Annotated in this window: 59 protein-coding genes and 2 pseudogenes (1 of these 61 running past the window's edge); 19 read left to right on the top strand and 42 right to left on the bottom strand. The window is 42.4% G+C overall.

Annotated elements, in window-relative coordinates; translation table 11 throughout:
* From O9324_RS14725 to O9324_RS14690, 8 genes are all read right to left on the bottom strand, one after another.
* Positions 1-2,823 carry the 5' portion of a HEAT repeat domain-containing protein gene (locus O9324_RS14725; RefSeq protein WP_288140561.1) on the bottom strand. Its footprint begins 696 nt before the window's first position, so only the first 2,823 of its 3,519 coding nucleotides appear in the window; the start codon lies at positions 2,821-2,823; its stop codon lies beyond the left edge, outside the window.
* 486 nt (positions 2,824-3,309) lie between these two features.
* Entirely contained in the window at positions 3,310-4,044 is a 735-nt protein-coding gene (locus tag O9324_RS14720) for a M15 family metallopeptidase (protein ID WP_288140560.1), read from the bottom strand.
* A 31-nt stretch (positions 4,045-4,075) separates the two neighbouring features.
* A complete protein-coding gene (locus tag O9324_RS14715; protein WP_288140559.1) occupies positions 4,076-5,467 on the bottom strand; it encodes an NAD-dependent malic enzyme in 1,392 nt (463 codons plus the stop codon).
* A 512-nt stretch (positions 5,468-5,979) separates the two neighbouring features.
* The gene (locus O9324_RS14710) at positions 5,980-8,133 is read right to left on the bottom strand and encodes an O-linked N-acetylglucosamine transferase, SPINDLY family protein (protein WP_288140558.1); all 2,154 of its coding nucleotides are present in this window, start codon (positions 8,131-8,133) and stop codon (positions 5,980-5,982) included.
* Positions 8,134-8,145: 12 nt separating this feature from the next.
* The gene (locus O9324_RS14705) at positions 8,146-10,305 is read right to left on the bottom strand and encodes an O-linked N-acetylglucosamine transferase, SPINDLY family protein (protein WP_288140557.1); all 2,160 of its coding nucleotides are present in this window, start codon (positions 10,303-10,305) and stop codon (positions 8,146-8,148) included.
* Between the two features lie 17 nt (positions 10,306-10,322).
* Positions 10,323-12,476: an O-linked N-acetylglucosamine transferase, SPINDLY family protein gene (locus O9324_RS14700; protein WP_288140556.1), complete on the bottom strand. Its 2,154-nt coding sequence runs from the start codon at positions 12,474-12,476 to the stop codon at positions 10,323-10,325.
* A 17-nt stretch (positions 12,477-12,493) separates the two neighbouring features.
* Positions 12,494-14,644: an O-linked N-acetylglucosamine transferase, SPINDLY family protein gene (locus O9324_RS14695; RefSeq protein WP_288140555.1), complete on the bottom strand. Its 2,151-nt coding sequence runs from the start codon at positions 14,642-14,644 to the stop codon at positions 12,494-12,496.
* A 320-nt stretch (positions 14,645-14,964) separates the two neighbouring features.
* Positions 14,965-15,456, bottom strand: coding sequence for a c-type cytochrome (locus O9324_RS14690; protein ID WP_502846585.1), 492 nt, complete (start codon positions 15,454-15,456; stop codon positions 14,965-14,967).
* A 28-nt stretch (positions 15,457-15,484) separates the two neighbouring features.
* Here O9324_RS14690 and O9324_RS14685 point away from each other — a divergent pair, with 28 nt between their 5' ends.
* A complete protein-coding gene (locus tag O9324_RS14685; protein ID WP_288140554.1) occupies positions 15,485-16,546 on the top strand; it encodes a mechanosensitive ion channel family protein in 1,062 nt (353 codons plus the stop codon).
* Between the two features lie 44 nt (positions 16,547-16,590).
* Here the strand turns inward: O9324_RS14685 and O9324_RS14680 are convergent, their stop codons facing one another.
* From O9324_RS14680 to O9324_RS14670, 3 genes are all read right to left on the bottom strand, one after another.
* Positions 16,591-17,271 carry a GerMN domain-containing protein gene (locus tag O9324_RS14680; RefSeq protein ID WP_288140553.1) on the bottom strand — a complete coding sequence of 227 codons (681 nt, stop codon included), beginning with the start codon at positions 17,269-17,271 and terminating at the stop codon, positions 16,591-16,593.
* Positions 17,272-17,549: 278 nt separating this feature from the next.
* A complete protein-coding gene (locus O9324_RS14675) occupies positions 17,550-18,365 on the bottom strand; it encodes an LmeA family phospholipid-binding protein (RefSeq protein WP_002766857.1) in 816 nt (271 codons plus the stop codon).
* Positions 18,366-18,372: 7 nt separating this feature from the next.
* On the bottom strand, positions 18,373-18,615 hold the full coding sequence (locus O9324_RS14670) for a hypothetical protein (protein WP_002763591.1): 243 nt from the start codon (positions 18,613-18,615) through the stop codon (positions 18,373-18,375).
* A 121-nt stretch (positions 18,616-18,736) separates the two neighbouring features.
* Here O9324_RS14670 and O9324_RS14665 point away from each other — a divergent pair, with 121 nt between their 5' ends.
* The gene (locus tag O9324_RS14665; RefSeq protein ID WP_288140552.1) at positions 18,737-20,701 is read left to right on the top strand and encodes an FAD-dependent monooxygenase family protein; all 1,965 of its coding nucleotides are present in this window, start codon (positions 18,737-18,739) and stop codon (positions 20,699-20,701) included.
* Positions 20,702-20,810: 109 nt separating this feature from the next.
* On the opposite strand, the gene O9324_RS14660 is transcribed toward O9324_RS14665, so the two are convergent.
* Positions 20,811-21,662 (bottom strand): alpha/beta fold hydrolase, encoded by an 852-nt coding sequence (locus O9324_RS14660; RefSeq protein WP_002766855.1) that lies wholly within the window; start codon positions 21,660-21,662, stop codon positions 20,811-20,813.
* A gap of 231 nt (positions 21,663-21,893) precedes the next feature.
* On the opposite strand from O9324_RS14660, the gene O9324_RS14655 reads away from it, so the two are divergent.
* On the top strand, positions 21,894-22,346 hold the full coding sequence (locus O9324_RS14655) for a hypothetical protein (RefSeq protein WP_002766854.1): 453 nt from the start codon (positions 21,894-21,896) through the stop codon (positions 22,344-22,346).
* Positions 22,347-22,374: 28 nt separating this feature from the next.
* Here O9324_RS14655 and O9324_RS14650 read toward each other — a convergent pair.
* The 18 genes and pseudogenes from O9324_RS14650 to O9324_RS14565 all read right to left on the bottom strand — a co-directional run.
* Positions 22,375-22,485 (bottom strand): annotated as a pseudogene (locus O9324_RS14650) (IS30 family transposase); the annotation flags it as partial.
* A 131-nt stretch (positions 22,486-22,616) separates the two neighbouring features.
* The gene (locus O9324_RS14645) at positions 22,617-22,859 is read right to left on the bottom strand and encodes a hypothetical protein (protein ID WP_288140551.1); all 243 of its coding nucleotides are present in this window, start codon (positions 22,857-22,859) and stop codon (positions 22,617-22,619) included.
* Between the two features lie 156 nt (positions 22,860-23,015).
* A complete protein-coding gene (locus tag O9324_RS14640) occupies positions 23,016-23,441 on the bottom strand; it encodes a putative toxin-antitoxin system toxin component, PIN family (RefSeq protein ID WP_287628581.1) in 426 nt (141 codons plus the stop codon).
* Positions 23,438-23,683 (bottom strand): ribbon-helix-helix domain-containing protein, encoded by a 246-nt coding sequence (locus O9324_RS14635; protein ID WP_288140550.1) that lies wholly within the window; start codon positions 23,681-23,683, stop codon positions 23,438-23,440. The genes O9324_RS14640 and O9324_RS14635 overlap by 4 nt, the downstream gene beginning before the upstream one ends.
* 31 nt (positions 23,684-23,714) lie before the next feature.
* Positions 23,715-23,957 (bottom strand): hypothetical protein, encoded by a 243-nt coding sequence (locus O9324_RS14630; protein ID WP_002766850.1) that lies wholly within the window; start codon positions 23,955-23,957, stop codon positions 23,715-23,717.
* Positions 23,958-24,035: 78 nt separating this feature from the next.
* Positions 24,036-24,458, bottom strand: coding sequence for a putative toxin-antitoxin system toxin component, PIN family (locus O9324_RS14625; RefSeq protein ID WP_002766849.1), 423 nt, complete (start codon positions 24,456-24,458; stop codon positions 24,036-24,038).
* Positions 24,448-24,672 (bottom strand): C2H2-type zinc finger protein, encoded by a 225-nt coding sequence (locus tag O9324_RS14620; RefSeq protein ID WP_002748889.1) that lies wholly within the window; start codon positions 24,670-24,672, stop codon positions 24,448-24,450. Before O9324_RS14620 ends, O9324_RS14625 begins: the two co-directional genes overlap by 11 nt.
* 274 nt (positions 24,673-24,946) lie before the next feature.
* A complete protein-coding gene (locus O9324_RS14615; protein WP_002766847.1) occupies positions 24,947-25,357 on the bottom strand; it encodes a type II toxin-antitoxin system VapC family toxin in 411 nt (136 codons plus the stop codon).
* Positions 25,350-25,598, bottom strand: a complete 249-nt coding sequence (locus O9324_RS14610; protein ID WP_002738017.1) for a hypothetical protein — start codon at positions 25,596-25,598, stop codon at positions 25,350-25,352. Before O9324_RS14610 ends, O9324_RS14615 begins: the two co-directional genes overlap by 8 nt.
* 150 nt (positions 25,599-25,748) lie before the next feature.
* The gene (locus O9324_RS14605; protein ID WP_288140549.1) at positions 25,749-25,967 is read right to left on the bottom strand and encodes a DUF4926 domain-containing protein; all 219 of its coding nucleotides are present in this window, start codon (positions 25,965-25,967) and stop codon (positions 25,749-25,751) included.
* Positions 25,957-26,385, bottom strand: a complete 429-nt coding sequence (locus tag O9324_RS14600) for a putative toxin-antitoxin system toxin component, PIN family (RefSeq protein WP_288140548.1) — start codon at positions 26,383-26,385, stop codon at positions 25,957-25,959. Before O9324_RS14600 ends, O9324_RS14605 begins: the two co-directional genes overlap by 11 nt.
* Positions 26,385-26,624 carry a hypothetical protein gene (locus tag O9324_RS14595; RefSeq protein WP_002737993.1) on the bottom strand — a complete coding sequence of 80 codons (240 nt, stop codon included), beginning with the start codon at positions 26,622-26,624 and terminating at the stop codon, positions 26,385-26,387. Before O9324_RS14595 ends, O9324_RS14600 begins: the two co-directional genes overlap by 1 nt.
* 9 nt (positions 26,625-26,633) lie before the next feature.
* A pseudogene (locus O9324_RS14590) lies at positions 26,634-26,810 on the bottom strand (DUF4926 domain-containing protein); the annotation flags it as partial.
* A 122-nt stretch (positions 26,811-26,932) separates the two neighbouring features.
* Positions 26,933-28,531 carry a hypothetical protein gene (locus O9324_RS14585; RefSeq protein ID WP_288140547.1) on the bottom strand — a complete coding sequence of 533 codons (1,599 nt, stop codon included), beginning with the start codon at positions 28,529-28,531 and terminating at the stop codon, positions 26,933-26,935.
* Positions 28,532-28,580: 49 nt separating this feature from the next.
* Positions 28,581-33,155 carry a glutamate synthase large subunit gene (gene gltB, locus O9324_RS14580; RefSeq protein WP_288140546.1) on the bottom strand — a complete coding sequence of 1,525 codons (4,575 nt, stop codon included), beginning with the start codon at positions 33,153-33,155 and terminating at the stop codon, positions 28,581-28,583.
* Between the two features lie 470 nt (positions 33,156-33,625).
* Entirely contained in the window at positions 33,626-33,790 is a 165-nt protein-coding gene (locus O9324_RS14575; RefSeq protein ID WP_016515505.1) for a hypothetical protein, read from the bottom strand.
* A 47-nt stretch (positions 33,791-33,837) separates the two neighbouring features.
* A complete protein-coding gene (locus O9324_RS14570) occupies positions 33,838-34,137 on the bottom strand; it encodes a nucleotidyltransferase family protein (RefSeq protein ID WP_004163259.1) in 300 nt (99 codons plus the stop codon).
* A gap of 119 nt (positions 34,138-34,256) precedes the next feature.
* Complete coding sequence (locus O9324_RS14565; protein WP_288140570.1) at positions 34,257-34,805, bottom strand: PEP-CTERM sorting domain-containing protein; 549 nt, start codon at positions 34,803-34,805, stop codon at positions 34,257-34,259.
* Positions 34,806-35,172: 367 nt separating this feature from the next.
* On the opposite strand from O9324_RS14565, the gene O9324_RS14560 reads away from it, so the two are divergent.
* Positions 35,173-35,394 carry a hypothetical protein gene (locus tag O9324_RS14560; protein WP_288140545.1) on the top strand — a complete coding sequence of 74 codons (222 nt, stop codon included), beginning with the start codon at positions 35,173-35,175 and terminating at the stop codon, positions 35,392-35,394.
* A 401-nt stretch (positions 35,395-35,795) separates the two neighbouring features.
* On the opposite strand, the gene O9324_RS14555 is transcribed toward O9324_RS14560, so the two are convergent.
* Positions 35,796-36,335, bottom strand: a complete 540-nt coding sequence (locus O9324_RS14555; protein ID WP_288140569.1) for a PEP-CTERM sorting domain-containing protein — start codon at positions 36,333-36,335, stop codon at positions 35,796-35,798.
* Between the two features lie 255 nt (positions 36,336-36,590).
* On the opposite strand from O9324_RS14555, the gene O9324_RS14550 reads away from it, so the two are divergent.
* From O9324_RS14550 to O9324_RS14535, 4 genes are all read left to right on the top strand, one after another.
* Complete coding sequence (locus O9324_RS14550; RefSeq protein WP_002748876.1) at positions 36,591-36,890, top strand: type II toxin-antitoxin system HigB family toxin; 300 nt, start codon at positions 36,591-36,593, stop codon at positions 36,888-36,890.
* Positions 36,874-37,293, top strand: a complete 420-nt coding sequence (locus O9324_RS14545) for a helix-turn-helix domain-containing protein (protein ID WP_288140544.1) — start codon at positions 36,874-36,876, stop codon at positions 37,291-37,293. The genes O9324_RS14550 and O9324_RS14545 overlap by 17 nt, the downstream gene beginning before the upstream one ends.
* A 163-nt stretch (positions 37,294-37,456) precedes the next feature.
* Positions 37,457-38,347: a beta-carotene hydroxylase gene (crtR, locus tag O9324_RS14540; protein WP_002766829.1), complete on the top strand. Its 891-nt coding sequence runs from the start codon at positions 37,457-37,459 to the stop codon at positions 38,345-38,347.
* Between the two features lie 122 nt (positions 38,348-38,469).
* Complete coding sequence (locus O9324_RS14535) at positions 38,470-38,787, top strand: hypothetical protein (protein WP_002766827.1); 318 nt, start codon at positions 38,470-38,472, stop codon at positions 38,785-38,787.
* On the opposite strand, the gene O9324_RS14530 is transcribed toward O9324_RS14535, so the two are convergent.
* From O9324_RS14530 to rplI, 4 genes are all read right to left on the bottom strand, one after another.
* Complete coding sequence (locus tag O9324_RS14530) at positions 38,788-39,342, bottom strand: hypothetical protein (protein WP_288140543.1); 555 nt, start codon at positions 39,340-39,342, stop codon at positions 38,788-38,790.
* Between the two features lie 149 nt (positions 39,343-39,491).
* Positions 39,492-40,280: an exodeoxyribonuclease III gene (xth, locus tag O9324_RS14525; RefSeq protein WP_288140542.1), complete on the bottom strand. Its 789-nt coding sequence runs from the start codon at positions 40,278-40,280 to the stop codon at positions 39,492-39,494.
* 22 nt (positions 40,281-40,302) lie between these two features.
* Positions 40,303-40,887: a chromophore lyase CpcT/CpeT gene (locus O9324_RS14520; RefSeq protein ID WP_002766818.1), complete on the bottom strand. Its 585-nt coding sequence runs from the start codon at positions 40,885-40,887 to the stop codon at positions 40,303-40,305.
* Between the two features lie 99 nt (positions 40,888-40,986).
* Positions 40,987-41,445 carry a 50S ribosomal protein L9 gene (rplI, locus tag O9324_RS14515; RefSeq protein WP_002737358.1) on the bottom strand — a complete coding sequence of 153 codons (459 nt, stop codon included), beginning with the start codon at positions 41,443-41,445 and terminating at the stop codon, positions 40,987-40,989.
* Between the two features lie 317 nt (positions 41,446-41,762).
* Between rplI and O9324_RS14510 the strand changes: the two genes are divergently transcribed.
* Positions 41,763-42,050, top strand: a complete 288-nt coding sequence (locus tag O9324_RS14510; RefSeq protein WP_002766817.1) for a YggT family protein — start codon at positions 41,763-41,765, stop codon at positions 42,048-42,050.
* Here the strand turns inward: O9324_RS14510 and O9324_RS14505 are convergent.
* Entirely contained in the window at positions 42,047-42,487 is a 441-nt protein-coding gene (locus O9324_RS14505) for a hypothetical protein (RefSeq protein WP_002741759.1), read from the bottom strand. The genes O9324_RS14510 and O9324_RS14505 overlap by 4 nt on opposite strands.
* A gap of 86 nt (positions 42,488-42,573) precedes the next feature.
* Between O9324_RS14505 and O9324_RS14500 the strand changes: the two genes are divergently transcribed.
* The 7 genes from O9324_RS14500 (at position 42,574) to O9324_RS14470 (ending at position 47,537) form a co-directional block, all read left to right on the top strand.
* A complete protein-coding gene (locus tag O9324_RS14500; RefSeq protein WP_002766816.1) occupies positions 42,574-43,167 on the top strand; it encodes a hypothetical protein in 594 nt (197 codons plus the stop codon).
* A gap of 62 nt (positions 43,168-43,229) precedes the next feature.
* Positions 43,230-43,490, top strand: coding sequence for a glutaredoxin 3 (gene grxC / locus O9324_RS14495; RefSeq protein WP_002766815.1), 261 nt, complete (start codon positions 43,230-43,232; stop codon positions 43,488-43,490).
* 15 nt (positions 43,491-43,505) lie between these two features.
* Positions 43,506-44,480 carry a glutathione synthase gene (gene gshB, locus O9324_RS14490; protein ID WP_288140541.1) on the top strand — a complete coding sequence of 325 codons (975 nt, stop codon included), beginning with the start codon at positions 43,506-43,508 and terminating at the stop codon, positions 44,478-44,480.
* A gap of 161 nt (positions 44,481-44,641) precedes the next feature.
* Positions 44,642-44,953: a DUF2499 domain-containing protein gene (locus O9324_RS14485; RefSeq protein WP_193961471.1), complete on the top strand. Its 312-nt coding sequence runs from the start codon at positions 44,642-44,644 to the stop codon at positions 44,951-44,953.
* Positions 44,946-45,248, top strand: a complete 303-nt coding sequence (locus O9324_RS14480) for a DUF3593 domain-containing protein (protein WP_043996520.1) — start codon at positions 44,946-44,948, stop codon at positions 45,246-45,248. Before O9324_RS14485 ends, O9324_RS14480 begins: the two co-directional genes overlap by 8 nt.
* 125 nt (positions 45,249-45,373) lie before the next feature.
* Entirely contained in the window at positions 45,374-46,393 is a 1,020-nt protein-coding gene (locus O9324_RS14475) for a glycosyltransferase (RefSeq protein WP_288140540.1), read from the top strand.
* A 268-nt stretch (positions 46,394-46,661) separates the two neighbouring features.
* Complete coding sequence (locus O9324_RS14470; RefSeq protein WP_288140539.1) at positions 46,662-47,537, top strand: Tab2/Atab2 family RNA-binding protein; 876 nt, start codon at positions 46,662-46,664, stop codon at positions 47,535-47,537.
* Between the two features lie 44 nt (positions 47,538-47,581).
* On the opposite strand, the gene O9324_RS14465 is transcribed toward O9324_RS14470, so the two are convergent.
* Together O9324_RS14465 and O9324_RS14460 are read right to left on the bottom strand one after the other, a co-directional pair.
* Positions 47,582-49,051, bottom strand: a complete 1,470-nt coding sequence (locus O9324_RS14465; protein ID WP_288140568.1) for a carotenoid oxygenase family protein — start codon at positions 49,049-49,051, stop codon at positions 47,582-47,584.
* Between the two features lie 104 nt (positions 49,052-49,155).
* Complete coding sequence (locus tag O9324_RS14460) at positions 49,156-51,327, bottom strand: glutamine synthetase III family protein (RefSeq protein ID WP_288140538.1); 2,172 nt, start codon at positions 51,325-51,327, stop codon at positions 49,156-49,158.
* Between the two features lie 415 nt (positions 51,328-51,742).
* Here O9324_RS14460 and O9324_RS14455 point away from each other — a divergent pair, with 415 nt between their 5' ends.
* Positions 51,743-52,447, top strand: coding sequence for a proprotein convertase P-domain-containing protein (locus tag O9324_RS14455; protein WP_288140537.1), 705 nt, complete (start codon positions 51,743-51,745; stop codon positions 52,445-52,447).
* Positions 52,448-52,921: 474 nt separating this feature from the next.
* The gene (locus O9324_RS14450; protein ID WP_287628508.1) at positions 52,922-53,191 is read left to right on the top strand and encodes a type II toxin-antitoxin system RelB/DinJ family antitoxin; all 270 of its coding nucleotides are present in this window, start codon (positions 52,922-52,924) and stop codon (positions 53,189-53,191) included.
* A gap of 151 nt (positions 53,192-53,342) precedes the next feature.
* Here O9324_RS14450 and O9324_RS14445 read toward each other — a convergent pair whose 3' ends face one another.
* The 4 genes from O9324_RS14445 to O9324_RS14430 all read right to left on the bottom strand — a co-directional run bounded on the left by O9324_RS14445 (position 53,343) and on the right by O9324_RS14430 (position 56,193).
* Positions 53,343-54,782, bottom strand: a complete 1,440-nt coding sequence (locus O9324_RS14445; RefSeq protein ID WP_288140536.1) for a folate/biopterin family MFS transporter — start codon at positions 54,780-54,782, stop codon at positions 53,343-53,345.
* Positions 54,783-55,227: 445 nt separating this feature from the next.
* Positions 55,228-55,539, bottom strand: coding sequence for a HigA family addiction module antitoxin (locus tag O9324_RS14440; protein WP_288140535.1), 312 nt, complete (start codon positions 55,537-55,539; stop codon positions 55,228-55,230).
* A 73-nt stretch (positions 55,540-55,612) separates the two neighbouring features.
* A complete protein-coding gene (locus tag O9324_RS14435; protein WP_002766794.1) occupies positions 55,613-55,864 on the bottom strand; it encodes a type II toxin-antitoxin system RelE/ParE family toxin in 252 nt (83 codons plus the stop codon).
* Between the two features lie 200 nt (positions 55,865-56,064).
* Positions 56,065-56,193: a hypothetical protein gene (locus O9324_RS14430; protein WP_256377258.1), complete on the bottom strand. Its 129-nt coding sequence runs from the start codon at positions 56,191-56,193 to the stop codon at positions 56,065-56,067.
* 469 nt (positions 56,194-56,662) lie between these two features.
* Here O9324_RS14430 and O9324_RS14425 point away from each other — a divergent pair, with 469 nt between their 5' ends.
* Positions 56,663-57,088 (top strand): HPP family protein, encoded by a 426-nt coding sequence (locus O9324_RS14425; protein ID WP_288140534.1) that lies wholly within the window; start codon positions 56,663-56,665, stop codon positions 57,086-57,088.
* Positions 57,089-57,206: the final 118 nt, after the last annotated feature.

Below are 57,206 nucleotides of genomic sequence, written 5' to 3'. Positions count from 1 at the left end.
TGCGTTACTACGAACATCCTCATTAGAGTCTTCTAAAGCCTTGAGTATCCCCAGAATGGCTGTTTCCGAGCCAATTTTACCCAAAGCCTCGGCTGCATCACTACGAAGATACTCATCAGAGTCTTCTAAAGCCTTGAGTAACCCCGGAATCGCTGTTTCTGAGCCAATCTTACCCAAAGCGAAGGCTGCGTTCCAACGAACATCATCATTAGAGTCTTCTAAAGCCTTGAGTAACCCCGCAATGGCTGTTTCTGTGCCAATCTTACCCAAAGCCTCGGCTGCGTACCAACGAACATCGCTATCAGAGTCTTCTAAAGCCTTGAGTAACCCCGGAATGGCTGTTTCTGTGCCAATCTTACCCAAAGCCTCGGCTGCGTACCAACGAACATCATCATTAGAGTCTTCTAAAGCCTTGAGTAAATCCGGAATAGCCGCTCCCGAGCCAATATTACCCAAAGCGAAGGCTGCTTTCCCACGAACATTGTTATCAGAGTCTTCTAAAGCCTTGAGTAATCCCGGAATGGCTGTTTCTGAGCCAATTTTACCCAAAGCGAAGGCTGCCTTCCCACGAACAAACCTATCAGAGTCTTCTAAAGCCTTGAGTAATCCCGGAATCGCTGTTTCTGAGCCAATATTACCCAAAGCCTCGGCTGCGTTCCAACGAACATTCCAATCAGAGTCTTTTAAAGCCTTGAGTAATCCCGGAATGGCTGTTTCTGAGCCAATCTTACCCAAAGCGAAGGCTGCGTTCCTACGAACATTCCAATCAGAGTCTTCTAAAGCCTTGAGTAACCCCGGAATCGCTGTTTCTGTGCCAATCTTACCCAAAGCCTTGACTGCGTTGCTACGAACATCATCATCAGAGTGTTCTAAAGCCTTGAGTAACTCTGGAATGGTTGTTTCTGTGCCAATTTTACCCAAAGCCTCGACTGCCTTCCCACGAACATCTTTATCAGAGTCTTCTAAAGCCTTGAGTAACTCCGGAATGGCTGTTTCCGAGCCAATATTACCCAAAGCCTCGACTGCCTTCCTACGAACATACCTATTAGAGTCTTCTAAAGCCTTGAGTAACTCCGGAATGGCTGTTTCCGAGCCAATATTACCCAAAGCGAAGGCTGCGGACATACGAACATAATAATCAGAGTCTTCTAAAGCCTTGAGTAACTCCGGAATGGCTGTTTCCGAGCCAATATTACCCAAAGCGAAGGCTACGTACCCACGAACATGATTATTAGAGTCTTCTAAAGCCTTGAGTAACCCCGCAATGGCTGTTTCCGAGCCAATTTTACCCAAAGCCTCGGCTACGTACCCACGAACATGATTATCAGAGTCTTCTAAAGCTTGGTTTAACTCATTAACAACTTGATTAGACTTTGTTAATCCCAATAACTCCACCTTAAACCGTTTCGGTACATCCAACCCAAGCACTAACCCCACTGTCTGCTTTTGAAACTTAAAGTTGACTTCTCCTGCTAACCTCGCTCCTAATTTTAAATCAATCTCTAACCCTAATTTAACCACCTGTTTTGCTTGGGTTTCATCATCCAATAACCCCAGCAGCAACGCCATAGGTTCCGTCCATTTGAGATAATTCAAATAGTCCCACTGTAACTGCTCATCACTGAGATTGCGTAACTTTTTCTTTAATTCCTCAGCCGTGTAATACTCTTGAATCAGTTGATGGCGAAAAGCAATTTTATCATTACCTTCTAGGTGAATTAGATGATATTTCAGTAAATCCTTTAACCACTGCTTACTGTAATATTCTGGGAATCCTTTATTTTTGATAAATTTGCTTAATTCTTCCTCTGCTTCTGTTCGGGAAATAGCCACCTGAATCTCGGTTTTTGACTCCCCTTGGGTCATTTTCCAAGCTAACACTTGCAGCAATTCTCGCCACCAATCCCGCGATTCTTGGTAAGTAGGAACATCTGCTTTTAATTTCTTGTCATAAATTCCTGTAAAAATCTGGAAAACTAAGCCTAAATTAGCAGGAATTTTGTTCTGATTATTATCAAAAACTGAACAAAGCATCCACAAAAGCAGAGGAGTCTGGCCAAATTCCTTGAGACGATTTCCCAACTGTTTAAGCATTTCTTCGCCTTTTTCAGGCAAATAGGCCTTGACAAAATCCCGCATCTGTGGTTCAGTCAGGGGGAGCATTTCCAGCTTTTTTTCAATGTTTAAGTCGTCGCTGCCTAAATCCCTTGTGGTGAAAATCATCGAAATTTCTGCATACTGCTGGCGAAAGTTTTTTAAATCTCGTCGTGCAGTATCTGAGGGCAATTCATTGATACCATCAAATAATAATAATGGTCTAAAATTATGATTTTCTAACAGCCAACTTTCTAGGGTATTACTATCAATAATTAATTTATGGCGTTTCAGGAATTGTAAAATTAAATCAAGAATTGAGGTTTCATACAAGCGTAATTCGATGAGAATGGGAATTTGAATGATTTTAGCCTGATTTTGTTGATTTAGGCGCAAGCTTTGGGCCTCTACGGATTCTTCTAATAATAATCTGGCTAAAGCGGTCGATTTTCCTGAACCGGGACGACCTTTTAAAAGAACATGAACGTGATTAGCGGCATACTTGCGTAAACCATCTAAAACTGTGAATCTTTCGGTTTTTTCTGGTCTTTCTGCTCTTTCTTGTGGGTTTTCTGGTTCTTTTTCAATCGTCTGCACCCATAAATCCCTTAGCAAAGGTGCAGTTTTCGACGAGCGTGTTTTTCCCTCTACGTCCGTGAGGGTGTAAAATGTCTCCCACTGGGCGTACTTTTCCGAGATTGATTCGAGATAGGGAGTCCAGTCAATCATTGATGCTGTCTGTTAGTTCGAGAAGGAACCCGGATTAACGCTTTTAATACCTTCAATTATAAGCAATATAGTGGGACTAGCTCTGAAAAATTGGCAACGGAATCGATTGGCGGCCAGATTCTCTCGTTAGAAATGTCCACAACCCCCCGCCATTAGGTGTAGGATGTGTTACGCGCTTTGCTAACACATAAAAAACTTTTTCTGTTGGTGCGTTACGGCAATATTTAGGGTCTGCTGAAAAAGTACGGGCGAAGCATTCGGATAGAAAATCTCTGGTTTCAGCGATAGGTTATTGTCCGAATGCTTCGCCCCTACAGGAGGCAATTGCCGATAAGGTTATCTTATTTTTGTTTTCCTAATTGTTGGGTTTTCTAAAAAGTTGAAAAAGTACGGGCGAAGCATTCGGATAGAAAATTTCTGGTTTCAGCGATAGGTTATTGTCCGAATGCTTCGCCCCTACAGGAGGCAATTGCCGATAAGGTTATCCTATTTTTGTTTTCCTAATTGTTGGGCTTTATAAAAAGTTTCTAAACTGTCACTATCCCCGACAAAACGCCAGTGCCAAGGTTCATAACTAATACCCTGGGGATTATTTTCAGGGAAAGATAACTCGAAACTATACTGGGCAGCGTTATTTTGCAACCAACGAAAAGCGGCAGTATTAGCAAAACTAAGATTTAAATTCGTTGCGGGAGCGCGACCATCGCCAATATCGATCGCATAACCGGTATGATGTTCGCTGTAACCCGGAGGTGCGCTCACTTCTGCTCGTTTGCGGGTTTCCTGATTGCGTTGTTTTTTAACTTCAAAAAAGAGCTTTTCTTGGGTTGCTTTCGATCGAAATGCGGAAATCGGCATTAAAATCACCCCCGACCTCCTCGCGTCACTCTGCATCTGGATAAAAGCCTTGGCTGCCGGTTTCCTTAAACGCATAGCACCATCCCCAGTAATGGGGGCTAATTCCGTCTCTGGGGCCTCTTGATAGGGTAAATGACCTAAAATGTTCTCAATGGGGCTAGGAGTGGCTTTAATGGGGGGTGATGGGTTAATAACCGGTTTTTTTACGGAAGCAGGGGGACGATTCAAGACTGCTATGGCAATTAGGCCGGTTCCCACCAGAGCAAGTAAACCGCTTGCGATCGCTATGAGACCATTAGGATTAGTAGTTTTTCTGTACTGGCTGTCCCGCAAAGCTTCGGGAATATCATCGATCGGTTTCACGGTTCACTTACCCTCCTGCACGATAATTACATTATTCCCCGGCCACTCCATCTTGACGAGCAGCGTGTTGAACGGCGGCGGCCACAGCCGTAACTACACGACTATCAAAAACCGAGGGAATAATATTCTCTCGATTGAGATTAGCAGGAGTGATCAAAGAAGCGATCGCTTTGGCCGCTTCCAGATACATATTATCGGTGATTGCCCTAGCGCGACAGTCCAAGGCCCCGCGAAATAATCCGGGGAAAGCGAGAACATTATTAATCTGATTGGGATAATCGCTGCGTCCGGTAGCCACCACGGCCACTAAATCATTGATTAATTCCGGTTGAATTTCGGGAATCGGATTAGCCATGGCAAAGACGATCGCATTTTTAGCCATTCCCTTGACCATTTCGGGAGTCAATACCCCCGGTGCGCTCACTCCCAAGAAGACATCAGCACCTTTGAGAGCATCCCCTAGCTTACCACTGGCAGCCACGGCCCAAGCTTGTTTTTCTGGGGTTAAATCGTCCCGGTTTTGGGAGAGGATACCAAGGGAATCACAGAGGGTTATATCTGTAGCTCCTGCGGTTTTAAAGAGAGTAGCGATGGCGATTCCCGCTGCACCTGCACCATTAATGACGATTTTGGCTGTATCAAGCGATTTTTTGACCAATTTGAGGGCATTAATCAGGGCAGCCAGGGAAACGATCGCTGTACCATGTTGATCATCGTGGAAAACGGGAATATTTAATTCCGCTCGCAGACGTTTCTCAATTTCAAAACAGCGGGGAGCGCCGATATCCTCTAGGTTAATACCCCCAAAAACCGGAGCGATTCTTTTGACGGTTGCGATGATTTCTTCGGGGTCTTGGGTGGCTAAACAGATGGGAAAAGCATCAATTCCGGCGAATTCCTTGAATAACATCGCTTTCCCTTCCATTACCGGCAAGGCAGCCTCTGGCCCGAGATTTCCTAATCCTAAGACCGCGCTACCATCGGTCACTACAGCGACGGTGTTACCCTTGATGGTCAATGAGTACACTTGTTCGGGTTGGTGGGCAATAGCGGTGCAGATGCGACCAACTCCGGGGGTGTAGGCCATGGCCAGGTCATCTTGGGAGGTGAGGGGAATACGACTTTCAATGGAGATTTTACCCCGACGATGGAGGTCGAAGGTGCGATCGGAAACTTTCAGGAGTTTAACATCTGGTAGCGCTTTAACCGCAGCGATAATCTGTTCCGCTTGGTCGGTACTAGCGGCATCAACCATCACCTCGCGGGTGCTAATCTTTAAATTGCGTTCGATTAGAGAAATTTGCCCTAAATTCCCCCCCACATCGGCGATCGCATTGAGGACAGAAGCGAAGGTTCCCGCTTGATTGGGGATTTCTATCTTGAGACTTAAACTATAGCTAGGATTGGGCGTTAAATGAACCATGCTGAAGGCTTCCAATACTGATAAATATTGATTATCTTCTATCTGTGGGGGACTTTGGTATCTAATCGTGCAGTTTCTGTAGCTATTATGATCTCTGTGGTCATAATACCGGTGAAACCGAGTGAGTCAAACTAGATTCTTTTTAAAAGGTGTGGGGTGTGGGGTGTGGGGAGAAGGTAGGAAGGCTGCATCTCAACATTTGCAAAAATACCGACAATCAGCAATTATCAGTCACTCTCAAGTGCGTACAAATGTATTAATAACTGCCTGTAAGCAGCCCACCGAAAAGCTAATGCGCTCCGGGGTTTGGGGGCGGCGCCACGCCCCCAACGGGGGTTTGGGTAGGGTTGATTCATGAATCAACCCTACTATGAATCAACCCTAGGGGTTTGGGGGGTTCTACCCCCCAAAAGCTTGGATTGAGCGATAAAATCGGAAGTAAAGCCCAATTTTAAAAGAGAGTTTTCCCTTAAAAATCCCAACTTAGTAGATTGACAAAAATGAGATGCACCCTAAATATTCCACATTTGTTGATAAGCAGTTTCTAAATCTCTGGTAAATTGTTTGGCATTCCAGAGGGGAGATGTATGACGAGATTGACGTAATTGATAACGGACTTCTTCCCGCAAATTTTTATCCAATCCTAGCTTAATTCCCCACTGCACATATTCTTCATCACTCCAAGCTATACCCTGACTAATGCCAGCATTTTTCATAAAAGTATAGCTATTGCGGGCTGCAAATTGTTCACCAACCCTAGTGACTAAAGGAATCCCCATCCAGAGGGTTTCTAGGGTTGTGGTAGCACCACTATAGGGATAGGTATCGAGAATTATATCAGCAATTCCTAGATTAGCGCGATGGGTTTCCTCATTGAAATCATTGGGCAAAAATCTTAATCTATCTTGACTAATTCCCAATTCGTCGGCACTTTTGAGAAATAATTCTCGAATGGTTTCTTTGTCGGCAAAACCTTTGATTAAAAGATAGCTATTAGGAACCTGTTGGAGAATCTGCAATTGCCGATAAATCATGTTTAAGTTGCGTTTTAATCCCGATTGCACGGTCAGATAAATAATAGCATCATCGGGAATATTTAAATCAGTTCTTCTCCTAGTGGGAACACCCACTTCAAAACCATCCACGGATAAATAAGAGTTAGGAAGTCGGATGATTTTTTCTGAATAAATTTCTTCAGCATTTTCGGGTAAAACGTAGTTATCGGCAATAAAATAATCAATCGCAGGGATTCCCGACGCATCTAATCCTAACCAAGTTACCTGTATCGGTGCGGGTTTTAAGGCCATTACTAGATAAGTTGTATTATTGGTTAAGCTATCAATATCCACTAGAATATCTAAGTTATCTTGACGAATTTGGGCAGTTATTTGTTCAATTTTTGCTGGCAAGTTATAGCTATAATTTGAGTTATTTATAAACCATTTTTCAGTAATTTCGTCCGCTGCTTGGTTGACAAAATAGGTGTAAATTTCAAATTTATCTCGATTATGATAGTGAAATAACCAGCGACTTAACCAACCCACAGAATGACGACGGAGAGTATAGGCAATATAACCAATTTTTATTTTTCTTGCTGGAGATTTTGGAGACGAAACAGGAGCAATATAGTTATAGCGGGTTCTTACATCTGCTTGAAAAATTTCTGCTAGTTTACTTTGTAAATAGCGATTGATTTTCGGATTATCTTGATAGTAGGGAAGACAGATAGTAACTCCTAAAATAGAGTCGATAATAAAAGGACGTGCATTAAATTGTTTGGCATTAATTTGTCGCTCGATTAGTTGTATTAATTCATCGATAAATTTAGGTAAATTTCCCCAGTCTCCCTTAGCTTGTAAAATACCAATCACTAGAGAAATTCCCAAGAGCTTTTCAGTAGTTGTCTGGCAAATTTTATAAAAATTATCGGCAATTTCTAGAGCTTTTTTATAGTCAACAGTGGTGGTTTTATAAAGATTAAACAAACTATTTTGTAAGTATAAATCCTCTGGGAGAAAGCGCAAACAAAGTTCTACTAAATTAATAGCAAATACACTTTGCTTTTGTTGATAAGCATAATTGACAATTGCTGATATAACTTTGGCTGCAATTATTTCTGGATTATTGATATGTAAGGCTGCTAATTCTAAAAAGTGGATGGTATCAGTACAGGGGTAGATTAAAACTTTTTCCGTCACTCGCAGCAGTAAATCAAGATTAATTGCTGCTGTAGCTGTATTCTCTAACAGTTCAAATACACACCAATCATTGCACTTTTCCATCGCAAATATTTGGAATTGTATTTCTAATTCCATCAGATGCAGGAGATTATTTAAAAAACTAGGATTAAGGTTTTGTAGATGCAATCGAATTAGATAGCTTGTCTCTAGTCTTTGGGAATTTTCTTGTCTGGTTGCCTCTGCATCTAAGATTTGAGTTAAAGTTTCTATCCACCCCGATAATTCTGATTCGGCTGCTTGACTCAACACCAGTAACCAAGTAGCTTGCGCGTCTTCTTCTCTATCTTGTAAAAGATAGGCTAATCCTAGATAAAAATAATCCTCAATTGCTGGAGAATTGTTTTCAGCTAATTGTTCATAAAACTGCAACACCAGTTGATAATTGTTATCGTTTAAATAAGTTTGTATGTCTTGATGCCATTGCATAGTTTTTATCCGCTAAGATTGACAATAAATATTCCACATTTGCCGATAAGCAGTTTCTAAATCTCTGGTAAATTGTTTGGCATTCCAGAGGGGAGATGTATGACGAGACTTTCGGAGTTTCCAACGGACTTCTTCTCTCAAATTTTTATCCAATCCTAACTTAATTCCCCACTGCACATATTCTTCATCACTCCAAGCTATACCCTCAGTTATTCCCGCATTCATCATTAAAGTATAACCGTTGCGTGATGACCATTGTTGCCCCACTTTAACCACCAGAGGAATTCCCATCCAGAGGGTTTCTAGGGTGGTTGTACCACCGTTAAAGGGATAGGTGTCCAAAACCACATCAGCGATGGCTAAATTTGCCCTGTAGGTTTCCGTCTGATAGATAGGAAGCATCTTAATTCGATTAGTTTCTACCCCAACTTCTGCGGCAATTTGACAGAATAAATCCCAGAGAGAATTATCATCAGCAACTCCTTGAATCAGGAAATAACTATTGGGTACAGATTTAATGATTTGCATTTGTAAGCGAATCATCGCAGGATTACGCTTAATTGCAGTTTGAGAACTTAGGTAAATAACCGCATCGTTATTAATACCTAAATCTTCTCTTCGCAGGGTAGGAACGGCTATTTCAAAACCATCCATAGCGACAAAAGCATCAGGTAAACGCCAGATTTTTTCTTGATAATATTCTGGGGCATTTTCTGGTAGTACATAAGGATCCGCTAAAAGATAATCTACTGCGGGTAAACCAGAACCATCAAAACCTAACCAGTTAACTTGAATAGGAGCAGGTTTTAAGGCAATAACTTGGACAACCATTGGTCCAGTACCACTATCCAAGTCCACAAGAATATCGATGTTATCTTCTTTAATTTTGCGGTAGGTTGCTAGGGAATCAGCAGTAGCATGATAGATTTTATCTGCGGGATTAGAAAACCATTGTTTCGTTATTTCATCCACAGGTTGACTCACCATATAAAGATGGATATCAAACTGTTCACGATTGTGATAATTAATAGTCCAACGACTCAATAAACCGACTGGATGACGTTTTAAGGTTTGGGCAATGTAACCAATTTTAAGTTTTTTATCGGGATTATATTCTCTCGGTTTGTCAAAACTTTCCTCTTGAAAACCCAGCATTTCTTTGTAGGTTTCTTGGAAAAAACTGCCAATCTGATTTAAAAGCGGTCGATTCTCTTTCGGGTTATCTTCATAGTAAGAAATCGGGTTCATAACTGTTAGTAAATTTTCTCTAACTAAGGGATGTATATCTTGAGGCTTTTTTTCTATAAATTCTTGAATTAAGTGTTTATACTCTTGATAAATACTAGGAATGTCATTCCATTTTGAGGCTCGTAAAGAACCACTAAAGAGGAGAGATTGACTAAACATTTTTAAATCAATTGTTTCTCTTTTTTCTTTAAATTCTTTGATAAAGTCTATCGCTTTTGGGTAGTTAGGGACAGAGACATAAAACCAAAATAAATTAGCTACTAAGTACAAATTTTCGGGATAAAGGGGAAGAAAAGCTTCCGCTAAGTCAACGGAATAAATAGGTTGATATTTCTCAAAAGCAAAGCGTCGGGTAACAGTGATGACGTGATTAAGTAATTCTAGAGAATTGCCGAGATAGGGTAAACTTAATCGAACTAATTCTATGGTATATTTATGAGCGTAAGGTATGACGGCAATTACTACCCGTTCCAATAATTGAGAGTTAACTGAACCCTGGGTAATTAATTCTAGTATTTGCCATTCTTGCAGTTGTTGAGGATGAAATCTATTTAATTTAATTTCAACGAGGGTTAAATGCAGTAAATTATCGAGATAGCTAGGATTAATTTCCTGTAGATGTTTACGAATTAACCAAGAGATTTCTAGATTTTCTAACTCTAATTGTCGGTTAGCTTCGGCTGCTAAAATATTGCTTAATTCTAGCAGCCATGACTCGGTTTCCTGTTCATCTCCTTGAGTGAAAACAAATAACCAAGTAGTTTGCGCTTCTTCTTCCCTAGCTTCCAAAAGATAGGCTAATCCTAAATACCAATAATAACTAATTTCTGTGGTTTCTCTTTCTATCAGTTCTTCGTAAAACTGGCTAACAATATCGTATTGATTGTTTTCTAAAGCGGTTTTAACTTCATTGTGCCAAGACATGATTTAATTCTCCCTAATTAACTTTCACAATAGATTTGCCACATTTGACGATAGGCGCTTTCCACATCTTTAGTAAACTGACGTGCATTCCAAAGCGGTGCTGTTTGACGAGAAGCTTGCAATTGCATGGCTATTTTTTTTCTTAATTCCTCATCCATTCCTAATTTTATTCCCCACTGAATATACTCCTCATCACTCCAAGCAATACCCTCGCTAATTCCCGCATAAGTCATAAAAGTATAACTGTTACGACTGGCCCATTGTTGACCAACTTTTGTCACTACAGGAATACCCATCCAAAGAGTTTCTAGAGTAGTGGTTGCACCACTGTAGGGATAGGTATCGAGTACCACATCGGCAATTTGGAGATTAGCGCGATGAATTTCCTCCGTAGCAACTCCTGAGAGAAAGCGCAATCTATTTTCATCGATTCCTTCCTCTTTAGCAATGCTGATAAATAAATCTTTGATCAGCTTTTCACTTCCCGCACCTTTGATTAATAAATAACTGTTAGGTACTGCTTTAATAATCTGCATTTGTAAGCGAATTGTGGCAGGATTTCTTTTTAATCCCACTTGCAAAGTTAAATAAGTAATTGCCTCTGCTGGTATGTTTAAATCCTCTCGGGTTAGCGTTGGTGTTCCGATTTCAAATCCATCCACGGCAAGATAACAGTTAGGCAAGCGCCAAAGCTTCTCTTGATAAAACTCTTGGGCATTTTTTTCTAGAACTAAATTATCTACAAGGAAGTAATCAATAGCAGGTATTCCCGTGGCATCTAATCCTAACCATGTTATTTGAATTGGTGCGGGTTTAATTGCCATAACTCGACAGGTGGCATCATTAGTTATACTATCTAAATCTACTAAAATATCGATGTTATCTTGATTGATTTGTTCAGCAATAATTTGGTGATTTGCTGGTAAATTATCATACCTATCCACCTTATTTTTAAACCATTGTTCCGTAATATCATCCTCGACTTGATTGACTAGGTAGAGATGAATATTAAAGTTATCTCGTTGATGATAATGAATTAACCAGCGACTTAAAAACCCGACGGAATGTCGCCGTAAAGTATGGGCAATATAGCCAATGTTTAGTTTTTTATTGACATCTTTAGGTTTCTGAGACTCGATAGTAACTTGATTAATTTTTTTTCTAACTGCCTCTTGAAATAGTTTAGCTAACTGATTAGTTAACCAGCGATTGCCTACTAAGTCATCTTTTAAATAAGCTAAGGGAGAAGTGATAGAAATAACCTCAGCTTGATTTCTCATGGGACATTGACACCGTTCTAAATTATTTTGAATTGCTTGATAATATTCCTGAGCTTTATTGCCAATATTTAACCAATTACCTGCTAAAAGTTCCGTATAGAGCAGCAGATAAATACTATCCAGTTTTGATACTTTATCATTGGATAAATTCCTGATTTTATTGGCAGTTTCTAAGGCCAAATCAAAGTTACCAGTCTCGATATAGTATTGACGAATTTTGTACAAAAGCTGTAAGTGATCGGGTATAATATCTAGACAGCTAAGAGTCAAAATAACAGCATTAGTTTTATCAGTATAATAAATTTTTTCAATATGTTGTTCGATAATTTCCAATATTGCCGATTGTTGTGAGTCTATTTTTAAAAGGGTTATGATAATATCCAAAACTTCTTGCGCTGGCCAATCTAGAAGTTTATAGATTGTGTGTAGGAGTAAATTTATATCGAAAGTTTCTAACTTGTCCGAATTAATTAAATTAACTATTTGCCAATCTTTAAGTTTTTGGGGATAAAAATATTCTAGCTTAATTTCTAACAGCACTAGATATAACAAATTTTCTAAGTTATCTGGATTTATCTCGTAGATATGCTGACGAATTACCCAGCTTAATTGCCAATTTTTTAGCTTAACTTGTCTTCGCGCTTCCCCATCCAAAATATTGACTAAATCTACTGTCCACAGCATCACCTCCTGTTCATCCCCTTGACTGAGGACGAATAACCATGTAGTTTGCGCTTCTTCTTCTCTTCCTTGCAAAAGATAGGCTAATCCTAAATACCAATAATAACTAATTTCTGTGGTTTCTCTTTCTATCAGTTCTTCGTAAAACTGACTAACAATATCGTATTGATTGTTTTCTAAAGCGGTTTTAACTTCATTTTGCCAAGACATGATTTAATTCTCCCTGATTAACTTTCACAATAGATTTGCCACATTTGACGATAGGCATTTTCCACATTTTTAGTAAACTGACGTGCATTCCAAATCGGTGAAGTTTTTCTAGATTCATCTAATTTAGCGATAACTTTGCGTCTCAACTGTTCATCCTTACCTAACTTAATTCCCCAATCGATATACTCCTCATCACTCCAAGCAATACCCTCACTAATTCCCGCATTAACCATTAAAGTATAACTATTTCTCGATGACCATTGTTGACCAACTTTTGTAACTAAAGGAATCCCCATCCACAGCACATCTAAAGTCGTCATTCCTCCCGTAAAGGGATAGGTATCTAAAACCACATCAGCTATCCTTAAATTTGCTCGATAAATTCCTGTGGGATAGAGGGGGAAGATTTTTAATCTCTCATAATTAATTCCTTCTTCCTCGGCAACTTTGAAAAATAATTTTTCCAATGATTTAGCATCACTTAACCCTTGAATACTCAAATAACTATTAGGAACTGCCTTTAAAACTTGTAGCTGAAGTCGAATAGTTTCAGGGTTACGTTTAACCCCCGTTTGTACGGTTAAGTAATTAATTGCATCCTCTGGAATCCCTAAATCATCCCTTCGGAGAGAGGGGTAAGCAACCTCGACACCATCCACACAAATATAGGAATTAGGTAAGCGCCAAATTTTTTCTCGGTAATATTCCTGTGCATCTGCTGGTAAAACGTAATTATCAGCAAGATAGTAATCAATTGCGGGAATTCCTGACGCATCAAAACCTAACCAAGTCACTTGTATTGGTGCGGGTTTAAGTGCCATGACTTGACAAGTTGTGTTATTAGTGATGCTGTCTAAATCCACCAAAATATCAATGTTATCTTGACTGATTCTTTCAGCAATCATTTGAGGATCGACAGGTAAATTATAGCAAGCATTTACCTGATTTCTAAAACAATTTTCAGTGATAAAATCTTCTTGTTGAGATACTAAATATAAGGAGACATGAAACTCATTATAGTCATGATACTTCATCAACCACCTAGAAATTAATCCGATAGAATGATTATATAAAGTATGGGCAATATAGCCAATTTTCAGAACTTTATTGGTATCCTTAATAGTCGATTTTTGCTGATAATTACAGTTAGAATTATTGCGAACATATTCCTGAAAAAGTTGACCAACACAATTACTAATATAACGGTTTTTTATTGGGTTATCTTCTAGGTAAGTTAGAGGGGATAAAATTGTTAGGGATGGTTTATCCAATAATCTGGGACATTCTCGATTAGCGATACTTTTTTGCAAGGATTCTGTATATTCTTCAACATCTGCCTTAATATCGACCCAATCACCACTAAATAATTTGACATAAAGAGCAATATAATCAGCGACAGCTTGAGAAGGCAAATCTCGACAGCTTGTTTTTAATTGACTAGCTACTTGCATAGCAGCAGCAAAATCTCGATTATCAAAATAACATTGATAAAGTTCAGCTAACAGGCAAATTTGCTCCGGTTCTACTGCTAAACAAGTATTAATAATATCAATAGCCAATGGTTTATTATTCATGGCTAGATAAAATACTTTAGCTTCTACTACTTTGATAAAAGTTTGTCGCTGACAGTTAGATTGAAATATTGCCTCTAAGTAAGGGACGGTTTCTGGTATCTGAGAATCGAGAAATTTTTCTAAAACTTCTTCCAATAAACTTAACTCTAGATTCTGGCAATTACTTGTTTTTAACACATCAACAAATAACCAAGCTTGTAACTGCTCTTTATCGAAATAATTCAAATTAATTGCTAATAAAATAAACCGCAGTAAATTATCAATATTATCGGGACTAATCTCGCGAATATGTCCTCGAATTAACCAACTGGTTTCTAAATTGCCTAACTCTAATTGTCGGCGCGCTTCCCCATCCAAAATATTGACTAAATCTGCTGTCCACAGCATCACCTCCTGTTCATCTCCTTGAGTGAAGACAAATAACCAAGTAGCTTGTGCTTCTTCTTCCCGAGCTTCCAAAAGATAGGCTAATCCTAAATACCAATAATGACTAATTTCTAAGGGTTCTCTTTCTATCAGTTCTTCGTAAAACTGACTAACTTGCCAGAAATCTCCTTGCATAATTGCAGGTTCAACTTGGAAATGCCAAGACATAAGTATTTATCGTTAAGTGTCTCTACTAGCGTACCCAAATAGAAGCAAAATTTTTCTATATAAGTAAAATTTATCAGTTTCTCAGGGGTTGGGTTTTGGGGTGGTCACTGCGTGTGCGTTGCGGGGGGTGTTGGGGTTTTAGTTGAAATTCCCCATTCCCTCACCTCTCCATTCCCCACCTGCCACTCTCCACCCAGTTTCAACGAGTCCTAGCTTACCATCAACGTCAGCCAAGAGTAAATCCCGATGAAAAAGTTTTCACCCCCACAGATGAAAGAGGTTTCCTTTCCTACACCCCACACCCCACACCCTCTTTCAAGTCAGTTTTTTGAAAGATTTTCTAAATAAACCAATAAATCGGCCATAGCTTGAGTATCAGGCTGAAATTTGGGCATCGGCGGGGTTTTACCGCTAATTACCTGTTCAATCAGACTAATTCTCGATTTGCGATGGGAAACGTCCTCTAAACTTGGTCCGACGATGCCATCAGCAAACTGACCGTGACAAGCAGCACAGTTAATCTGAAAGATTTCGTAACCGCGACTGACATTACCTTGTAGGGATAACACCTCTTTAATGTAGGGATCCGACATCTTAGCCAGATGAAAAGCGATTAAAAAGGTGCTAATCAGCAACAAACCCACGATTATAACCATTAAGAGTCGATAAAGCCCGAATTTTGGTTTAAATAACTGACTATTCACGAAGGCCGCCGAAGGAAAGATGAGTTTCTCTTTACATTTTGCAACTTTTTGCCCCAAAATTCCACCGCCGCTGCTAGAGATAGGCAAATGGAGAATAATATAAGACAAAACTGCATCTTTTTCTAACCCTCTAGCAATGAACCTATTAACCAGACTGGAAGATTGGCCCTATATTATCCTACCTATCACCATCGTCCTCAGTTTCCTGCTGTTGGGATGGCTCGTAGAAAAGCGCGTTGTCAGTCAACTTTTATCGATTGCCAGAGAAAAAAACCTGCGTTTCTCGGAAGGGGTTTTACGTTCCCTTCGTGGATTAAGCATACTTTGGTTCGGACTTTTGGGTTTAAATATTGCCCTCTCCCTTCCCAATCTTCCCCTCTTTCCCTACCTGATTCTCCTGAGCAAAAAATTGCTGCTAGTGGCTTTTTTAGCTTCAGCTACTTGGGCTATTGCTCAATTATCCGTGGAAATATTACGATTTTATACCACGGGAGATGATGGCATTTCTTCCCTAACTTCCCTATTTGAATTTCTCGCCAAAGTTCTGATTTTTAGCTGCGGTTTTTTGCTGATTTTAAGCTCGATTGGCATTTCGATAACTCCGATGCTTACTGCCTTTGGTATTGGGGGTGTTTCCCTCGGTTTAGCTCTCCAAAATACCCTAGCTAATTTAATGTCAGGGATTAATATTATCACTTCTAAAAAAGTTAGACCGGGAGATTATATTGAACTGAAAACGGGAGAAGCTGGTTATGTGCGAGATGTGGATTTAAGATGCACAGTCATCGAAGAAATTACCAATAATATTTTGGTCATTCCCAATGCTCAGATCATTTCTTCTAGTTTCCGTAACTATAGTTTACCAGATCACTCCCTACTGATTCCCGTGGAAGTGGGCATTAGTTACGATAGTGACTTAGAAAAAGTCGAAAAAGTTACCCTAGAAGTTATGCAAGAAATCGCTCAGTTATTGCAACCTCACCTCGGTAACTATAAACCCTTGATTCTTTATGGTAAACTCGATTACTATAGCATTGTGCTAACAGTTTATCTCAAGGTGGTAGAAGAAGAATTTTTTCAACATCTCACCATTAAACACGAATTTATTAAACTCCTACACCGACGCTATCAGCAAGAAGGAATTAAACTTCCCTATCCAATTCTTTTTCCCTATCCCCCCAGTAATCCCCCTAGTTAACCTCAATTTGCTATCGCAACAAACAATTGAAATGCGCGGACAACTTACAATTGATAATTCTCCTCAAAAAACTTACGAGTCATCGGTTGGACAACTTCAATACCGTGGCCTTCTCCTAATAATTCTAGGGGTTTTCCTTCCACTTGAATCCAGACTTTGGCATTGGGATCCTCGGTAGTAGTAGTATAGATGATTTGTGCCAAACGACCGATTAACATATCAGGACCATCATCATTGCCAAACTCGCGCGAGAGATTAATCTTAATTCCCGTTTTATCTACTTTTAAATCCAGTAATTTAGTCCCGGGGGGAATAGTAGTCATATCCTGAGGATTACTTGGACCAGCTAATAGAATCTTCAATACTGCTGTTAACTCTCGGTCGTCGCTATTCGCTTTTTGAACGGTAATTTCTTGGGTGACTAATTGATTACCCGTATCAGTCACTTTTAACCAATAAACCTGTCGAGTTTCCCTAACAGGAATAGCTGCAGGAGTTGCTGTCGGACTTGTCTTCACTGGACCAGGAGAAACCGGTTCCACAATTGGTGATTGATTTATCGGCGCCGGAGTAGGAGATTCAATCGGGTTTTCGCTGGTTTTCTGGGGGGAAGATAGGTGATGGACGGCAAACCAAGCAGTGGCCCCACCAGCAGTAAATAAAGCGAGGCCGATACCAATTATCCAAGGCAAAGAGATTTTATCACTAGAGCGAGAACTAGGCATAATTCAGTTATCAGTTATCAGTTATCAGTTATCAGTTATCAGTTATCAGTTATCAGTTATCAGTTATTAGTTATTAGTTATCAGTTATTAGTTATCAGTTATCAGTTATCAGTTATCAGTTATTGGTATGTATTAAGTGAGCAGTATTAAATAGCAGTTTCCCAGTGTCTTTTCACTTTTTACCGATCACTGAAAGAGAAATTGCCGTTTTCTTTTCACTGATTACTGATTACTGATCACTGATCACTGAAATATCTCCTGTTTTCTGACCGTTAAATTTAATTGGGGTTCCCCGATCGAGGTTCAATTCTGCCAAAGGCGGCTATACTCAGCTTATCATCGTCAATCTGCAATTGGAGAAGGCGGGCGATAATTCCTTGTTTCTCGAAGTTTTTTAAATCTAACTGGGTGGATATACCCTCGGCAAACCCCTTGAGAAGGCGCGAGGAGATGCGACGACCATTAAGAGTGGCTGTGGGGTCAATAAGCTCGATTTTTCGCCCCTGCACTAGCTTAAATCCCACTTCTAAGCTCAGATTGAGGGTGGCTGCTGGTTCGTCTGGCCGTTGTGTCTCTAGCTGCAGGCTGAGGGTGACTCGATTATTATTAAGAAAATTAAAATTTGCTTGACTAAGTTGATATTTTGTGCTACCAAATTCTTCCCTAGAGGGAATCAGATTATTAATCAGGGTCTGAATTTGTTCTTTGACCGCTGCCGATTGTAAAGCTTGATTAACATTAGTTTCCGTGAGGACAAGATGCAAAGCTCCCGCAGCTGGTCGGCGCAGTGCGGCGGCTAAACTGCTGTTTTTTTGCTGTAATCGCCGCAAATCGAGGCTAATTGGCTCAGTTTCTAGCTCGATCTTCTCAATGCGAACATCAGCAAGGGGATAAATTCCCCTTGCAGAAATGCGAACTCGATCGATTTTGCCTTGCAGAACCTGATAATTGGGAGTATTATCGACCCTCACGGCTAATTGTTCCACTTTTTGGACTTGAGAGCGAAGGGTATGGGCTAAAACCGTATCAATAATTGCCCCTGCGGGAGTTAACAGGGTCAAAACACTAGCGAGAGTGATTGTTAGCCATTCCATCGCTCAATTACACCCATCCAGCTAAATTTTGCCAAGCATTAGTCAAAAGCTGACTTAACCAACGTCGTTGCACTTGATCTAAAATCGGGTCTTCTGCGAGAATTTCTTCAGTCAGATCATCGAGAGATTGACCCTGAGCGCGGGCCATTCTAATAATTCCCGCAATCACGGCAGCGATCATCTCCTCATCGACGGGACGCTGTCGGAGGGCGGCAATTTCTTCGGGGGTAGTCGGGATGGGATAATTCATAATCAGATGGGGTAGGCTGTGTATTAATCTAGGTATGTAAAGTTTTTTAAACTTTTTTCAGAAAACTTTTTGTGTAGTCTAGCGTAATCAGACGATTTTTGGGTGTAATAACTAAATCAAGATGAAAGAAATACTTTACAGAGAAATTCCGACTCCTGACTCGATCGCCGTTTGTCAGTGGTTACAATCCGATTGGCAACCCGGAAGCGGTGTCAAGACAAATACACCTAACGGGGTGAGATTGCGCTTATCGGAGGCGATCGAATTATCGATTTTTGTCTGGACGCTGCAACGGACTACTTATTTAAAAGTTTTCCGCTGGGGTGAGCGATCGCATGATCAAGAAACATCCCTGACTCGGCAGCTCGATCGAGCTTTACAAAAGCGTTTTCCGCCGCAGTATAACACGCTACCAAATATCGATCAAAAAAATCACTCAATTTTTACAGATTTAGAAGCGGACTATCCCCTAACGGTTCACTACTTCCGCAAAATGCCGCAAGGGGAGGCAGACTTAGAACGTTTGTATTGGTGGGAAAAACGTTGGCGCGACAGTGCCAAAAATCCCCAACAACCGCAGCCGGTAATTTTCTCTAGCAGCGAGGAAAATAATCATCCCATCACCTACGACTTAATTTATGTTGGTGGTGCCTTGGGGGCAATTCATGCGGCACAGATGGCCAAATTAGGTTATCGAGTCCTCCTAGTAGAAAGACTGCCTTTCGGACGGATGAATCGGGAATGGAATATCTCTCGATCGGAGTTTCAAAGTTTAATTAATTTAGGCCTATTTACCGCCGAAGAATTCGAGGAATTAATCTTCCAAGAATACATCGATGGCTTTAATAAGTTTTTTGATGGCAATAATCCCCCCCATCTGAAAGCCAAAATTCTCCATACTCCCACGGTTTTAAATATCGCCATTAATTCCGATAAATTGCTGCAATCCTGCGCTAAAAAAATACAGGATCATGGCGGTAAAATTCTCGATCAAACGGAATTTATTAAGGCTGACATTACCGCTAATAGTGTTACTGTCACCCTTAATCATGGTGGAGAAATTCAACAGATAAAAGGCCGTTTATTGATTGATGCCATGGGTTCCGCCTCTGCCATTGCTTGGCAATTAAACGGAGTGCGTGCCTTTGATAGTGTCTGTCCGACGGTGGGGGCAGTAGTAGAAGGATTCGATCCGGTGGTGTGGGATTCTCACTATGGTGATGTCTTAAATTCCCATGGCGATATTTCTAAAGGTAGGCAATTAATTTGGGAATTATTTCCGGGGGAAGGAAAAGAATTAACCTTTTATCTATTTCACTATCATCAAGTCCATCCCGATAACCCCGGTTCTCTGTTAGAAATGTACGAAGATTTCTTTACTATTCTGCCCGAATATCGACAGTGTGACCCAGAAAAATTAACTTGGAAAAAACCCACCTTTGGTTATATACCGGGGCATTTTAGCACAGGAAAAAAAGATCGAATTGTCTCCTTTGATCGCATTTTAGCCATCGGTGATGCCGCCTCCCTGCAATCACCCTTAATCTTTACTGGATTCGGTTCTTTGGTGCGTAATTTAGAGCGCTTAACCCATCTTTTGGATACGGCCTTAAAACACGATTTACTAACAGCTAAAGACCTAGAAAACGTGCGGGCCTATCAAAGTAATGTGGCGGTAACTTGGTTATTTTCTAAAGGAATGATGGTTCCCACGGGAAAAACCTTACCCCCCCAAAGAATTAACGCCATGTTAAACACATTTTTCGGTTTATTGGCCGACGAACCGCCGGAGGTTTCTGAAACCTTTATTAAGGATAAAACCGATTGGTTGACCTTTAGCCGTTTAGCAATTAAAGCGGCCAGAAAAAACCCCACTTTACTGTTATGGATAGCAGAAATGGCCGGCAGTCAGGATTTAATTCGCTGGTTGGGTTCCTATCTCGATTTTAGCCTTGATGGAGTCAAAAATCTGCTTTTGGGTCCCTGGTTTCCCCAATGGTTAAAAAACTGGCAAAGCTGGCTAGAAAAAGACAATCCTCGCCTCTGGTTAAAGTTATTGAGTTTTAATTATGGCCTAAGACATTAAGTAGGAGACTCCGAGACAGCTATCAGGGATCAGATTTGAGTTTTTAGTTCACTGTTTGTGGAGTTAAGAAACTGTTGGAAAAGTTCAAGAATGCGCTTACCTACAGGTTCTAACTGCGATGCAGATTTAAAATAGCCATCATCTTTTGGGCCACCGCTGCTGTTTGTTCCAGCATGGCAAAATGACCACAATCGGATAACTCAATGACGTTGCTGCCAGTTTCAAACAAGGGATGAAAACTGGCCAGATGGTTAACGTACTTAACTTCCATAATCGTATCCTCTTTCCCCGCCAGAAAATAGACCGGTTGCGGGAGACGGGAGACAATCTGGGGTAAAAGATGAACTTCGCTGATAGTAGTGGTTTCCAAAAGTGACCCTAGGGCCGCTTGGTAATCGGCCCGGACAAAATCAATCACGCGCTGTTTGCCCCATTTTTTACCTAGGGTTTGCTTGACCATCATCCGCGAGAATAAAACATCAATAAAGGGAACACGGGGCAACCAAGAGGGTCTTTTCTGTAAAATCTGTCTTCCAGCCTCCCGAAATCGCTCAAATTCCTCCTTTAGATAGATGCCACCGCCGGCATTCATACAGATTACCCCTTTAATCCGTTCAGGACAGCTATCCGCGGCCCACAAAGCAACACTACCACCGAGGGAATGACCAACTAACCAAGCAGCATCGAGGTTTAAGCGGTTAAGAAGGGTAATAACGTCTTGGGAGTAGGATTCAAGGTTATAACTGCTAGGAGGACTGTTAGAGGTGATTTTTTGGGAGTCGCCAAAGCCCCGGAGATCATAGACTAGACAGGGATAATCCGGGGAGAGAATATCTACCAAAGGCTGCCAGTAGTGACGACTCAGCAGCCAACCGTGTATAAAGACTAAAACTGGTTTATCCGCTTGGGGCGAAAATAACTCGTAACTGTGGGATACTCCCGATATGTCGATGGTAGGCATATAATCAATCTCAACCTAAGTTAAACCGTTGATAGGGGTTACTAGGGAAACTTCTCGAGAAAAATGGGTGTATTTAGCCTTGTTTACAGAGCAAAATCAGGGAAGCTTAGGATATTCCCTGATAGCTGATCAATCAATGCTATAGACAATTTCAAAAGCTTCTACTTTCAGTATAAAACACTGGGGATACCTCCCTAAAATAGGATGAAAACCCTAGACCAGGATTTATCTATGAAATGCGATCGCTTTTTGACTCTTTCCCTAGTGTTAAGTCTGGGATTAGTTTTTCCCCCCTCTTTACCCGCTCAGAATCCCCCCGCTACCACCTTTCAACCCGGTCCTTGGCAGCCTGTTGCTAGGGTGAATACGAGTCGTCCCGTGGAGATTAAAATCATCAATCAAACCGATATTGACCTCAATTATGACCTATCGGCCAATATTAATTCCTCTCCCCAATTATTATCTCCCGGTACGGAGACAACCCTAAAAGGTTTGGTAATTCCAGCATATATTCTGATTAATCGGGCTAATGCGGCGGCGGATCGCTATTCTTCTAGTTTAATCTATGCCGTAGAAGTCAATGATGATAATTTAGTCACGATTACTGTCACCAAAGTTCCGGGGAGTACCCCCGGTTATACCACCTTTAACATCAATCAACAGGGTGCTATTTATATTTACTAGCTCTAGCTTAAGCTGTTATGGAGCCGCCTCGATTGTTAATTAAGTTTACGGCTCTTTCTACCTCCTTTGGCTTCAGGATTTTAAAATTCGTCTTCTTGGGTAAGAATTGTCTTAATAGTCCCTTATTATGCTCGTTTATAGCAATTCCCATAGTGGGGAGGTACAGAGTCTTAGGTTTTGAGGAGTCAGGAGTCTCCGAGTCAGGAGTTAAGATTTTGGTGTACCTCATGAGATTGGGAAACGCTATATACTCTGTAAATTCGGTGGATATTATGATGGTTCGTGAACGATTTCATCGATAAATTCTTCTCTTTCCTCTTCGGTCATGGTATCCCAATCATAGCCGCGTTCTTTCGCCACGATTCGAGCTTTGTCAATGGCGTAGTTAGACAAGGATTCCCATCGGTCCCACTGACTGAGGATGAGAATTTTATAAACTTCCCGTTGCTGTGCTTCGGGGAGTTGCTTGACTAATCCGATAACTTGTTCGTTGCTTAAGGTTAATTTCGGCATAGTCCATTTTTAATTTAATTATAACCAGCTACTTATGCCTTAATCAATATCAATTTAATATCCTTGCCATCACACCAGAACATAGGGAGGCGCTGATTACCCTTCCTTTTTATCATAAAGACTCCTTCGATTGAGTATCGCGGGATCAACAGGATTTCAAGATTCTTCATCCGCAACGGGATCGATCACGAGTGCTTTAAATTCTGAGGCAGAAATTATAGTTGTCGCTCCTAAATTATCTACTTCTTCAAAGTCTTTATCACCTGTGATCAAAAAATCAGCATCACTCGCCATAGCACAAGCTAGAAATTTAGCATCCGATCGATCTCTGGGGAAATCAATAGTGCTGTGAACATCAATTAATCTAGGAACTGTATCGAAAACCTTATACCATTCTCTTATCACTCCTTCCGACAGCTTAAACTTAGGACGGCTGACAACATCTTTATATTCAGTTAAAATAGCTTCGGAAACAATCCATTCGATTTTATTAGACTCGATCACGAATTGTATAACCGTTCTCGGCAACCTTCCTTTTAAAATTGCCGAGAGTAGAATATTCGTATCGATCACGACTTTCATTCGCCTCTCCGATAGGCTTCAATTTCTACGGCGATCTCTTCTTCGGTAATATCCTGAGTCCCGGGTAAGGATTGAGTTTTATCAAAGAGTTCTTTAACTTTTTGGCTTAAAGTCTGACGGTTTTGTTTGTCTGCTAAATTTAACAAAGCGTCTTTTAATAAATCTTCAACGCTGTTATAGTTTCCTGTCGCTAATTGAGAGTTAATTAATTGTTCTAATTCGGGATTTAAGGTAATATTCATGGTAAAATACACTCTGTAAATTCGGTGGATATTATGATGGTTCCTGAACGATATTATCGATAAATTCTTCTCTTTCGTCTTCCGTCATGGTATCCCAATCATAGCCGCGTTCTTTGGCTACGATTCTAGCTCTTTCTGCTCCTTCATTAAATACTGGTTCCAACTGTCTCCACTGACTGAGGATGAGAATTTTATAAACTTCCCGTTGCTGTGCTTCGGGGAGTTGTTTGACTAATTCGATAACTTGTTCGTTGCTTAAGGTTAAGTTCGGCATAGGTCGCTTCTAGACACCAGCATGATTAATCAGTTTAACACGTATCCCTAGCTGGCTCGTGGGTGGGGGGACTGATCGCTAACGGGAAAAGTCATGATCTAGAAATTCTTGAATCGTTAAAATTGGGATTTCTCGAAATGGATTTAAAACTAATAGATCAGAATCGCCGCTTACAATACAGGTAGCTTGACCATCGATCGCTAGTTCTAAATACTGATTATCTTTCTCATCTCTACAAACCTTGATTTGCTCTCGAATCACGACAATTTCCGCGGTTCTTTCTATCGCCGTTATAAATAGCCGCCTTTTTGCTGAGGAGGCATATCTATCGAATTTGGGACGATTGAAAACAGTTATCAATTCTAACAAAGTAGATTCGGACATTAAAAGCTTGCCGATATTTTGGGCTTTGTCTAATGCCTGACGAGCTTTGCCGTTTTTCGACAGAAGCGCGCTTACTAAAACGTTGGTATCGAGAATAAAAGAATATTCAAGGCTCATTTAGTAAAGATTCTAAAATTTCGGGGGTTAATCCTCTAGCTTCCGCCTCATCACTAATTTCGTCCATTAGTTTTCTCAAGAAATCGATATCGCTGTTAACTGGCTTTCTAATTAGCAAATCGACAAGAACCCGGACGCGTTCTTGTTCCTCCGGGGATGCGGATTGATAGACTTCTGCCGCTTCGGGACTGACTTCGATCGAAATTTTGCTCATATTATTAAGGCTCATCCTTGCTGTGCTTCGGGGAGTTGTTTGACTAATTCGATAACTTGTTCGTTGCTTAAGGTTAAGTTCGGCATAGGTCGCTTCTAGACACCAGCATGATTAATCAGTTTAACACGAGTCATTAATGGAGAGGGTTTTCGGTTCGCCTATCCCTTCCGGGCTTCGATCGGTTAGAATCGAGAAATTATCGGCCTAGAAAGTCCTTTCATCTTCCCGCTTGCCGTAAAATTATATCTTTAACTAAATGGTGATCGCTAATTAATTATCGTAGTAAAGCTTGAAAACCTGCTTGAATAAAATGAACATCTGAAGTTAAAGCGTCGGTAATTTGATTTTCTTCCATAACAATAAAAGAAAAACAATCTACTAATCCCCAGCTTTTATCAAATCTTGATTCGTAGAGCTTTAAGCCTTTTTGAAAAAGAGTAGAAGTGATAGTAACAACGAATAAATTATCGGTTTGATAGCATTGCTTGATAAAGGCAGAAACCTTAGGACGATTGTAATGACTAAGAGCATTACCAACCTCCATAAAAATGGCTTCAGTAACCCAAACTGCTGTTGCATTTTTTACATAGGGGAGGAACTGCATAGCAATTTGATGATATTGATCATGAGGATTGAGAATTGCTTGGATAAAGACCGTATCTAAAAAAAGTTTGGACTTATTCATCGCTTATATTTCTTTTGGGAGTATCATATAAATAATGATCGTGTTCCCTTGACCAATCTTCTGGAGCTTCATAGGTGCCAGCCATTTCTTCTAACAGTTCCCAAGCATTTTTATGGTTATTTTCTAGGGGATCTTCCCGAGAAATAATTTGGATGATGTAATGGGTATTGGGTTCTAATTCAATCTTTTCTTCGGGACGGAAAACCATTCCATCATAACTAACTCGTAGATTTTTTATCATAATGGATTGTTGAGAAGTAATTCGAGTACGGCCTACACAGTGCCTTAAGGCTAGTGTAACACACCCTCTCAACTATAACTACCGCACGATCGCACCCTCTTCTAGATGCCGATATTCTGCTAAAGATGGGAAAATATCAGTCCTGTAGGGTCAAGGTCGATCCTCGTGGGTGGGGAAACGGAGGGAATTTTCGGACCTGGTGACAACAGTAATCGTTTTTTCCAACCTATCGAAAAATTCGACACTATACCCCGTTTCTAATCCCTCAATTTGATGTTTTTCTACCAATGTCCCCACGTCTCCCACCGATGGTTTTTCTTCGGGAATGTCTTTTAATAAAATCACATTGGAGTAAAGTTCATAATTCATGGTTATTATTTTGATCTAAAAAGTCCAGAAAATCTTTTGCCTTTACGATCTGAATATTTTGATATTGAACCAGTGAAAGAAGATGTTTGTCTCCCGTGATAATATGGGTCGCCTTGCCAGCGATCGCACATTCTATGATCATATCGTCATCGGGATCGTTGGGAACGGCTCTCAGTGTTCCACCTATAGAAACAATGGTAGAAGCCTCACAAATTTCCTCGATGTATTTTCTAACTCGTTCTTCAGGAAATTTGATTTTTAGTAGCAGTTTTTCGGATAATTCCTGTAAAATTTCTGGACAAGTGACCGATCGAATAAGTTTGCTTTGGGCTAGGGAAAAACAACTATTCGGACTACCGCTTTTAGAAAGCGCGGCAGATATGAGAATATTTGTGTCGAAGACAACAGTATAAATCACTACTTCTCGTGAACGATTTCATCGATAAATTCTTCTCTTTCCTCTTCCGTCATTGTCTCCCAATCGTAGCCGCGTTCTGCTGCGACGATTTTTGCCTGTTGGCTTCCGTAATCGGTTATAGCTTCCATATTTCCCCACTGACGCTGGATGAGGAATCTAAATAGTTCCTGTTGCTGTGCTTCGGGGAGTTGTTTGACTAATTCGATCACTTGTTCGTTGCTTAAGGTTAAGTTCGGCATAGGTCGCTTCTAGACACTAGCATGATTAACCAGTTTAACACGAGTCCTTAGCGGGGTGGGGAACTGGAGGGAATTTTCGGCCATGGTGACAACAGTAATCGTTTTTCCCAACCTATCGGAAAACTCGACAATATACCCCGTTTCTAATCCCTCAATTTGATGTTTTTCTACTAATGTTCCCACGTCCCCCGCAGATAATCATTCTTCGGGAATATCTTGTGATAAAATCAAGCTGATATTTGTCTTATCAACTAAATCATAAGCCTGTTACTGTTTTTATGCCTTCATAAACTTATAGTGTTCGTAGATTAATCATTATCTGGATTTAATGCTAAATATTGTTTTAATCTGTTCCATACACCTAGCCTTTGAAATATTTCTTCCTGTTTGGGATATAAAAAGGAATCTTGAAATTTTTTTCCAGTTTGAGTGCTTAATCTTATCAAAAGATTATTAAAGGTTTCATTTAATAAATCATCAAGCATTTGTATTAATTTATAATCTGTAGAAAGATGTACCTGTAGCAACTCTAGTTCATCTATAGACAATATTCTCCAGTCAAACTTATTGACTCCCTCTTGGATTAATAAACTATCTAAATGTTCTCGAAACAAATGGCTATTGATAAGATATAAAGGTTCCAAAGAAACAATAACAGGTATAAAAGTATTACAATTGTGAAAACAACTAAGCTCGACCGTTTTTTTCTGACACTCTGAAATAAAGCTTGCTAGTTGTTTTAATCCTTTCGTTATTTGTACCAGACTAGAATTAATGTGATCTTCACTAGCGATAGCTTGTGCCGCTCTAGAAAAGCGTGTTGCTTTGCATTCAAAAAGGATTAAAGTTGAACCGTCTTGCAGTATCCAATCAGGAGATTTACCTTTATTGATTGGATAGAAAGTACGAATTTTTTCCTCCGAAAATAATGTTTCTGAAAATATACACTCTTTGAGAATAATTCCAACATATCTTTCAAAAACATAACCAAAATAAGATGAAAATTCTTGTTTATAGTAATTAAACATTTGATAAAAAATTCCTGATGAAATTCTCGAAGCTATTAAGTCAGGAACTGGTGCATGAATAAAGTCTTTTTCTAATATTAAAAATTGTTTATTCTGACAAGGTTTAATAAGTGGATACTGTAGCAGTGGATTGAAATTATAGGCTTTGAACCTATCATCTTCATTTTTTCTTTCTTCATATAGATTTACAAACTTTGATTTATCCGCCGAAAGTTGTAATAAAATTTTATTGATAGAATAATCGTCTGGAAGACTTAAACCTTTTTTACGGGCAACTTTAAAATAGTTTCTACTAATACTAAAATGACTAGAAGAAAAACTATATATACAAAAACCAGTATTAATAAAGTCGCTCAAAGAAACATCGCTAATTTCTTGAAATTTTTTTGCAAAATCAAATTTAGGAATATTAGGTAAGTCATTTAATTGTCTGGGTATCTCGTCGAATAGAATAACTGGACGTGCAAATTGACCAAAAATATTCGGTTGAAATGGGAACTGATGACTAACTAAACGGAGCATTAAAAAAACAGGGTTAGAATTAATAAATTCATTTTTAAGTTCTTCATCAAGAGTTATCGGATCTGCCTGTAAATATTTTAAAGTCAAATTTACCAAACATCTAAGATCGTGATATTTAATTGTTGTTTCTACTTTACTAGGAGTGCAAAATCTGATAGCAAATAAAGCCGCCCCAGCATTTAAAAAAGGTAAAAATTCTGGCGTAGTCGCATTAAGCTGTGAATGTTGATTTTTTAAACTGTGTAAAGAATATAAGGCATCTCCTAGCTTAATTTTTTTAAAAGAACTTTGAATCTGAAGTTCTAAACGATTTAGAGCTTGCAAAGAATTTATATTAGGAAGTTGATTTTTGACCATATTTTGCCGTATCTATACAATAGGGGGCTTATTCAGCCCCCATGAAACTCTAACTACCGCCAATCCTTGCCACATCGCGGGCGTTGGCTTCAAAAGCCGCATCGAGGGCAGAATCGCCGGTTAAACCGGAATCTAACGCCTCCTTAATACACTGCAACATCCGCTTATAATCCTTGGGCATTACTTTAACAAACTTGGGCAACATTTCCGACCAATTTGCTAAAACCAGGGCTGCTTTTTGACTTTGAGTGTAATCAGCATGGCGTTGAATTAACTCGCGTAAATCGTCGATTTCTTCCCCTTCTAGCGCCTCTAAAGCTACCATTTGGGTATTGCAACGAGTGGCGAAATCCCCCGACTCATCGAGGACGTAGGCGACACCACCACTCATCCCGGCGGCGAAATTGCGACCGGTAGGCCCTAAAACAACGACTTTACCCCCCGTCATATACTCACAGGCATGGTCGCCAACGGCCTCAACCACGGTATTAACCCCAGAATTGCGGACACAGAAACGTTCCCCAGCAACCCCAGAAATATACACCTCACCACTGGTTGCACCGTATAAAGCCACATTACCGATGATAATATTCTCCTGGGCTGCAAAAGTGGAACCTTTGGGCGGATAAACGATGATTTTGCCACCGCTTAAACCCTTGCCCACATAATCATTGGCATCTCCCTCTAACTCCAGTGTCACCCCTTTGGGAACAAAAGCACCGAAACTCTGCCCCGCGCTGCCCTGAAAATGGAGATGTACGGTATCTTCCGGTAAACCCTCCCAGTGACGTTTAGTGATTTCGTTGCCTAAAATCGTCCCCACCACGCGGTTAATATTTTTAATCGGTAGTGTCGCCTTGACTTTTTCGCCTTTTTCAATGGCATCTTTGCATAAATCCACTAAAACGGTTATATCCAAGCACTTATCTAAACCGTGGTCCTGGGGAATCTGACAATAACGCCCTACCTCTGCATCTACCTCCGGTTGATAGAGAATTGGAGTTAGGTCAATTCCTTTCGCTTTCCAATGTTCTACAGCCTGTTTCGGCTCTAATACATCAGTTCGCCCCACCATTTCATTTAAGGTGCGGAATCCCAATTCGGCCATAATTTCCCGCACTTCCTGGGCGATAAATTTCATGAAATTCACCGTATATTCAGGATCCCCGATGAAATTCTTCCGTAATAACGGATCCTGGGTCGCTACCCCCGCCGGACAGGTATTAAGATGACAAACCCGCATCATAATACAGCCTAACGTCACCAGTGGCGCGGTCGAAAAACCGAATTCTTCGGCCCCCAATAGCGTCGCCACCACCACATCGCGGCCGGTTTTCATCTGGCCATCGGTTTCCACCGCAATGCGACTGCGAAGATTATTTAACACCAATGTTTGATGGGTTTCTGCTAGTCCCAACTCCCAGGGTAAACCCGCGTGTTTAATCGAGGTTTGGGGTGAGGCTCCGGTCCCACCATCGAAACCAGAGATTAAAACCACGTCGGCGTGAGCTTTAGCGACTCCGGCGGCGATTGTGCCAACTCCCACCTCAGAAACCAGTTTTACGCTCACTCTGGCCGCGCGATTGGCATTTTTTAGGTCATGAATCAACTCCGCTAGGTCTTCAATCGAGTAGATATCGTGGTGGGGTGGGGGAGAGATTAAACCGACTCCGGGGGTGGAGTGACGGACTTTGGCAATCCAAGGATAGACTTTTTTACCCGGTAATTGACCGCCTTCGCCAGGTTTTGCCCCCTGGGCCATTTTTATCTGCAATTCTCGCGCTTGGGAAAGGTAAAGACTGGTGACACCAAAACGTCCGGAAGCCACCTGTTTAATGGCACTATTTTTCGAGTCTCCCTGTTCATTTGTCCAAGTGTAGCGCTCGGAATCTTCGCCGCCTTCCCCGGTGTTCGACTTGCCACCGATACGATTCATGGCAATAGCGAGGGATTCGTGGGCCTCTTTGGAAATGGACCCGTAACTCATGGCCCCGGTTTTAAAGCGTTTCATAATCGCTTCAATCGGTTCCACTTCTTCGATGGGGATACTTTCCCGGTTTTTAAAGGTTAATAGTCCCCGCAGGGTGAAGAATTTTTGATTTTGTTGGTTGACCAGTTGGGAATATTTCTTAAAGAGGTCGTATTTGCCCAATTTTACCGCTTGTTGCAGGGTATGAATGGTTTCTGGGCTAAAAAGATGGGCTTCCCCGTCCTTACGCCATTGATATTCACCGCCAATATCGAGGGTATGCACATTAACGTCCCGGTCGGGGAAAGCGTGGCCATGTCTGAGCAGGGATTCTTTGGCAATAATTTCTAAATCGGCCCCTTCAATGCGGGAAGCTGTCCAAGTAAAATAGCGATCGACTACCGATCGATTTAAGCCAATAGCCTCGAATATTTGCGCCCCACGGTAGCTTTGCAGGGTAGAAATGCCAATTTTAGAGGCCACTTTAATTACGCCCTTGGTGGCGGCTTTTATGTAGTTTTTACAGGCGGTCTGGTGGTCAACTCCTACCAATAAACCTTCCTCGATCATACTGCCGAGGGTGGCAAAGGCTAGATAGGGATTAATCGCACCGCAACCATAACCGAGGAGAAGGGCGTAGTGATGCACTTCCCGGGGTTCGCCGGATTCCAGGACAAGGCCGACTCTGGTGCGGGTTCCCTGCCGGATGAGGTGATGGTGTAAACCGGCAACCGCCAGCAGTGAGGGAATCGGGGCGTGATTTTTATCGATACCTCGATCGCTTAAAATAATAATGCTCGCGCCCGCTAAAATTGCCTCGTCCACCTCTTGACAAATTGCCTCAATTGTGCTACGCATTCCCTCGACTCCCGAAGTGGGATCGAAGAGAATGGGAATAGTCACGGTTTTAAATTCGCTATTGCCCTGTAAACGCGCTAATTGGGCGTTAGTGAGGATGGGAGAGTTAAGTTTAATCAGGTGACAGCTTTCCGGCTGCGGATCCAAAAGATTTCTCTCCGCACCGATAGTGGTGATGGGAGAGGTGATAATTTCTTCGCGAATCGAGTCAATCGGGGGGTTAGTGACTTGGGCGAATAACTGCTGAAAGTAATCATAAAGCAGTTTTGGGCGATCAGACAAGACGGCTAGGGGTGTATCGGAACCCATGGAACCCACTGCTTCCACTCCATCCCGGCCCATGGGGGCTAATAAAAGACGTAATTCTTCAAAAGTGTAGCCGAAAGCGGTTTGCTGTTGAATTAGGGAAACAGCAGTTTCCGGTGGAGCAGTTTCCACCGCCGGTAAATCGTCTAAATTGACTAAATTTTCGTTTAACCACTGGCGATAGGGATGAGCTTTGGCAATACCTTCTTTTATCTCCTCATCGGCCACGATACGACCTTCTTTCATATCCACAAGGAACATCCGGCCGGGTTGCAGACGACCTTTAAAAGCGACGCGTTCCGGTTCAATGGGTAAAACTCCCGCTTCCGATGCCATAATTACTAGGTCATCTTTGGTGACATAGTAACGGGAAGGACGTAAACCATTGCGGTCCAACACTGCTCCCATCATCGTACCATCGGTAAAAGCGATCGAGGCCGGACCATCCCAGGGTTCCATCAAACAGGAATGGTATTCATAGAAAGCTTTTTTCTCGTCACTCATCGATTCGTGGGCTGCCCAGGGTTCAGGAATCATCATCATGACAGCGTGAGGAAGAGAACGCCCCGATAAAACCATTAATTCTAGGGCATTATCAAAAATTAAGGAGTCACTACCTTCGATATTAATGACCGGCTGGATTTTTTTGATGTCTTCCCCGAATAAGGGTGAGGCAAACATCGACTGACGGGCGTGCATCCAGTTAATATTACCTCGCAGGGTATTAATTTCGCCATTGTGGGCAATATAACGGTAAGGGTGGGCGCGTTCCCAACTGGGGAAGGTATTGGTACTAAAACGGGAATGGACTAATCCTAAAGCGCTTTGAAAGTCGGGGTCGTGTAAATCGGGGAAATAGTCACCCACCTGTACCGGCATTAATTGCCCTTTATAGACAATGGTACGACTAGAAATACTGCAAGGATACCAGTAACGATTAAAGGATTGACGACTGAGGTGGGAACGCTTGCGAATAACGTATAATTTGCGTTCAAAGGCCAGATCATCGCTTAAATTGGCATCGCGTTCGATGAAAACCTGTTCGATAAAGGGTTCGGTAGATTTGGCCGAATTGCCCAAACTAGAGTTATCCGTGGGAACATCACGCCAACCGAGAACTTTTAACCCCTCTTCGGCGGCGATTTTCTCGAATTCCTGCCGACCTTTCCCGCGAATTTCGGCATCAGGGGCCGTGTAAAGCATTCCTACCCCGTATTGTCCCGCTGCCGGTAAGGTAAAACCTAGATTGCTGGTCACTTTCCGGAAAAATAGGTCAGGGATTTGGCACAAAATACCCGCTCCATCTCCGGTATTTTTTTCCGCACCGCACGCGCCACGGTGATCGAGGTTTAGTAAAATTGTTAAGGCCTGTTCAACAATATCGTGGGACTTTTTCCCCGTTTTATGAACGATAAAACCGACACCACAAGCATCATGTTCAAATTGGGGATCGTATAGTCCTTGTTTCCGTGGAGTTTGATTGTTATTCATCTTGTCTAATAGCCTAGCAGTCTGGAAGGGAAGGGCCTAGAGGGTGAGCCAGAGTAGCGATTCTAGGTATATCAATTCTGTATCCAGACTGGACCTTCGGTCTTATATCTTAAGGAAATGTTTCGATGTCACAAGGGTTCCTCTCGCTGCTTTAGGGACTTGCGTAGGAATAATATCCCAGCCAGAAAATCGCTCTGTAGAAGAACCAGACCAGCCAGATGGCACATTATCAAAGCGCAACTCCCTAACACCTCGAAGGCTCTCCCCCTACTTAGGGTGATCAGCAAACCTGAGCGCTCGGAGGGCGCAAGCATTGCGCCCCTACAGTAACGGATTTTGTCCACAATGTAGGGGCGAACTGCGTTCGCCCAAAAGGTACATTATCAAAGCGCAAGTCCCTTACCCCCCGATCGAGATCGCTTTTCCGATACAAGTTCGATCGCTCCTATAATCGAAGAAATACTCGATCGCTATCTCGATCCCGTTCGATTGATTCTTTCTGCTCTCTCCCGCCATTTTTTTGAATTTTCCGTAATTACCTCGCCCATCGATCGGGCTTTTTCCGCCGCATCCCGCGCCATTTCCAGAATTTCCTCTAGTTCCCGTTCATTTAGTCCTGTTTCTTTTCCTTCCATCACCGTAAGCCCTCCAAGCGATTTTTAACTCGAATAGAAGCGATCGATCACACATAGATAGCCTCTCGATCGATCCGCGCCTTGAGGTAAGGATTCAGGGAATCCCGATAGCGGATCACGTCCACTTCCCGTCCGAATAGGTTCTCTAGTTCGGCTTTCAGTCTGACTCTTTTAAGCAGATTGGGGGGCATATATACCACTATATCTATATCGCTCGTCGGTCGGGTTTCCTCTCTGGCTACCGAGCCGAAAATGCCGATTCGATCGATCGCGTATCGTTCCTCCAGTTCGGGTTTCAGGGTTCGTAAATGTTCCAATATCTCGTTGGCGGTGATTTTATCTACCATCTAATTTACTCCCTTTAGTTAATCGTGCGATCGATCTCTCGATCCTGATCAAAGACTAAAACGGGCTGCCACAATCGCACAACCCGTTCCCAATCAATTTAATTTTTAGTCGGTCACAATTACTTTTCCAGTTTCCGGCCTTTGCACAATAAACCCACCCCGGCAACAGAGAGTAAACCGAGAACCGTCGCTGGTTCGGGAACGGTGGTCAGGGAATAATTGGCGAGAACGAAGAGTTCAGGAAGAGTAGAACCGTAGGCACTGCCGGAAGCGAACAGGTCGGTCGTGTTACCTACAATAGCGTTAGGGGGCAAAAAGCCGAATCCATCAATACAATTCGTCGTGTTACAAGCGACAAAATCCAGTCCCGCTCCGTCTAGGGATAGCACCGCCTGACCCGTTACAACACCACCAAGAAAGCTATCGGCATAAGAACCTACGAACGGAAGAGCGGGGGCGGGAGAGCCGTTAAAGGTGGTATTACTGATAGAACTGACGAATACCCTGTTGTTATCTGGTTGCAGGGTTCCGTCAACCGTCGCAGTGATCGTTCCTGCGCTGGAGGTGTAGGAAAAGTTAAAAGTTGCGGCGCTGGCAACTGGTGCGAGGGTGGCGGTGGCTACCGTGGCGAGGGCGACGGAATAGCAAAGGGAACTTTTGAGTGGCATAGAAGACATTGTGTAGCTAAATTCCCCCGAATTTTACCCCCCCCCCCCGATTTTGTCAAGGTTTTTGTTATTTATATTTCTTATGCTTTATCTAGCTATTGATTACTCGATTGGGGATTGAGGGCGATCTCCCAGAGATGCGCGAAGGGGTGGGCTTTTCTGGGGTGCGGGGGGTTATAGTATCATCAAAGAAATACTCTAGCCGCCGATCGCTCTTGTCATTGGCCAAAGACAAACAAAATAATTAGCATTGAAATAGTTATAGTCTCCGTTTCGGTTTTCCCGTTATCCCAGTTCCCCTGATAGGATTTAATCGCTCGCTTAACTCTAGAGCTAAAGTAGAGATAGGGTTTAATTGGAGCTATGTATGGAAGCGATCGAATTTAGGACGGTTATTCATGACGGTCAAGTGAGCGTTCCCCCCCGATATTCTTCTCGATGGGAAGGTAAGATGATACGGGTGATTGTTGTGGATGACTCGGAAATCGTCCCCGATCCAAGCCAGAAAACTGAAAAAACCATGTTCGAGGCGATTTTTTTAAATACACGGGGATTTAGATTCGATCGGGACGAGGCTAATACCCGATAAAGTTTTTTTTGATAGTTTAATACTGGCCAGCGCTCTGGAAGCGGGCTGTCAAATTCTCTACAGTGAAGATTTACACGATGGTCAGCGAATCGAGAATCAATTGATGATCGTTAATCCCTTTGGTTAAGTAGGTAGGCGTTAAAAGTTGTCAGACACCCCCCTTGATAAGTAGGGTTGATTCATGAATCAACCCTACTATGAATCAACCCTAGGGACTTGCGTGAGAATAATATCCCAATCGATCGGAGGGCGCAAGCTTTGCGCCCCTACAGTAACGGATTTTGTCCACAATGTAGGGGCGAACTGCGTTCGCCCAAAAGGTACATTATCAAAGCGCAAGTCCCCTACTATGAATTAACCCTACCTTGATAAGGGGGGCAGGAGGGATCAGTCGGTCACAATTACTTTTCTAGTTTCCGTCCTTTGCACAATAAACCGACCCCGGCAACGGAGAGTAAACCGAGAACCGTCGCTGGTTCGGGAACGGTGGTCAGGGAATAATTGGCGAGAACGAAGACTCCAAAAGTAGAACCGTAGCCACCGCCGGAAGCGAAAAACTCAACCGGACCTATAAGGCCAGGGGGCAAAAAGCCGAATCCATCAATACAATTCGTCGTGTTACAAGCGACAAAATCTAGTCCCGATCCGTCTAGGGATAGCACCGCCTGACCCGTTCCAACACCAGCAAGAATGCTATCGAGATAAGAACCTATGAACGGGAGGGCAGGAGCGGGAGAGCCGTTAAAGGTGGTATTACTGATAGAACTGACGAATACCGTGTTGTTATCCAGTTGCAGGGTTCCGTCAACCGTTGCAGTGATGGTTCCTGCGCTGGAGGTGTAGGAAAAGTTAAAAGTTGCGGCGCTGGCGGATTGGGCGAGGGTGGCGGTGGCTACCGTGGCGAGGGCGACGGAATAGCAAAGGGAACTTTTGAGTGGCATAGAAGACATTGTGTAGCTAAATTCCCCAGAATTTTACCCCCCCCCGATTTTGTCAAGGTTTTTATTATTTATATTTATTATGCTTTATCTAGCTATTGATTACTGGATTGGGGATTGAGGGCGATCTCCCAGAGATGCGCGAAGGGGTGGGCTTTTCTGGGGCGCGGGGGGCGATCGGTCAAATTGACATATACTATGATTATTAGAGCGATCAATGTTTATCTAAGTTAAAGAGAACAATAAAACTAGCGATCGATGCACGTGATCAGTAAAGTTAAACTACGAGAGTTTTGGGAACGCCACTCGGACGCGGAAGACGCTCTGAGCGATTGGTATAACTTCGCTAGTAAGGCTAACTGGAAAAATTTAGTAGAGGTTCAGGGTCGCTACCCGAAAGCGGAGGCGGTGGGAAATTTTACAGTTTTTAATATCAAGGGAAACAAATACCGTTTAATCGCTGACATCAATTATTCTCGTCAAACCATTTTCGTTAAATATATTCTCAGTCACGCTGAATACAATAAGGAGAACTGGAAAAATGATCCCTACTTCTAATCCATTAACCTATGGTGATTTACTCTTGCAGTATCAACCGAAACCGATTAATAACTCCCAAGAATACGATCGATTTTTAAGCATAATTGAAGGGATGATGTCACGGGAGTTAAGCAATGACGAAGGACTATTATTCGATTTACTGGTCTTATTAGTGGAAGAATACGAGCAGAAACATTATCCGATCGCCCGAACAAATCCTACCGCTACGTTAGAATCTTTACTGCATGAATTCGATATCGATAGGGAGTGTCTTACCGATATTTTCGGCGATCGGGATAGAGTAGAATCGGTGATAGGGGGGAAACAGGCGATCGCTCCCTCTCAAGCCGAGTCTCTAGCCGAATTTTTTAATCGTTTAAGTGCGAAACTGGCGTTAAGCGCCCGTGATTTTCTCTTGTAGCCTCATTTTTCCTTCGGGGACTGAGGGGGGAAGACCATATAACAAATCCTTACTTTCTTCATAGCTTTAGATTAATTAAGATAATGTTACAAAACTTTATGAAAAAGGCGTAGTATGATAATTTACGCCAGTAAAGCGAACACAATAAGGAGCAACACCCATAATGCAGTCGGCCAAGATGTTGCTGACAGTCCCCAAAGAGTATTTAAAAGCACCGGGGGGCTTCAACCCAAACGTTACCATGTTTTTTAGTGCCTTGAGCCTAATAACCCTATCTACCTGTGGCTATTGGCTATGGTCCTGGCCGGACTTGATTTGTTTTAGTGCTAATGTCCTCGCTTTACATTTATCGGGGACAGTTATCCACGATGCCTCTCATAATTCTGCCCATAGCAATCGGGTATTTAATGCTATTTTAGGTCATGGCAGTGCTTTAATGCTCGGTTTTGCCTTTCCGGTCTTCACTAGAGTCCATTTACAGCACCACGCTCACGTTAACGATCCCGAAAATGATCCGGATCATTTTGTCTCCACTGGTGGACCGTTGTGGATGATTGCGGCCAGATTTTTTTATCATGAAATCTTCTTTTTTAAGCGGCAACTCTGGCGAAAATACGAACTGCTGGAATGGTTCCTCAGTCGTCTTTTTGTGGCTACCATAGTCATCGTCGCCTGTCAATATGGTTTTATCAGCTATGTGATGAATTTTTGGTTTGTTCCCGCTTTAGTGGTGGGAATTGCCCTCGGTTTATTTTTTGATTATCTTCCCCATCGTCCTTTCCAAGAGCGTAATCGTTGGAAAAATGCCCGAGTTTACCCAAGTCCCCTCTTAAATCTGCTGATTTTAGGGCAGAATTATCATCTCGTGCATCATCTTTGGCCGTCGATTCCCTGGTACAAATACCAACCGGCATACTATGCCACTAAACCGCTTTTAGACGCAAAAGAGTGTGAACAGTCTTTAGGTTTACTGCAAGGTAAGAATTTCTGGAGTTTTCTCTACGATGTCTTCCTCGGTATTCGCTTTCACTCCCATTCTTCTAAAACTTCTTGATCTCATTTATCGTAATGGTGAGGTACAAAGTTTTCATTTGAGGGAGTCGGTGGTCGATTTTATGAGAAACTCTCTATCTGTACTGGTTTTGTTGTCAACTTGATTTTTTGAAGGAGGATTTTATGGGTCAACATTGGGGAAAAGCCTTAATTTTAACAACAACTTTCTTGACAATTAACATCAACTATGCTAGGTCTTTAACCTTTGGTGAGGCCGTTGGTATTGGAGCGGGGGCCTTGTTAATCAACCGGGTGGTACAGGATAATAGACAACGTTATCGATTTGTGCCACCAGAGCAAGAATTTCAGCGCGGACTAGAGGACGGGTTTAACTTTGCCCGCTATGATAATCCGCGCAATTCCAGAGACTACGATGACGGTTTTATCGAGGGACGAAGACGGCGGGAGTCGGGTTGGTCCAGTCCCAACCGGAGAAACTAATTATTTGTTTGGTCTGCGTCCCACTTCGGCAGTTTCTTGAATGGAAAAGATCCTCAATTTGCCGTCGATGGGAGCGACTTTAGCCACTGCTTCTGATGCCACTATATAGTTATCACCCTCGGTGTTGGTAATATTGACTACCCGCTCGCGAGTGATAATCGCCATCTCGTCATTAGCAAGAATATCCACGTCCCAATTCTCAGAAAGAACCTCTATACTTTTGATATTTTTGTAGGATTCCTCTAAAAATATTTTATGTTCCGTGATGCCATCTAACTCAAAAATTTCGGTACTAGCATCGGTTTTAATGGTCAATTGCGAGGAAATAAACGGGGCATAGTGTTTGAGGATTAGGGCGATATTTTTATCTTTAATAGCGGTTTCAATGTCTTGAATCATTGCTTTAATTTCCGCTTCACTGATTTTTTGTCCCCCATCGCGATTACTCGATTGTTTCACTGGCACTATCGAGGGACTAGCATGGACAAAAGGGGGGGAGATGCTGGGGAGAAAGGATAAACCGAGCAATAGAACAATTAATTGGGGAGAACGCATAATTTAATAAACTTGGTAAATTCAACCCGAATCATAGCATTTTCTCGTTACCGAATAAATCCTCAAGGTGAAAGTCCCCGGTTAGGGAAGCTAAGAGAGCAAAATTCTGGCTGTGCCAAGTCTAGGTTGATCCTTTAGCTATTTTTGCCTTATATTTCCAGAATAACAGGGGTATGATCGCTAGGTTTTTCTTGTTTTCTGGGTTCTTGATCGATCAGACAATTAACGGCTTTTTCGTATAGCTGAGGAGTTAAATAAAGATGATCAATTCGCCAACCTCGGTTACGAGCAAAACCACCGCTGCGATAATCCCACCAACTATAATGTCCTGCTGCCGAGGTGAATTTTCTAAAGGCATCTTGTAAACCAATTTCTAAGACCTTTTCTAAAGCTTCTCTTTCTTTAGCTGAAGACATAATATGATTTTCTTTGCCCTTAGGATCATAAATATCTTTATCTTCTAAGGCAATATTAAAATCACCACAGATACATAATTCTTGGGGTTGAGAATTAATTATTTTATCTAGATATTTCCTAAGAGTTTCTAACCATTTAAGCTTATAAATATACTTGTCACTATCTAGGGAAGAACCATTAGGAACGTAGAGATTAATAATCCGAATATCGCCGATTACTCCAGTAATTAACCGTTTTTGTTCGTCTAGTTCTCCCGTTAAATTTTCGCCGATAATGGGACTAAATCCCACAGTGATATCGTCCAGGGGTTTCTGGCTAAAAATCGCTACACCATTATAGGCTTTTTGTCCAGAAATATAGAGATGATAACCCAAAGATTCAAAAGCTTCTCTGGGAAAATCTCGATCGATTACCTTAGTTTCTTGCAAGCATAAAACCTCAACGGGATTGAGTTGTAACCAGTTAATTACCTGCTCTTGTCGGCTGCGAATCGAGTTGACATTCCATGTGGCGATTTTCATAGCTAAAAACCGAGAATTTTTCTCACACTTCCTCAGCAAAACTACTGCGACGCACAAACTCAAAGGGACCGGCGATCGAACCCCAGACTAATTGATCGGTTTCGGGATCTAAACCGCGATCAACGCTAATTAATCCCTGTTCACTAATTTCAAAACTATTATCCAAATAAGTCATTCTATCTTTGCGAAAGATTAAACATTGTTTCCCCGGTTTCACCACCCCTTTAAAACTGTTACCTGTCCAAGTTACATTCATATCACAACCCGGCATCGGTTCTAATAGGTCTAAGCTGAGATTTTTGAGACGTTGGGGTTCTCTAGAAGCACCAAAAAAGTTAGCTTCCTCTTTAACTTTAAAGTTTTCTAGTTCAATATGGTCATCGACTACCGATAATTTAAATACTCGCAAACGATAGGGAGTATTGAGCATAAAATCGTAGGCCTGCTCTAAAAATAAACTGGTTCCCTTCAGTAATTCATCGGGTAAAGGACGCATACACACGCGAATATGGGCAAAAAAAGGCGGATTAGCAAAAGCTTGTTCTTGATTACTAAAATCCGCCGCCATCCAGCGTGCTAGGGTTTTTATGTCCGTGGAATGAGTCATAATTGTTGATATTTTAATGGTTATTAGCTAGCAGCCATTAGCTAGTTAATCGCTCTGATAAATTTTCACTGATTACTGATAACTATGCCCCGATAATTGTTATTGTGCAATTACTTTAATTTCGATATCGGCACTAACTTCGGGATGGAGTTTGACTTGTACTTTATAGACTCCCAATTGACCGATATCGGGGACGGTAATACCACGGCGATCGATTTCTAATTTAGCATTTTCTAGAATAACCGTAGCCACATCTTGACTGGTGACAGTACCGAAAATGGCCTCGTTTTCACCCACCTGTTTAGGGATGGTGTAGGGACTGAGTTTTTCGATCGCAGTTTTTCTGGTTTCCGCTTCTTGTTTTTCGGCAAGGAGACGTTGACGCTCTTTTTCTTTCCTAAATTCTGCCTGTTTAATCGCACCCTTGGTGGCTAAAACGGCCACCCCTTGGGGGATAAGGTAATTGCGCGCATAACCGGGTGCCACTTCCACCACATCGCCATTTTCACCCAATTTGCTGACTTTTTGATTGAGGATAACCTGCATTCGTTTCGCCATGATCTTGACCTAAAACAATAGTTCCAAAACCTTTATCATACCATGCAATCGTTTTTATCTGTCCTCCCATCCGGACCGTCAGTTAGCTATGGAAAAACTACTTGAACAATCCGAGTCTCCCCAAAAGGAAAACTTCGTACCTCACCATTAAGATAACTGCTGTATTCAGTTTTCTTACCCGGTGTCCGTCAACCAGAAGGAATAGCGATAGCTGGTCAAAACCACTAAGATAGGACGGCGAGAGTAACTTAAGACGATTTTTTTGGTAAGATCAAAGCTAAACTAACCATCACGCCCTCTTGAGGGAATATTTATTTATGAGCGATATAGGGTTTATTTTGACGATAATCAACAATTTCCTGCAAATTTACTCGGTAATCCTAATTGTTAGGGTTTTACTGACTTGGTTCCAAAATGCTGGTTGGGCCTATCAGATTATGTCTTTTCTCAGTCCGATTACCGATCCCTATTTAAACCTTTTTCGCTCGATTATCCCACCCCTAGGCGGGATGGACTTGTCCCCGATTCTCGCATTCCTGCTGCTCAACGTTGTTCAGAGTGTCGTAGCCACAGGGGCCACCAGTCTGGTCAGCAGCGGTTTCTAAATCCGCGGATCCACACTACTGGTAAAACCGGAAGCTTTGAATTTTTCCAGTCGCAGGGGGGTTGGTTGATTGGTAGAAACAGAAATTCTGATCTCGAAATCACTAATCCCCGGTGGCACTTCGGGAATTGCCCCGACTCGGCTACGATTTTGTAAAGCTGGTTCCCCGTTAGCATCGTAAATCCGACCAAAAACATCGGCATCATAGACGGTTTTTCCAGAATTATTTTTAGCTTTGCCGGTGATTAAAAAACAATTAGCCGGAAAACTGGTTCCCCCACTGGTGACACTCCCCTCGGCTAATTCGGGGGGACAGTCTTTGTAAGATACATCTAATAGTTGAATTGGGGTCAAAGCTTGAGCAGTAGGGATGATAAGCCAGCTAGACAGCCAGAAGAGAACAGAAAGCAGTAAAACGGTGAGCGAGCGTGGTGTCATAGATCAGTGATTTTACGGTATGATTTCCCCAATACTTAGATTATCGTGGATCGTCACCCTTTGAAATCAGCTTTTTTAGGACTCTCATGGATCGAGATGAGATTGAAACCACTCTCAAAGCGGCTTTTCTCCAGTGTGAGGCTTTATTATGTCCTCTCAATCAACAACAAAAAGAAATTTTGTTAGAGGTGTTTTTTGAGCAAAATTCCCTCGCTGATGGCAATCCCCTCGACGAATTAACATCTATGCAAAGGGAGATTTTACTGGAATTTATCCTCAAACAAGAACGGGAAAATTTAGCTTGGAAAAGTTCCCTCCTCAATGATTGGCTTAACGATCGCCCTTCCGGTGCGGTACAATTTATCCGCGATCAGTATGGCTTGGCTTGGTTGAACAGCATAAAACCGATTCATTGGCAAGAATATTTACAAAAATTAAGGTTAACCAGAGAAAAATTACAGGTGGGAGATACGATCGAGGTGTCTAATGGATTATGGGAATGGATTCCCGCAGACGCTGCCGATAGTTGCGACTGGTTTCCCTGTGAGGTAATAGAAGTAAATGAAAGTGAGGATGATTCCCCCCCTGTTAGTTGCCGTATTCGCTTTCAAAACGGTGAAGAATGGCAAATACAAGGAATATATCAGTGGAATCGCCCTAATTGGCGTTTTCTGACTTGAAGGAAGATCACTGCTCGGTTATCGGCTAAAATTAAGAACTGTAAAGAAAACAGATAAATTTTATGGCCGCTAAAGTTGAGATCTATACTTGGAGTTCCTGTCCTTTCTGTATCCGCGCTAAAGCATTACTCAAGAAAAAAGGAGTGGAGTTTACCGAATATTGTATCGATGGTGATGAACAAGCGCGAGCCAAAATGTCCGATCGAGCCAATGGTCGTACAAGTGTACCACAAATTTTTATAAACGATCAACACATCGGGGGCTGCGATGACATCTATGCTTTAGATAGAAGTGGTGGTTTAGCTCCCCTGTTGCAGAATTAAGGATAAAAACTATTAATGAAACTAGCCTTTATTATCGATCCGATCGAGTATCTAGATCCAGGCCATGATACCAGTGTAGCTATTATGGAAGCGTCCCAATTATTAGGTCATGAAGTCTGGATTACTTCCATCACCGATCTCAGTGCGATTGCGGGAAAAGCTTGGGCAAAACTAACTAAAATTGAACTGGTTCCTGTGGAGTTAAAAGATAATCATTGGGTGGCTGTATCTCAATGGTATCAAAGACAAGAGACAGTTTTTACCTGCCTAGAAAACTTCGATTTTGTCTGGATGCGAAAAGACCCACCCGTGACAATTGCCTATCTTTATGCCACCTATTTATTAGACTTGATTGACCCCAAAAAAACTCAAGTAATTAACTCAACTAGGGGTTTACGCCATGCCAACGAAAAGTTATATACGATTCACTTTGCTCAGGTAATGCCCGCCACAATTGTTTCCCAAGATAAAGCGACGATTAGGGAATTTGTCAACCAAAAAGGGGCGGCAGTTATGAAACCTTTGGGTGGCAAAGCAGGGGAGGGAATTTTATTTCTTAGTCCCGAAGATCGCAATCTTAATTCAATGATTGAAATTAGCACAAAATGGGGACAAGAACCAGTAATGATTCAAGATTATTTACCAGCTGCCAAAGAAGGAGATAAACGCATTATTGTCCTCAATGGTGAACCGATCGGGGCAGTTAATCGCATTCCCACCGGTTCAGAATTTCGCGGTAATATGGCCGTGGGTGGACGAGTAGCAAAAACAGAAATCAGCGATCGAGAATTAGAAATCTGTGCCACTTTAGCCCCAAAATTACGAGAAGATGGCCTATATTTTGTCGGATTAGATGTGATTGGTGGCTATCTCACGGAAGTTAATGTCACCAGTCCCACTGGCATTCGCGAGATCGATCGATTAAACAATGTTAGCTTAGGTCAACAGGTAATTAAATGGCTAGAAAATCATTTGGGCAGCAGAGATTAGGGAAATGGGGAGATGGGGAGATGGGGGAATGGGGAGATGGGGAGATGGGGGAATGGGGGAATTCAACTAAAACCCTAACACCCTAACACCCTAACACCCTAACACCCTAAAGCCCTAACACCCTAAAACCTATTTTTAACTTTTTACTTTTTTCTTTGCCAATGAATGCTTTATCAATACCGACGTGGATAGTTCATGTATCGAGTGTCGTAGAATGGATAGCGGCGATCTGGTTAGTGTGGACTTATAGCGAAATCAGTAGCGATCGATCGTGGCGAATGTTATCTTGGGGAATGTTACCCGCTTTAATTGGGGCCATGTGTGCCTGTACATGGCATTTTTTTGATAATATCAGTGCCTTATCCTGGTTAGTCACCCTACAGGCAGCCATGACTGTCTTAGGAAATTTTACCCTCTGTGCTGCCGGTTGGTGGCTGTGGCGTTCCAGTAAAATTAGCGTTAACAATGAATAAAGAGAGTTTATTTGCCATTTCCCTGTTTCCCTATCTGGGGTTTCTTTGGTTGATCACTCGTTCAGGAAAAATGCCCCGTTTAGCCTTAATTGGCTTTTATGTGCTGTTAATCTTCGTTTTTATCACCATTCCTGCTGGTATCTACGCCAAAATCCACTATGGTAAAGAATTAGCCAACGTCGATTGGTTGCACGGCAGCGCCGAACTTTTCCTCACCCTCTCCAATATTCTCGTCGTCCTAGGTTTTCGTCAGGCAATTTTAGCCAAAAAGGAAACAGAGAACAGGGAACAGTAAACAGTGAACAGTAATCAGTGAACTGACAACTCACATCTGATGACTGATAACTGATAACTGATAACTGATAACTGATAACTGAATTGTGATACAATCGCCCCAAAACGTCCCCGCGTCAGTCAAATATGTCCCCGATTACACCGTCCATCAGTGTCAACGAACCCAACCCGCAGGCTGCTATCCAGACTTTATCGGTAGTGGTTCCCATATATAACGAAGTGGACAGTATTCCCCATCTCGTGGAGAGTATCGCCTCGATTTTGCGTTCTTATCAAATTAACTACGAGATTATCTGTGTTGACGACGGTTCTAAGGACGGTTCTACCGAGGTTTTAACTAATTTAGCCAAAAATCGCGATGATCTCAAGGCGGTAATATTGCGACGCAACTACGGACAAACCCCCGCCATGGCTGCCGGATTTAATTATGCCACGGGACAGGTCATCATTACCCTCGACGGCGATTTACAGAACGATCCCAATGATATACCCCTATTATTGGCAAAATTAGAGGAAGGTTATGACCTCGTGAGTGGCTGGCGCAAAAATCGCCAAGATGACAAGGTAAAACGGCTTTTACCCTCAAAAATAGCTAATTGGCTGATTGGCAAGGTAACAGGGGTCAAATTACACGACTACGGTTGTTCTTTGAAAGCCTATCGAGCCGAATTAATCGCCGATATGAATCTCTACGGGGAATTACATCGATTTTTACCCGCATTAGCTTTTATTGAAGGGGCAAAAATAACCGAAATTCCCGTTAATCACCACGCTAGAAGGTTCGGACAGAGTAAATATGGTTTAGGTCGCACAATTCGCGTGATTATGGACTTATTTACTGTCTTTTTTATGAAAAAGTTCCTCACCCGTCCGATGCACATTTTTGGACTCTACGGACTGATATCCATGGTAGTGGGGATTATTTTAGGTACTTATCTGACTATTCTCAAACTCGGTTTCGGACAAGAAATCGGCGATCGACCTTTGTTAATCCTGGCCGTGTTATTCTTTTTAACTGGGGTACAATTACTCTGTTTTGGTCTTTTGGCAGAAATTTTGATGCGGACTTACCACGAATCCCAAAACCGTCCTATCTACCGCGTTCGTACTGTTGTCGGGGATAGGGGATTTTTCAGTGAACAGTGAGCAGTAATCAGTAATCAGTGAGCAGTAAAAAGACAGTAGGAAGCTGCTATTTAATACTGCCCACTTAATACATACTGCACACTTAAAGTAGGGAGGCACAATTATTTGTAGGATGGGTTAGCGGTAGCGTAACATGAGCGGGTGTTGGGTTTCATGCTTCAACCCAACCTACGTTCATCTTATATTTAATTCCACCCACCTACTTAAAACTCAAATCTGATAACTGATAACTGATAACTGATGACTGATAACTGATAACTAAAAAAATATGACTATTTGGGAACTTGATTTTTATTCGCGGCCGGTGGTGGATGAAAATAATAAAAAAAGATGGGAATTGTTAATCTGTGAAACTCCGGCAACAATCGATCGCCCCTCCGATACAATATTTAAATATGCCAGTTATTGTCCTAATACGATGGTTAATTCCCAATGGTTAGGAGAGGCAATTACTGCAGCTATCAAGGCAGCGGGAGTAACTCCCAAAAAAATTCGCTTTTTCCGTCGTCAGATGAATAACATGATTAGCAAAGCTTGCGAGGATATCGGTGTTCCCGCTTCCCCTAGTCGTCGCACTCATGCTTTAACGAGATGGATAGAAGAAAGAATGGTTAATTTCTATCCTCAAGAAGTTGGTTATGATCAAAATTTAACTAAAACCGCTTCCGTGAATTATCCTCCTTTAAATGCTGTTCCCCTTCCCGATGCTGTCCGGGGAGATAAGGCAGATAAATGGGCTTTTGTTACGCTAGAATTGTCTTCTTTTCATGATATAAAAGATTGGGATATTAGCTTCGGAGAAAATTTGCCTATACTAGGGATGGGATTAGATGAGAATCTAAAAATCCCCGGTTTAGTTATTTTTTCCCCCCGCGCTTTACCCCTAGCTGGTTGGATGTCAGGGTTAGAAATGGCCTATTTAAAGTTAGAAACTGGTTCCCGTCCCGTGCTACGTTTAGAAACGGGTGCTAGTGATAGCTGGATTCTCGTCAACGTCACTAATGCCAAGACTTTAAACGAAGCCAAAAACTTTGAAGAAGCTAAACAAAAAGCCAATAATCTGCATTTTTTAGCCGTTCAATCTAACCCTGAATCGCAATCCTTCGCTGGTTTTTGGCTATTACAAGAAGGCTCTCAAGAGTAAAGTTTAGTCAAGGTGGGTTTTCAATCCACCCCCACAGAATTAACTTAAAAACATTGTCTAGTCCAACTACCGTGTAACCCGTGGGGAATATGATGTTTAAGATGGATAACTGCTAGGGAATTAGTGATATCTTTAGCATCTAAGATTACCACATTCGATCGATGATTAGCCGCATCGTAGGTGACTACCAATAACCAACCATCATCCTCAGCAATTCCATCGGGTTTAGGCACAAAAATTGGTTCACCCGCAAATCCCTGGGGAGCAAAAGAATGTAACTGTTTTTCTCCCGTTAATAAGTCCAGTTTTAAGATTGCTTGCAAAGGAGCATTACCAGTGGCATGATGAGTGGCAGCGATGTATAAATAACGGTAATCTCGACCAACTTTTGCAGGATTAATGCTGGGAAACTCACAACAATGCTCTAGAATACATTCTCTTGTAACGGTATTTTCTGATAAATTTAGTGTAAATCGCCACAGATGTCCGGGAGCTAAACTATCAAAATCTACCGATTGAAAATTGCTATTTGAATCCAGTTGTGGTAAGGATTGATAACAAATAGAATCGATATAAATTTTCTCCTCTTGTTCAAAAGCATTGCTATGATGGAAGACAAAACCCGATGGAGTTTCTAAAACTTTCACTTCTCCTTTGTTAGGATCCCGGGGGATAATAATAATCTTAGTTAACTTGTCCGGTTGATTAATAACGCATTCTCCCGCACCTTTTAACCCAAAAAGAAAGGGGAAAGGATTATAACCAACCGGGTTTTGGAAAAAGATAGCGTAGTGGGGAGTAATAACAAAATCGTGGATAAAACAAAAGCCGGGGATACTGTGGGTATGACGACGTAATAACTTACCCGTGGGACTAATTTCGTAGAGAGTAATGGCACTCGATAAACCCGTTTTGATGGCAAAATTTACCAAACAAGGTTGATGATTATCGAAAATACAAGCGGGATCGATGCGAGGATGAGCGGCAAAAGCATCGCCTTTTTCCAAGATACCATCGAGATAGTCTAAACCAATAGTATCAAGAGTTTTAGCATCGAGACGATGGGGTTCGGCCGCTTCCCAAAGTGCCAGTAATTTATTACCCCAGTAGATAACATTAGTATTAGCAATATTTTTCAGACGCAAATCAAAAGCATTGCCGAAAATTCCCCCCGGTTTTTTTGTGCCGAAAACACCGCGATAAAGGGGTTTTCCCGCTTTCTGTTCCTGGAGATAACCCTGGGTTTTCACAAAACGATTACGATAATGTACGCGGCCATGATTGAAGCTAATCGCGCTGATCATACCATCCCCATCGAAGGGATGAGCGATCGCAGTGCCAGCGATATCGAGTAAACCGGGGCCATTTTTAAAGACTGTACCCTGTAAATCGGCGGGAATTTGCCCCTCGATGTCTTCCACCTCGTAATCGTACTCGTTAGGTTGGGATTGATAGCCTTTTTGCCAATCCTGACGATTATAGGATTTTTCGCCAATTGTCGGAGTTAATACCATGGTAGTTTTAAGTTTATATTTACTTTTCTTAACATAACTTAAAACTACCAGAGATAAAAAGAAGGGGGTGCCGAACATTTATTCACCCCCTCCTTGCCGTCTTGTTATTTAACAAACAACATTTCTTGATAGGTAGGTAGGGGCCAGAAATTGTCGGCCACTTCCCCTTCCAGTGTGTCAGCATATTCGCGCACCTTATCCATCAAGGGACGGATTGTTTGAGCGGAATACTGCATATGTTCCTCGATCGAGTCAAAATCGTGTTTAGCCATGGCCGCACTCAGTTTGCTAACGCCATCCATCAGTAATTTAATTAGATTCGAGACGGTTTGGGCGCTTTCCTTATCTATCTCGATGCCGATCGCCGCCGCATTAGCGATCGCCGAGGACAATTCCGACAAGTAGCGAACGGCAGCGGGATAAATAATCGTTTTAGCCATACTTACCACCAGTTTCGCTTCCACCTCGATGGCCAGCAAATACTGTTCCGCATAGACATCAAAACGACTTTCCAGTTCAACGGGGGTAAGCACACCCATGCGGGTAAACAGTTCTTCGATATAATCGGCCCTCAGCACGGGTAAAGCATCGGCAGTGGTGCGGAGATTAGCCAAACCGCGCTCTTCTACCGCCATTTTGTGCCATTCTTGGGAATATCCGTTACCTCCGAAGATCACATTTCTGTGTTTGTCCATGATCTCCTTAAGAACACCCTGGGCGGCAGTATTGAGGTCTTCCCCAGCTTTCATCCGGCTTTCTAGGTTATCCGCCACCCAAGTCAGGGAATCGGCTAGAATCGTGTTCATCGCCACCAGCGGCCCAGAAACTGACTGATTAGAACCCACAGCCCGGAATTCAAAGCGATTGCCCGTAAAAGCAAAAGGCGAGGTACGATTGCGATCGCCGGGATCCTTGGGGAATACCGGCAGAGTATCGACACCGAGATCCATCAACCCTGGGGCATCAGAACCCTCAATTTGTCCTTGGCTAATTTGGTCGAATACCTTTTCTAACTGACTGCCCAAATATACGGAAATAATCGCGGGAGGAGCTTCATTTGCCCCTAAACGGTGATCATTGCTGGCAGTAGCCACCACTGCGCGTAAAAGCGCCCCGTACTTGTGAACACCACGAATCACCGCCCCACAGAATAACAAAAACTGCATATTCGCGTGGGGAGTATCGCCCGGATCCAACAGATTACCCTGGGTAGCGTTGCCGACGGACCAGTTAACGTGTTTTCCCGAACCATTAATTCCCGCAAAGGGTTTTTCGTGCAGTAGGCAAACAAAACCGTGTTTTTTAGCCGTACTTTTCAGCAAAGTCATAATTAACTGCTGATGGTCACTGGCCACGTTAGCAGCCTCGAAAAAGGGGGCAATCTCGAACTGTCCGGGAGCGACTTCATTATGGCGGGTTTTGGCCGGAATGCCGAGGCGATACATTCTTTCCTCCACTTCCTGCATAAACACCTGAACCCGTTCGGGAATCGCACCAAAATAATGATCGTCGAACTGTTGACCTTTGGCGGCGGGTTTACCAAATAGGGTGCGACCGGTGAGCAGTAAATCGGGGCGACTATGGGCAAAATGAGCATCTACGAGGAAATATTCCTGTTCAGCACCGCAGCTGGAGTTAACGGGGGCGACTTCCGTATGTCCTAAGAGCCTCAGCACCCTGGTGGCGGCTTTACTCATCGATGAAATCGAGCGTAAAAGCGGCGTTTTTTTGTCGAGGGCCTCTCCTGTCCAAGAGATGAAAACCGTCGGGATACACAGGGTTACACCATTATCCGTCTCCATGACGTAGGCGGGACTGGTGACATCCCAAGCAGTGTAACCCCGTGCTTCAAAGGTGGAGCGAAGGCCGCCGTTAGGAAAGGAGGAGCCGTCCGGTTCCCCCTGTACTAAGACTTTGCCCGTAAATTCTGTGATCACTGAACCATCGCTCTGCACGGAGATAAAACCATCGTGTTTTTCGGCGGTGGCGTTGGTCATCGGATAGAAGACGTGGGCATAGTACAGCGCCCCTTTGGACGTGGCCCAATCTTTCATCGCTGCCGCCACCGCACTGGCGATGGAAACGTCTAATTTTCCCCCGGTTAAAATCGTGTTTTTGACCGATTTGAATACGTCTTTCGGGAGACTGGCCTGCATTTTGCTCAGGGTAAAGACATCGGTTGCCCAGAGGGCCTCTAAACGTTGAGGAATTTTGCTCGGTAGGGGTTTACGGTCTGTGACTTGAGAGATAGCTTGAACACGCGTTCCATAACTCATAAGTATTTTTCCTATTTTGCTGTGTCGTGGATAAAGGGTTACTTTATTTAGGCGATGACAAGTTTCCTACTAACTTTGATGTTGAATTCCGGTCAGAGGCTATTCTCCGCTTAATAATTTTGATCCCACGGCACAAGCTTCTCTGCGGTTTTTATCTGCTTGCGCCGGCCTCTTTCCCGATCAATTAGCAACACCAGCCTTAATCTTAAGAACAGATAATCGGGAGATTTGTATCAAATATTACAAACATCCCAAACCCGATCTTCCCCAAGCGATCGCACTGAGAAAACGGGTTTCTTTAAAAAACCCGTTTTCTAGACTTACATAGATAAAAATCTATAGAATCGATAAAAAAGTGATATTTGACAAAATCGGGGGGGGGTAGAATCCTGGTGGAATTTGCCCAAAATTGTTCATGAATTCTACAACTACCTTCAAATCTCTGTCTCTCTCTGGTGCTGTCTTCGCTGGCACAGTTAGCGCGATCGCTGTACTGGCCGCCCTCCCCGCCAGCGCCGTCAGCTTTACCGGAACTGGTACTGGTTTCAGCATCCCTGAGGACAACGCCACAGGTGCTTCCAGCACTATTACCGTTCCCACCGGTTCCAACTTCCTGATCACCGACATCACCGTCACCCTCAATAGCCTAACCCACACCTGGGTAGGTGATTTGATCGCCAATCTCACCTACGTCCCAACCAACACGACAGTCACTCTGTTCAACCGGATTGGTCTGGTTAGCAGTGGGCTCGGTGACTCCAGCAACTTCAACGGTACCTACAGCTTCAATGATGCCTTTGCCGGCAACATCTGGTCCATAGCGGCTGGACTGCCTAATACCGGTGACATCCCCTCTGGTAACTACTTCCCCACCGGTGCGAACAGTGGCACCCTTGTTCCCATACTGACTTCCTTGAGTGGATCCCAGACCGCCGGCGACTGGCGGCTGACCATTTCCGATAATGCTAGTGGTGATACTGGCAGTCTTGGCAGTTGGACGCTGAATTTGGAGGGGACCCCTCTTGCTCCCGTTTCTGTTCCTGAATCAAGTTCTGGCTTAGGTTTGCTGGCCTTAGGTTTACTGGGGGCGGGAGCGGCACTTAAGCGCCATTGGAACTGAGAAAACTGAAGAAAACGGGTTTCTTTGAGAAACCCGTTTTCTGTAATACATAAGGGACTTGCGCTTTGATAATGTACCTTTTGGGCGAACGCAGTTCGCCCCTACATTGTGGACAAAATCCGTTACTGTAGGGGCGCAATGCTTGCGCCCTCCGATCGATCAGGTTTGCTGATCACTCTAAGTAGGGGGAGAGCCTTCGAGCGCCTCCGCAGCTAAGGGACTTGCGCTTTGATAATATGCCATCTGGCTAGTCTGGTTTTTCTACGGAGCGATTTTCTGGCTGGGATATTATTTCTACGCCAGTCCCTTAAGCGCCATTTGGACTGAGAAAACGGGTTTCTTTGAGAAGAAAACGGAAGAAAACTGATTTCTTTGAGAAACCCGTTTTCTGGACTTAGGGCGATCGCTAGGGATTGCTAACTCGCGCTAGACTAGATTAAGATAATTAATTAACTCCCAATCATTTGTTTAATCATGAGTCAAGCTGCTGCAATCAATACTAAACTAATTGATTCTCTTACTCAAATTATCCTTTCCTTAACTGACGAAGAACAACAGCTTCTGCTACAAAAAATCCAGCATCCAGCCTTATCTGATGTCGATTTTCATCAAGGTTTTCCCTTTGATGTTCAAATTCCTAATACAGAAACGCTCGCCGCCATTGAAGAAGTAGAAAAACATCCTGAGCGTCTTAAGCGTTATAGTAGCGTCGGGCAGATGTTCGAGGATTGGAACAGTGATTAAGACAACCCAAGTGCGGATTCCTGCCTTGATGCGTAGTGTCGAAGAAATTAAACTTGAATGGAGTTAAATATGGATTTTGTAGTCGCGCAGCTAGAAAACGGGTTTCTCAAAGAAACCCGTTTTCTCTCAAAGAAACCCCTTTTCTGGACTGTCAATCTCTTGTCTCGATTAATTCGGGGACAAGTTCGGGAATAAAACCCGGTTCAGCTAAAGAACCAGTAACATGATGTTCAAAGACTTCTGCGGGGGGAAAAGTTTTCTTGACTTCCTGAGATTGCGGATCCGTAGAAGGTAGCCATTTAATTAGGGGTAAAGGTAGGAGAGTAGAGAGATTAGTAATCACCACCAATAACCAAAGGTTATCAAAATTAGTTTCGGTGACTCCCAACCAATGGGTTAATAAAGCGCCGATTTCTTGGGAAACTAATCCCGACATATTCCAGATAGACATTAATAAAGCGAATAGAGATGCTTCAATGCCCACAGGACAAAGACGCGCTGATAAAATTAAGACGGGTAAAAAGGCAATTTGTCCCATGACGGTGAGGATGAGACTATCCCCCAAACTAAACCAATGATCGTCAATACCGAGCGCTCGATTAGTATGGGTAACTAAGAGTAGGGTAGTCATCCCTAAAAGCGCGGAAATCACCGTACTCCAACCCAAAATTAAACGAAAGGAAATCGCTTTTAAAAACCGTTGATATACCCAGATACCCAGGATCGAGGCTAAACTGGTGACTAAGCGCACTCGTCCTAAAAATTCCGGTTCAAATCCTAACTCGTTGGTGGTGAAGTAAAAAAAGGCAGAATCGGCGCTAGGAGTAGCCTGCCAGAGAAAAATAAAGGCAGTGGGTAATAAAATTGATTTTTGTCTAATTGCTGACCATAATTGCCCGATTTGCTCCTTGACTTTCGGCGTGGATTGTGATTTATCATTGTTATTCTTGACTTTTTCCTCTGTAATTAAAAACGCCATAGCTGAGGCAATCAGGGGAAAAATAGCGGTGAGAGCGAAGACAGGACGAGTACCGAGGTGTGCCAGTAACCAACCCCCCAGATAAGCCGTAATTAAGCCGCCTAGGGCCGATATTCCCCAAGTTAAGGACTGTAGAGAACCAGATTGGGTTAAGGACTCTCTGCGCGCTCTTTCTACTACCAAAGAATCGACGATGACATCACTAATGGTGACAGAAAGGGAACCAAGCAGGATCGCGGCCATCGCTTGCCAAGCATTCTCCACCACAGTGGCTAGGGCCAACCAAGCTAAAACCCCGATAATTCCCGATAAAATTAGGTAGGGCCGACGACGATAGCCGAAAATAGGCAAACCATCCGAAAGAAAGCCAAAAGCTGGTTTAATCACCCAAGGAATCGCCGCCACTCCGATTAATGCCCCCATCTGAGAGGGACTCAAGGCCAAATCGTCTTTTAAAAAGAAGCTAACCGCTAATCGGGAGAGTCCGAGAATGCCCTGCACGAAATAAACCCCTAAAATGCCAATTAATTCGGGATTGGGGTCATTTCCGAACAAGATACTCTCTTTAAGGAATTTTTTCCCGCGATCGATGCCAAGGCGATTAATAAGCATGAAGTTTCATAAATATTTGTTACTGTCTCTATAATAATGATTGAGCGCTCGATCGGTGCGTTAGCTGTTAGGGTTTGACTGTTGAGGTTTAGGTTTTGGCGGTTGGGTATTGGGTTTTAGGGTTTTAGTTGAATTTCCCCTGCTCCCCACTTCCCCATCCCCAATCGGCATAACAGACTTATTGTCGTGTTATTGGGAAAGTTTTTTGCGATCGCTCTATTTGAGAGTAATATAGGGAAAGATTCTGGAAAAAATGCTTATTTAGCGTGATATATGGAAATTTTCTCGATAATATCTAGTTAGGCTGCTTAAATTTTTGGTGAGATAGTATTTTAAGTTTATCTGTCAAATTTTCAGCAGAATGCTATATGAACTCTTATCTCGACAGGTAAGAGTTCATATCATAATTTAAACTTAGCTAACAAGCCAGGATAGATGTATCCCGTTATGCTATCGTTGGCAATTTTTTATATTCTTCCTTATGCTTTTGTATCGCATCCCAGATGTCAACTTTTTGCTGAAGGTTGAGCCAAAGTTGAGGACCATTCCCTAAGGTTTGCCCAATACGAATTGCCATATCTACCGTGATTGGTCTTCGACCTTGAATAATTTCATTAACAGTGCGCCGAGACACACCGAGAAACTCAGCAAAGGTTGTTTGAGTCATTTCAATATCTTCAAGCACATCTGAAATGACCTCTCCAGGATGTACTGGTCTTATTTGCCTCCCATTAATAATATCTTGTAAGTCTTTCATAAATTATTTTCCTGCTTGAATCAAAACTCTTTGTTTTTCGTTATAGTCAGTGATAATCTTCAAGGTTTAAATCCTAGGCATCATTATTGATAAATGTGAAAGTAATACGCCAGTTACCTGATACCTTTATTGACCAAGTTTCTCTTCTATCCCCTTTAAGCTGGTGTAAATCATAACCCGGTATTTTAAGGTCATCTATAGCTGTTGCAGAATCTATCACTTCCAGTCTTCTCCTTATTCTTTTTTCTAAATCTTTGGGTACACCTTTTGCATTACCTTCTTTTAATAATCTTTCTAATGCCTTATTTCTAAAAGTTTGTATCATTCAATGGATTTCTCCTATATTTCATATTAAATCTTCGTCTATAAAAGTTTAATGACAGTTTAATCTTATACATAAATATATTTTTTGTAACTTTGTAGGTTACAACTCTACTGTAATGTGGAAGGTTACAAATGTCAAGGCTCAAACTACTATGAAAGCAAAAGGGGTTCTAGCAAATGCTCGTTCCGAGGTGCCGCAGCCTAACAAGTCGCTGCACTGGAACGCCGCAAACTGGTCGGCTGATTGCGATCGCTATCGCCGTAGGGTGCGTTCCCTAAGGTCAGTTCTACCACTCCACCGATCGATTTTGGGGAACGCACCTTACTCATTCATTGAAGTTGATAAGTCTAGGTAATCTAATATCCTCTGTCAGATTAGCACTTAATTGGGGATAGATCATCTACTTGTTACATTAGTATTATCGCTGCTCTGGTAGTGGTGGAGGGTTCATAAAAGAATGCCGGCTCTCCCAGGCTTGGTGGGTAAAATGTATTCTAAGATACAGTCTTGCGGGTGAGTGAGTGGAAGGAACCACTCCAGACACAGAGGACACAAAGATCGATCACTACTATATAAGTTAAACTGACCACACAAAGAATAAGAGAGCCTCCAGGCTTTGCAAGGAATCAAAAAGCTTGGAACCTAATCTTTACTGCTATAGATGCCTCTGAATGAACATCATAATCAAAAAATCTGTAAATTTGAATACTTTTTCAAAGTTTCTTGAGGAAGTCATGATATTCTAACTTCAGTAACAATTATTACCATTTTATGCTCTCCTACAAAAAGATTCGATCGATGTGGGAAAACTATTGGTTCAAAATCTTCCACCGATGGCGCTCCTGCTCTTTAGCCTGTCCAGTCGAGAAGCCTCATCATCGACACGTTTTTTGGAGTTGGTTCGGCAGTTTTCTGGCAATCTCGATTTGTGCTTACCTGACGATGGAAACGAATTCGCCCTTGCTGATGGCTCCGTTTGGTGCCACCAGTGTTTTGATTTTCGGCGCTCCCGATAGCCCATTGGCGCAGCCGCGTAATGTCATCGGCGGGAATGTCTTAGGGGCGCTTGTCAGTCTAACACTTCTGCATTTTTTCGGAGCTTCACCTCTAGTCATTGGCATGGCAGTATCGCTAACGATAGGCATTACGCAACTTACCGGAACGTTGCATCCCCCCGCAGGTGCTGTTGCCTTAGTTGTGATGTTGACATCCTCGCCGCCCTAAAAGTGCGGCGATTCCTAAACCTCACGATTTAAGTTTCTGCTTCCACCACCGTCGCATACCACAGTTAAAAAACCATGTACTGTCTTACACAGAGTCCACAGACTTTCGCCCCATTTCA

Source organism: Microcystis sp. LE19-84.1B (assembly GCF_027531875.1).
In the GTDB taxonomy this organism is placed as follows: Bacteria; Cyanobacteriota; Cyanobacteriia; order Cyanobacteriales; family Microcystaceae; genus Microcystis; species Microcystis panniformis.
This window is presented reverse-complemented; position numbering and strand designations above follow the sequence as displayed.

Bases quoted from the DNA above. Each gene is read 5' to 3' on its own strand.
- crtR (WP_002766829.1), top strand. From the start codon at position 37,457: ATGCAGTCGGCCAAGATGTTGCTGACAGTCCCCAAAGAGTATTTAAAA.
- O9324_RS14485 (WP_193961471.1), top strand. From the start codon at position 44,642: ATGAATGCTTTATCAATACCGACGTGGATAGTTCATGTATCGAGTGTC.
- O9324_RS14575 (WP_016515505.1), bottom strand. From the start codon at position 33,790: ATGGAAGGAAAAGAAACAGGACTAAATGAACGGGAACTAGAGGAAATT.
- O9324_RS14570 (WP_004163259.1), bottom strand. From the start codon at position 34,137: ATGGTAGATAAAATCACCGCCAACGAGATATTGGAACATTTACGAACC.
- O9324_RS14530 (WP_288140543.1), bottom strand. From the start codon at position 39,342: ATGCGTTCTCCCCAATTAATTGTTCTATTGCTCGGTTTATCCTTTCTC.
- O9324_RS14700 (WP_288140556.1), bottom strand. From the start codon at position 12,476: ATGTCTTGGCAAAATGAAGTTAAAACCGCTTTAGAAAACAATCAATAC.
- O9324_RS14620 (WP_002748889.1), bottom strand. From the start codon at position 24,672: ATGAGCAAAATTTCGATCGAAGTCAGTCCCGAAGCGGCAGAAGTCTAT.
- O9324_RS14470 (WP_288140539.1), top strand. From the start codon at position 46,662: ATGACTATTTGGGAACTTGATTTTTATTCGCGGCCGGTGGTGGATGAA.
- xth (WP_288140542.1), bottom strand. From the start codon at position 40,280: ATGAAAATCGCCACATGGAATGTCAACTCGATTCGCAGCCGACAAGAG.
- gltB (WP_288140546.1), bottom strand. From the start codon at position 33,155: ATGAATAACAATCAAACTCCACGGAAACAAGGACTATACGATCCCCAA.
- O9324_RS14445 (WP_288140536.1), bottom strand. From the start codon at position 54,782: ATGCTTATTAATCGCCTTGGCATCGATCGCGGGAAAAAATTCCTTAAA.
- rplI (WP_002737358.1), bottom strand. From the start codon at position 41,445: ATGGCGAAACGAATGCAGGTTATCCTCAATCAAAAAGTCAGCAAATTG.
- O9324_RS14625 (WP_002766849.1), bottom strand. From the start codon at position 24,458: ATGAGCCTTGAATATTCTTTTATTCTCGATACCAACGTTTTAGTAAGC.
- O9324_RS14565 (WP_288140570.1), bottom strand. From the start codon at position 34,805: ATGCCACTCAAAAGTTCCCTTTGCTATTCCGTCGCCCTCGCCACGGTA.
- O9324_RS14640 (WP_287628581.1), bottom strand. From the start codon at position 23,441: ATGAAAGTCGTGATCGATACGAATATTCTACTCTCGGCAATTTTAAAA.
- O9324_RS14510 (WP_002766817.1), top strand. From the start codon at position 41,763: ATGAGCGATATAGGGTTTATTTTGACGATAATCAACAATTTCCTGCAA.
- O9324_RS14645 (WP_288140551.1), bottom strand. From the start codon at position 22,859: ATGCCGAAATTAACCTTAAGCAACGAACAAGTTATCGGATTAGTCAAG.
- O9324_RS14535 (WP_002766827.1), top strand. From the start codon at position 38,470: ATGGGTCAACATTGGGGAAAAGCCTTAATTTTAACAACAACTTTCTTG.
- O9324_RS14635 (WP_288140550.1), bottom strand. From the start codon at position 23,683: ATGAATATTACCTTAAATCCCGAATTAGAACAATTAATTAACTCTCAA.
- O9324_RS14560 (WP_288140545.1), top strand. From the start codon at position 35,173: ATGGAAGCGATCGAATTTAGGACGGTTATTCATGACGGTCAAGTGAGC.
- O9324_RS14660 (WP_002766855.1), bottom strand. From the start codon at position 21,662: ATGCCTACCATCGACATATCGGGAGTATCCCACAGTTACGAGTTATTT.
- O9324_RS14685 (WP_288140554.1), top strand. From the start codon at position 15,485: ATGAACCTATTAACCAGACTGGAAGATTGGCCCTATATTATCCTACCT.
- O9324_RS14615 (WP_002766847.1), bottom strand. From the start codon at position 25,357: ATGAATAAGTCCAAACTTTTTTTAGATACGGTCTTTATCCAAGCAATT.
- O9324_RS14425 (WP_288140534.1), top strand. From the start codon at position 56,663: ATGTGGGAAAACTATTGGTTCAAAATCTTCCACCGATGGCGCTCCTGC.
- O9324_RS14550 (WP_002748876.1), top strand. From the start codon at position 36,591: ATGCACGTGATCAGTAAAGTTAAACTACGAGAGTTTTGGGAACGCCAC.
- O9324_RS14435 (WP_002766794.1), bottom strand. From the start codon at position 55,864: ATGATACAAACTTTTAGAAATAAGGCATTAGAAAGATTATTAAAAGAA.
- O9324_RS14450 (WP_287628508.1), top strand. From the start codon at position 52,922: ATGAGTCAAGCTGCTGCAATCAATACTAAACTAATTGATTCTCTTACT.
- O9324_RS14630 (WP_002766850.1), bottom strand. From the start codon at position 23,957: ATGCCGAACTTAACCTTAAGCAACGAACAAGTTATCGAATTAGTCAAA.
- O9324_RS14585 (WP_288140547.1), bottom strand. From the start codon at position 28,531: ATGGTCAAAAATCAACTTCCTAATATAAATTCTTTGCAAGCTCTAAAT.
- O9324_RS14595 (WP_002737993.1), bottom strand. From the start codon at position 26,624: ATGCCGAACTTAACCTTAAGCAACGAACAAGTGATCGAATTAGTCAAA.
- O9324_RS14500 (WP_002766816.1), top strand. From the start codon at position 42,574: ATGGATCGAGATGAGATTGAAACCACTCTCAAAGCGGCTTTTCTCCAG.
- O9324_RS14440 (WP_288140535.1), bottom strand. From the start codon at position 55,539: ATGAAAGACTTACAAGATATTATTAATGGGAGGCAAATAAGACCAGTA.
- O9324_RS14680 (WP_288140553.1), bottom strand. From the start codon at position 17,271: ATGCCTAGTTCTCGCTCTAGTGATAAAATCTCTTTGCCTTGGATAATT.
- O9324_RS14695 (WP_288140555.1), bottom strand. From the start codon at position 14,644: ATGTCTTGGCATTTCCAAGTTGAACCTGCAATTATGCAAGGAGATTTC.
- O9324_RS14605 (WP_288140549.1), bottom strand. From the start codon at position 25,967: ATGAATTATGAACTTTACTCCAATGTGATTTTATTAAAAGACATTCCC.
- O9324_RS14555 (WP_288140569.1), bottom strand. From the start codon at position 36,335: ATGCCACTCAAAAGTTCCCTTTGCTATTCCGTCGCCCTCGCCACGGTA.
- O9324_RS14705 (WP_288140557.1), bottom strand. From the start codon at position 10,305: ATGTCTTGGCACAATGAAGTTAAAACCGCTTTAGAAAACAATCAATAC.
- O9324_RS14715 (WP_288140559.1), bottom strand. From the start codon at position 5,467: ATGGTTCATTTAACGCCCAATCCTAGCTATAGTTTAAGTCTCAAGATA.
- O9324_RS14430 (WP_256377258.1), bottom strand. From the start codon at position 56,193: ATGAGTAAGGTGCGTTCCCCAAAATCGATCGGTGGAGTGGTAGAACTG.
- O9324_RS14710 (WP_288140558.1), bottom strand. From the start codon at position 8,133: ATGCAATGGCATCAAGACATACAAACTTATTTAAACGATAACAATTAT.
- O9324_RS14655 (WP_002766854.1), top strand. From the start codon at position 21,894: ATGAAATGCGATCGCTTTTTGACTCTTTCCCTAGTGTTAAGTCTGGGA.
- O9324_RS14610 (WP_002738017.1), bottom strand. From the start codon at position 25,598: ATGATAAAAAATCTACGAGTTAGTTATGATGGAATGGTTTTCCGTCCC.
- O9324_RS14505 (WP_002741759.1), bottom strand. From the start codon at position 42,487: ATGACACCACGCTCGCTCACCGTTTTACTGCTTTCTGTTCTCTTCTGG.
- O9324_RS14460 (WP_288140538.1), bottom strand. From the start codon at position 51,327: ATGAGTTATGGAACGCGTGTTCAAGCTATCTCTCAAGTCACAGACCGT.
- O9324_RS14545 (WP_288140544.1), top strand. From the start codon at position 36,874: ATGATCCCTACTTCTAATCCATTAACCTATGGTGATTTACTCTTGCAG.
- O9324_RS14480 (WP_043996520.1), top strand. From the start codon at position 44,946: ATGAATAAAGAGAGTTTATTTGCCATTTCCCTGTTTCCCTATCTGGGG.
- O9324_RS14665 (WP_288140552.1), top strand. From the start codon at position 18,737: ATGAAAGAAATACTTTACAGAGAAATTCCGACTCCTGACTCGATCGCC.
- O9324_RS14670 (WP_002763591.1), bottom strand. From the start codon at position 18,615: ATGAATTATCCCATCCCGACTACCCCCGAAGAAATTGCCGCCCTCCGA.
- gshB (WP_288140541.1), top strand. From the start codon at position 43,506: ATGAAACTAGCCTTTATTATCGATCCGATCGAGTATCTAGATCCAGGC.
- O9324_RS14675 (WP_002766857.1), bottom strand. From the start codon at position 18,365: ATGGAATGGCTAACAATCACTCTCGCTAGTGTTTTGACCCTGTTAACT.
- grxC (WP_002766815.1), top strand. From the start codon at position 43,230: ATGGCCGCTAAAGTTGAGATCTATACTTGGAGTTCCTGTCCTTTCTGT.
- O9324_RS14520 (WP_002766818.1), bottom strand. From the start codon at position 40,887: ATGACTCATTCCACGGACATAAAAACCCTAGCACGCTGGATGGCGGCG.
- O9324_RS14475 (WP_288140540.1), top strand. From the start codon at position 45,374: ATGTCCCCGATTACACCGTCCATCAGTGTCAACGAACCCAACCCGCAG.
- O9324_RS14465 (WP_288140568.1), bottom strand. From the start codon at position 49,051: ATGGTATTAACTCCGACAATTGGCGAAAAATCCTATAATCGTCAGGAT.
- O9324_RS14455 (WP_288140537.1), top strand. From the start codon at position 51,743: ATGAATTCTACAACTACCTTCAAATCTCTGTCTCTCTCTGGTGCTGTC.